We start from the raw sequence: 57,671 nt of genomic DNA on the forward strand, positions 1-57,671 counted from the left end.
GGCTCGACTAAAATTGAGTCCGTCTAAATGCACTAATTTACCATCTGCTCTATCGGAAACCTTTCCTGGTTCTAATGCAAAATCAACATTTGTAAGCTCAGGAAGAAATGCTTTGAACCAAATTTTGAATTCTGTTGGATTGTATATTTTACGCATTAAGTTTGCTTCTTCTAAACAAGGCGATAAAAAATCAAAACCGCTAGGTTCCCAATCTAATGGACAGTTTTTATCATCCTCATAAAAACGAATAGCACAATCTTTAATACCTTTTATCAGCGCTTCATTTTTCATAGTTTGGGCATAATCTAAGGCCAAAGACAATCCAAACGCCGTATTTGTATGTTCTCCTACGCGAATAGGGTAATTCAATTTTGGTAAAAATTCTATATAAGAATTTACAATCAAATCGGTTAGCGGTTGAAGGTTCTTTTCTAAATCTCTTGCTAAAGGATCATTCCAAGTATGTATTTCTTCTGCCAACTTTAATAACCAAGCCCAACCATAGGTACGCTCATAAGAACTATTACCTTTCATAGTAAAATAGGCTACTTCAGCTTTAATATTTTCAGCTGTTAATGTAGTGCTCAATTTTTCTCGTATGGATGCTGCTTCATTTAAACTAGGGTATTGTTTTAAAAGTGATATTAAAGACCAATGTCCATGAACCGATGAATGCCAATCATAACAGCCATAAAATGCAGGATGCAATTCTTTTGGAGTACCAATATGTGTGCTATCTTCTAGTGATTGATTTAATTTATTAGGAAATTCTACCTGTAAACATGCTAAAGGCAAACTAACCAATTTATTCGCTTCTTTAAATGTTAATTCTGGAGACTTACTGATTTCAATTTCTGATTTATTTTGTTTAAGTTCTGGTTTACAGCCAAGGGCCAGAACAATACAAATGCTAAAGGTTAAAAATTTTCGGATCATTTTTTGGTTGGTTATTAAGATATCTCTAAATAGAGTTTATAAATATAAACAGTTCATCACTATTTAGAACAAAAGTTAGTGACAAATATTCGTTGAACTACTTGTTTCTTGTGCAGTTCATCTAAAAAAATGTCATTCGTCTAAAACTTTATATGCACGTATAATAATCTTAAAAAGTTGATGTTATAATAATCCCGAATACCTATTAACCTACTTGAATGAATTGTTTAGAATGTAATAAAGAACTTAGTTATATAGACCATAAAAATTCCTTTGACACCTACGGAGTGGAACTCTGTAAACAGCATAAGGTAAGAATGGACAAACTGGTTGTTCTGAAAGGAACTCCAGTAGAAGCTATACAACTGTACTATGGATTAAAAGAAATTGGCATCAGTTCCATGCTGGAATGGTGGGATGGAAAAAAGTCGGTTGACTTGGCCATTTCACGTGTAAAATTGAATATCGAGATCGATACCGATTATAATACCATTTCACACGAACAAGCGATAATGGATTTAGAAGAAGCAATGCATTCTTTTAAAAACGGATTTACTACTATCCGAATACCACATGTAGTTGTGAAATATTATCTTAAGGATACCGTGAAAAATATTGAAGGAATAGTTGAAGGATTAAAAGTAAATATTAAAACGCTCTAGCTCAATAAACTAAAATTCATAAAAAAGACACTAATACTATTTAGTGTCTTTTTATTTTTATATTATTTAATCTTCCAATTAAAAACTACCCCAACCACCCTTCTCTATCCAAACTACGGTACTGTATTGCTTCACCAATATGGATGCCATTAACATTTTCCGATTTATCTAAATCGGCAATTGTCCGTGCAACTTTTAAAATACGATCGTAGGCTCGTGCTGAAAGATTTAATCGCTCCATGGCATTTTTTAATAGCTCTTTAGAGGCATCATCCATTTTACAATACTTGCGAATATGTTTCGTATTCATTTGTGCATTGTAATGCACATTTTCCATTTCTTCAAAACGCTTAGTTTGAATTTCTCTTGCTGCCGTAACGCGCTTTCTAATTTCAACACTCCCCTCACCTTTCCGTTCTTCCGAAAGTTTTTCAAAGGGTACTGGTGTTACTTCAATATGAATATCAATACGGTCTAATAAAGGTCCAGAAATTTTACTTAAATAACGTTGCATTTCGGCTGGTGAAGATGTTACTGGTGCATCGGGATCATTAAAATATCCACCAGGACTTGGATTCATACTTGCAACCAACATAAAACTACTAGGATAGGTAACCGTAAACCTTGCTCGTGATATGGTAACTTCTCGGTCTTCTAAAGGTTGACGCATAACTTCCAACACACCTCTTTTAAATTCAGGCAACTCGTCTAAAAACAATACCCCGTTATGCGATAATGATATTTCTCCTGGTTGTGGATATGCACCACCACCAACCAATGCTACATCAGATATGGTATGATGGGGGCTTCTAAATGGTCTTTGATTCATTAATCCCATATTCTTTATTTTACCAACAACGCTATGAATTTTGGTAGTTTCCAAAGCTTCATGCAAAGTCATAGGGGGTAAAATAGAGGGTAATCTTTTGGCTAGCATCGTTTTACCAGCGCCCGGAGGTCCTATTAAAATAATATTATGACCACCAGCGGCGGCAATTTCCATACATCGTTTTATACTTTCTTGACCTTTCACATCGGAAAAATCAAATTCTGGAAAATCTAATGTTTTATAAAATTCTGCACGTGTATCAATTACAGTTTGCTCTAATGAAGTTCCTTTATCAAAAAAATCAATAACTTCTTTAATGTTTTCAATTCCGTACACTTCCAATCCACTAACTATGGCTGCTTCGCGTGCATTCTCCTTTGGAAGTATAAATCCTTTATAACCTTCTTTCTTAGCTTTTATCGCAATAGGTAATGCGCCTTTTATAGGTTGTAAACTACCATCTAAGGATAGTTCTCCCATAATAATATATGCTTCTAAGTGCTCAGATTTTATTTGTTCAGATGCTGTTAAAATTCCTAATGCTAAAGTTAAATCATAAGCTGAACCTTCTTTTCTTAAATCGGCAGGTGCCATATTAATAGTAAGCTTTTTACCCGGAATTTTATAACCATTATTTTGTAGGGCAGCAGCTATTCTGTAGTTACTTTCTTTAATGGCATTGTCTGGCAAACCCACTAAATGATACCCAATTCCTTTATCAACATTAACTTCAACTGTAATAGTGGTGGCTTCTACGCCAAACACGGCACTTCCGAAAACTTTAGTAAGCATTAAAATTTATTTTCTTTAAAAGTAGGAAAATAAATAATAAAATTTTAACAAATGACTTTTTGAATACTATTCTGGATGTATTTTTAAAACGGATTTGGCGTTTTTTAGAATCTCTTCTTTGTTCATCATCATCTTTCTAAATTCCCCATTTACATACATTTGCGCCTGATCTTTGTAATGCGGGCTAAACATATTACCTGATTGACCCGTAGGTAAAATGCTGATGCTATTTTCTATATCAGAAAAATCAATAATTCTTCTTGTTGATGGGCCTGAATTCACCTTATGAAACCCATCATCTGCATAACTAAACGCCATGTTGTTGATTACCTCACGTGTGCCATTTACAGGAAATGGCCCTACATTGAAATAGCTTCGGAGCGCCTCTACCTGACCAATTGGATGCGGATGTTCTATAGTATGCACTTTGTTCCATGTCCATTTAGTATAGTCTTTTCCCAAAGATTCTTCCAACAAAACAAAAGCCTCGTTATAAGATTTAGTTACTATATACGTACGTGTTTCTTTTTCTTGTGTTGTTATATTATCCCACCAAATTGATGATTCATTGGCTGACAATGGAGCTATTAAACGCTTCAAAAAATGGGTTGCCATTATTTGAGTGAATCTATCTTCCCCTAACTCATCAAGAAAAGTGTTTTTTAATAAAACATACTCCCATTTGTGAAATACGGTAGTTTCAAAACTCGTCAGATTGGCAGAACCATCCCATTTTTCAAGAACTCTTAACAGTTCCTTTTGTTTGTCTGTTAAAATAGATTCATTTAAGGCATTAATGAAGTTTTTCATTACTGTTGGGTTTACTGAAGAGGTAACATCATTTATCATTTTACTTGCCGAATCTTTATCCCAATCGTTTTTAGCATCTAATAATTGCGTAATTCGCTTGGCTCTATTTTCAGGTAAATAGTAGCCAGGATATATTTTTCCGTTTATAGAATCTGGTTGGTTATTTGCGGAATACACGTAATGCCAAGGCGGATTTATAGCCTGTGGATTTTCTGAAAAATCTAAATACCTCACAAGTTCTTCTTCTCCAAGATACCCATTTAAAATAAGTTTTGTGTTTACTCCTTTAGGCATTTCATATAATTTGGCAGTGGCAAACCATGCTACATTCCCTACTGCATCGCCATACATAATATTTAAACCTGGAGCATGAATATCTTCAAGTGCTTTTTTAAAATCATTTAAATTGTCAGCATGAATAATCCCATTAAAGGCATCTAAAGTTTTATTTTCTAATTTGGTGTAAATCCAAGACATGGAAATAGGTCTACGACTTATTATTTGATCTGCTATACCATTTAAAACTGGTCCATGAATGGTTTTTTTATATGTAAAAGTGATATCTTTTTCATCCTTTACTTTAATTGTTTTGGTAACAATTTCATAAGATTTCCACTCCCCTTTATAATTATATTTTAGCGAATCCGTCGGATGCTGTTTTTCATAATAAAAATCAATATCATCGTTCTCAAACATTGTTAATCCATAGGCTAGATTGCGATCATGCCCTAATAAAGGAAAAGGAACTCCAGCTAGGTGATAGCCGTATTTTTCATAAGTGGGTGTGCTCACATGTGCTTCATACCATACGGATGGCTGCGAGAAACCAATATGTGGGTCATTCGCAAAAATAACCTTACCATTTTTTGTTTTCTCTGGTGCAATTACCCAACTATTGCTACCTTCAAACATTGGCACGGGAAGTTTTTCTAACGCGGCTAAAGCAACTTGTGATAAAGAAACCTTAAGCGAGTCTTGTTGTTGAGGAAAGTTTTTTATTAATGTTAATGCAGGATTTTCGTCGCTATTAAGATCTGCTAAATAGGATTCACCTAAATTTTCTTTAATATTGGTAAGTAATGGATCTGTTTTATGTGCCATGGCAAAGCTGAATGCCATATAACCAATTGTGTTGTAAACATCTTTGAGAACAAATGGTTCTTTATCGATCCCTGTTAAATAATACTCCATAGGTGTCGGGCCATCTTTTATAAACGCATTTACACCATCTAAATAAGCTTGAGTTAATGCAATAACTTCAGAATTTTTATCTATAGTAGCAATGGTTTTTTCAGATGCATCATCAATGCCTAATGATAAAAGAAATTTATCTGTGGTAATCATATCTTTTCCGAATACTTCGGAAAGTCTTCCTGGAGCAATTCTTCTGAGTAGTTCCATTTGCCATAAACGATCTTGGGCATGAACATAACCTAAAGCTCTAAAAGCATCTTTTTCATTTTGACCATAAATATGGGGAATCCCATAGGTGTCGTAATAAACTTGTACTTCGTTTTTTAACCCAGGCAATGCTTGTTCCCCATCATAGGTGGGTTTCAGAGTTTGGATAAATATAAAGATGCCAATTGCAACTAAACTTAGGATAGCTAGAATTACAAGTACAATTTTTTTTATTTTTTTCAAAGCGCGTAAATTTTTTTGCAAATATTACAATTTAAAAATCAATTAATCATCAATAGATTGCCCGACTAATTGCTGAAATTTCCAAGCAGTATTATCACCTTCTATAGCTCGAGTTTGTTTTAAAATAATGCCAATAACTTGTTCTTTAGGATCCGCAAAATATTGTGAATTAAAATAACCGCCCCAATTAAAAGTTTTTAAACTGCCTTGTCCGCCCTTAGCTACTCCGTTTTCATTTATTACACGAAATGCTAATCCAAAATTGGCATCACCACCTTCCCAAATAGTACCAATTTGGTTTGCCATTATAACATCTACTGTGGTTCTGCTTAAAATTCGAATTCCGTTGAGCTCGCCCTTATTCAAATACATTTGCAAAAAATTAGCATAATCCTTTGCTGTGCTAGAAAGTCCTGCTCCACCGGAGAAAAATGCTTTTGCTCCAGTTTTAGGATAATTGGTATCGTAAAATGTTTTTGGATAATTTTTCCATTGGTTATTTTCCTTTGTTTGTACAGAAACTAATCTGTGCTCTAGGGCTTTTGGAAGATAAAACCATGTATCATTCATTTGTAGGGGATCTAAAATTCGTTTTCTAAGAAACTGATCTAAAGGCATTCCTGACATTATTTCGATAAAGTAGCCAAGCACATCCAAACCTTCACTATAGGTATATTTCTCTCCTGGATTATGATGTAGCGGTAACTTCGCAAGCTTTTTAACACTTTCGGCAATGGTGATTTTTTCAGTAGTAAATAAATCCGTTATTCCAGCATTGGCATATATTTTTTTAAATCTTGAATCTCCATCAATTACACCATAACCTATTCCAGAGGTATGAGATAATAAATGGCGAATAGTTATGGGATTTTTAGCAGGTATAGTTGAATACGAACCATCAGGATATACGGAATCTAAAATTTGCTCATTACTAAATTCTGGAATGTATTTAGAAATTGGATCGTCTAGTCTAAATTTACCTTCCTCCCAAAGCATCATTACCGCAGTAGATGTAATAGCCTTCGTTTGCGAAGCAATCCTAAAAATTGCGTCGGTTTTTAGTTCTTTTGTAGACTCGGCATCTGCCGTACCATATGCCTTATGAAATACTATTTTGCCGTTTCTAGCAACTAAAGCAACAATTCCTGGAACTTCGTTTTTCACAGCCTCTGCGCACATAGCATCAATACGTGCTAGACGTTCCTCAGACATGCCTACACTTTTAGGTGAAGCCTCTGTTAAGAACGGGGAATTTTTTATTGATGTTGTTTGAGCTACACTTATTAACGAAGTAAGTGTAAAAATGAGCTGAAATACATTTTTCATTTGTTGGTTGATTTAAATGAATTTTTCTGAGGCTTACATTCAAAAATAACAAATAAATCAGAGTAAAATGAAGGGTATCAAAAATATCATCCTAATGCATTTTTGATCTTAATTTTAGAGAGCATAAAACCACTATAAATAATCTAAATCTAATTGTTGTATTTTTCCAATCCTTGTAACAACCAAGCCTTATAAGTTTCTGTATCTGTGTATTGTACCGCCGAATTTAAAATCTCTAAATCTGAAGAAATTAAAACATAATAAGGTTGAGAAGCAGCATTAAAATTCAGAGTTTGGAAAGTTCCCCACTTCTGCCCTACAGTTTCTATGTGTTTAATGCGGCCAGATTCATATTTATAATCAAACTGCTCTAATTCTGGGAGTTCTTTTCGATCATCTATATACAGTGAAATTAAAATATATTCTTCCTTTAATATTTTATAAACTTCTGGATCGCTCCAAACATTTTCTTCCATTTTACGACAATTAACACATGCCCATCCCGTAAAGTCTAATAGTACTGGTTTATTCACTTTTTTTGCATAAGCCATCCCCTCATTAAAATCTTTAAAACAATTTAGCCCCAAAGGACAATCGTTCTCCTTTTGAAATAAGCTATAAAAATCTGGCGGTGGAAAGCCACTAAGTAATTTTAAATTGGTGATTTTAGCTAAACCTAAACTTAGATACAATACGAATACCGCACTTATCAGTCCTATAGTTTTTCTTGTTGTGGATATTTTTTGATTTTTTGGATCATGTGGAAATCGAATAACTCCGAATAAATATAATGTTAGTAACACAAAGAGAATAATCCAAATCGCTATAAACAATTCACGTTTAAGTATTCCCCAATGCCCCACTAAATCTGCATTCGATAAGAATTTTAATGCTAATGCAAGTTCTAAGAAACCTAATACTACTTTTACTGTTGTCATCCAACCTCCAGATTTTGGAAGAGAATTTAACCATGCAGGAAATAATGCAAATAACGCAAATGGTAAAGCTAAGGCAGCTCCAAAGCCAATCATTCCGGTAGATAAGTTCGTTGCAACATCGCCTTCAGCAAGAGCTGTACTACCTAAGAGTCCCCCTAATATTGGTCCAGTACATGAAAAAGAAACTATAGCTAAGGTAACAGCCATGAAAAAGATGCCTATAACACCTCCAGCTTTAGAAGATGCGTTATCCATTTTATTAGCCCACGAACTAGGTAATGTTAGCTCGTAATAACCGAAAAATGAAAATGCAAAAAAGACGAAAACCACAAAAAACACCACATTTAGCCATACATTAGTTGCAATGGTGTTTAATATTTGTGAATCTACTGAATCGAACAAATGGAATGGTAAGCTAAGTAAGAAATAAATTAACACAATAAAAAAACCGTAAAGAATAGCATTAGTGATTCCTTTACTTTTTGTGCCTGATTGCTTTGTAAAAAATGACACCGTAAGCGGAATCATTGGAAACACACATGGTGTTAAAAGCGCAATTAAGCCACCTAAAAATCCTAAGGCAAATATCATCCATAAACTAGATTTACTATCTATAGTATCTTCAAGCCCTTCTGTTAGAAGATCTTTATTTTTAAGGTCTAGGATTAATGCTTCACTTAAAATAACACTGCGCTCATCTATAGTTTTTTCTTCAAGATTTAAAGGCTCTTCTCCTATTAAAAAGACAAACTCCTTTTCTCCCGGAATGCAAACATCTTTACACACTTGATAATACACCAAAAGATCTATATGATTTAATTTTGGATCAAGTATTTTAATCTTTTGAGTAAAGGTGAGTTTTTCCTTGAAAAATGTTTCATTTACTTCAAACACATCACTAAATTCTGTAATGGTTTCACTTTCTTTTGCTGCCCCTATAAGCTCATATTGTTCCCCGACTTTATCAAAAATTAACTCGCTTGGTTGGGAACCACCTTCTTCAGTAAATTGAGAAAAAACATGCCAATCTTTTAAAATATCAGCTTTAACCACCAATTCGTATTCCGTTTCTGAAATTTTATGCAGCTCTTGAGTCCAAAGAACTGGTTCATCATCGGTTTGAGAAAATCCCGAAAATACAATCAATAGACTTGCAACTATTAATAAAAATTTATTCATGCTTTATGGCAATTATCTTTTTTGTGTTTTCTGTAACTTTAAAACGTTCATCTGCACGTTTTCCTATAATCCAAACAATTTTATCTTCTGAACATAATAGCCATTGATTTTCTTTATCAATTAAACTATACTTTTCATCTTTATAAAACTTACTCAATTTTTTAGCACCTTTCATACCAAAAGGATGAATATAGTCGCCCGTTTTCCATTTTCTTACACTCAACGGAAACATTAACAAATCCGCATCTACATAAATTATTGAAGTATTAGTTTGTGTGATTGACTCTACAACACTGAATTTAAGCGATATTGGTATAGAGATTTGCTTTGTGCCTTTTGAAATTAAATAGTTTTCATCCTCAGTAATTTTTATTTCTTGTAATAATAAACTATTTCTGTCTTTTAGCAATCTATGCGTGGCAGAATAGATTTCTTTACCACTTAACGATGAAAACAATTCTATAATTGCATCGGCATCAGAAAATCCATAGGGCTTAAATAATTGATATATATAAGGTTCTAGCGGCTCCAATTTTTTTAAAGCACTAGTCTCTATTATAAACACATTAGAATTCGATTTAAATATCGTATTTCTTATCGTATTTATAATACCGTCTAATAATACACTTGTCTGACTTAAGTAATTTTGGGTATTGATGAAATTTGCTAGAAAAGTGGGATGAAGTTCTTTTAGTTCAGGAACTATTTTATGCCGAATTTTATTTCTTAAGTATTTTGTTTCTAGATTACTCTGGTCTTCTCTCCAGTCTAATTTATGTTTTTTTGCATAATTAAGAATTTCACTTCTTGAAAAAGGAAGTAAAGGTCTTGAAATAGAATTCGTTTTTTCAGGAATCCCTGTTAATCCTTCAATACCTGTACCTCTTGATAAATTAATTATAAAAGTTTCTAAATTATCATCTGCATGGTGTGCCGTAACCAATGTTTTTATATCATTTTCTTGCATAATTTGCACAAACCAATCATACCTTAATTCGCGTGCAGCAACTTGTAGTGATACTTTGTTTTCTGTTATATAATCAGTTGTTTTAAAACTAGTTACATATGCTTTTTTAGCATACTTATCAGCAAGTATTCTAACAAATTCTTCATCAGCATCGCTTTCTTTTCCTCTGAGCTTAAAATTACAATGGGCTATAGAATAATTAAGACCTAGTACATGACAAAGATGCGCCAGAACAATACTATCCAGTCCTCCACTACAAGCTAGCAGAAATTCATGTTCCTTTAAATTGGAAAACTTGGCGGCAATATGTTTTTTAAATTCTTCTAGCACAACTGTAAAAATACATAAGAAAAATGAAGGGTATTACTTCGGTTAATTTTAATTTTCTTCTAAAACCTGTCGCATGGCTTTTGCTTTAAGTAAACATTCTTGGTACTCAAATTCTGGAGTAGCTTTTGCAGTAATAGCACTACCTACGGAAAAAGAGATATATGGCTTAGCTTCGTTATACAAAATACTACGGATAACAACATTAAAATCAAAATCTCCATCGGGAGAAATATAACCTACAGCACCACTATAAAGCCCTCTTTTAAACGCCTCTAGTTTTTCTATTATTTTCATGGCTGAAACTTTAGGAGCGCCTGTCATGCTACCCATTGGAAAAGTTTCTCTTAGTATCTCAATAGGATTTTTATCATGCTCTACCGTTGCGGTTACCGTAGAAATCATTTGGTGTACTTGATCGAAAGTGTATATTTTACAAAGTTCCTCTACCGCTACGCTTCCTTTTAGAGCGCTTTTTGAAAGATCATTACGCACTAAATCTACAATCATAACATTTTCAGAGCGCTCTTTTTCATCCTGCTCTAAATTGTTTTTTAAGGCATTATCTTCTTCTAGATTATTGGATCGTTTTGCGGTGCCTTTTATGGGCTGAGAAATTATTTTGGTATTCATTTTCTTCAAATATCGTTCCGGTGATGCTGACAATAGAAAATGCTTATCTAATTTTAAAAACGTAGCAAATGGTGCTTTTGAAATACTATTTAGTTTATAGTATGTTTTTAGTGGGTTTATCTTATAATTTTCAGCATAAAATTCTTGACAAAAGTTAGCCTCGTAAATATCACCTCTATGAATATGATGTAACATGGAGTTCACTTGCCGAAAATACTCATCTTTAAAAATGCGCATTTTTATATGAATTCCTTTATCATTTACAATCGCATCGCAGGATGTGGATGTAGTATAAGAAAGTATCTCTTTATAATCAGCTTCTATTTCATCATCAACCATTCTTAAATAATTAAATTCGATGTTATCGTCTTTTAATTGAATGATTTTTTTTGGTTGAAAAAAGTAAAGTTCTGGAAACGCTACACCGTCAAAATTTTTGGATTGAAGCTGTTCAACATCATTTTTTAAATCGTAAGATAAAAATCCAAAAATCCAATCTTTTGTTTCAGATTGATACGTTTTTAAATCATCAAATGCGTTGTCTGCATCGGTTTTGATGGATGTTAATGCATCAACAGCTAAAAGTCCATCAAACGATCCGTACTTTTGTTTATGTTGATTACTATCAAGCCAAATGATCTCATAAAATTGTTGAGACCATTGCAATAAAGCCCGCTTTAATTCTGGAGTATTCGTAATTGGAAAAGAAATTTTTGTACGCAATGCTTTTTACAATTTGGCTTTAAATGCATTAAGTGCAGCAAGATGTTTTTCAGCTAACTCACTATTGATTATTCCTTTTTCTTCAACAAAATTTTCACTAAAAGAGGGTAAGGAAAAAGTTGCAATAATCTCTCCTCCAAATCGTGGCAATAGTTTTTCGGTAACCTCAAGTGCACTCATGGCTCCTCTTTTGCCGTTAGAAGTAGACATTAAAAGAATTTTAGTATCGGATAAAAAATTCTTATCCACTCTCGAAAGCCAATCTATTACATTTTTAAAGTATGCAGATGGGTTGCTATTGTGTTCATTAACGGATAATATTATGGCTTTAGCGCTTTTAATATCATTACGAAATTCGATTAACGAATTTTTAAATCCGTTTTTTAGCTCTTCATCATAACTATATATTGGAAATGGATAATTTGCAAGATTAATTAATCGAACATCATCATTTAATAAACGGGCAGTAAAATGTACCAATTTGTAATTTATAGATACTGAAGAATTGCTTCCTGCAAAGGCTAAAATAGAGGACATATTATCTTTTTATAAAATTATTATAACGAAAATACTTCAAAAAGTACTGACATGTATAAAAATTAGCTAATTTTGCATCGCTAAACATCCAAACATACTGTATTACAAGTATATACAGTATAGAATATGAAATGATAGACAAAACGAACAGACTCTACTTTATTGACGCGATGCGTGCATGGGCTATTTTAATGATGCTTCAAGGGCATTTTGTGGATGGTTTATTGGATAATGCATTTCGTGATAATAGTCATTTAGGTTTTTCCATTTGGTCTTATTTTCGAGGTATTACAGCACCTGTATTCTTTACAGTTTCTGGATTCATTTTTACCTTTTTATTAGTAAAAGGCGATAAATCTGGCTTTGATAATCCACGTGTTCTTAAAGGAATAAAAAGAGGATTGTTATTAATTTTCATAGGTTATTTATTACGATTAAACTTTTGGGGCTTATTAGTAGGTCAAATATATGATTCTTTCTATCTCGTAGACGTACTACATTGTATAGGTCTTTCTATTCTTGGGATAATAAGTTTATATGTACTGACCAGTAAGCGAAAGGCACTATTCCCAGTTATTTTAATTGCGATAACTATTATTCTTTTCATTTTTGAACCAACCTATAAAGATTGGGCACATGTATATTTACCAGAATCATTAGCAAATTATTTTACAAAAGCTAATGGATCTGTATTTACAATAATTCCTTGGTTTGGCTATGCTACTTGTGGTGCATTTTTATCATTGGTTTTTGCAAGATTCAAAAATGCAAAATACTTATACCCAACTGCTATTACCTTATCGCTTATTCTAGGAATAACTTTAATGTTTGGTGCCTCTGAATTATTTCTGTATTTAGCAGAAACAACAAAAATTCAACTATTTGCAGATGTCTTCTTTAACAATTATTTATTTATAAGACTTGGAGATGTGTTCTTAGTTTTTGCTGTATTTATGCTTATTCGAAATATATTTACCAACAAAACCTTATTGAAAATTGGACAAAGTACATTATCTATTTATGTTGTACATTTTATAATATTATATGGCAGTTTTATAGGAGTAGGTTTATATTATTTTTATCACCACACGCTATCTCCTACAATTGTAATTCCTGGTGCAATAGCATTTATGATTATATGTACTTCTATTGCCTTGTATTACGAACATAATAAAGTTGAAATTAAAGCGGCAATACGCGCTAAATTAATTCAGATTGGCTTGCCTATTGAGCCATGGTTAGTTTTTGGATTAAAGCAAACAAAAGAGCTTTTAGTGAAAACTAGAACTTTTACATTGAAGCTATTTAGACTGGTTAAAGATTAATCAACCCACTTTAAAATTATCTACTTTTAAATTACCTTCACTCAAAAAATACAATATGAGTGATAATAAATTTTCCCCAATAGCGGTAGCATTAGAAAAAGATAAAAATTATAGCTGGTGCACTTGTGGGCATAGTATAAACCAACCTTTTTGCGATGGTTCACATAGAGCACAAAATGCTACACCACCTATGCGCTTTTCTTGTGAAGAAGATAAAAATGCACATTTATGTACCTGCAAACTCACAAGCAATCCACCCTATTGCGATGGAACTCATAAAAAATAATACAAAACACCCCAAAAGATTACATCTCTTGGGGTGTTTTTATATAATGTCTTTTTGCAATATTATACGTGTAATGCTCTGTCCGCAGTTGCAGCTAAAGCAGCTTCTTTAACAGCCTCCGCATAAGTTGGGTGCGCATGACTCATACGAGCAATATCTTCTGCCGAAGCTCTAAATTCCATAGCAGTAACACCTTCTGAAATTAAATCGGCTACACGTGCACCAATCATGTGTACGCCTAGAACTTCATCCGTTTTCTTATCTGCTAATATTTTTACAAATCCATCGATATCACCACTAGCTCTAGAACGACCTAATGCACGCATAGGGAATGAACCTGATTTGTAAGCGATACCTGCTGCTGTTAATTCTTCTTCTGTTTTGCCTACAGCGGCAACTTCTGGCCAAGTATAAACTACACCTGGAATTAAGTTATAATCAATATGTGGTTTTTGACCAGCAAGCACTTCAGCAACAAAAGTTCCTTCTTCTTCTGCCTTATGAGCTAGCATTGCTCCTTTTATCACATCTCCTATGGCATAAATATTAGGGATGTTAGTTTGTAAATGTGCATTGACTGCTACTCTACCTCTTTCTTCCATTTTAACCCCAGCCGCTTCTAAATTTAGACCTTCTGTATAGGCATGACGACCAACAGCAACTAAACAATAATCTCCTTTAAAAGTAATTTCTTCTCCTTTTTTATTGTCAGCTTTTACAATAACTTCGTTTCCTTTTCTTTCAACTGATTTTACTTTATGAGAAAGCTCAAAACTTACTTTTTGCTTTTTCATCACCTTCATTAATTCTTTTGATAGCGCTCCATCCATTCCTGGAATTATACGATCCATAAACTCCACCACCGTTACTTCTGCACCTAATCTTTTATAAACTTGACCTAATTCTAAGCCAATTACACCTCCGCCTATAACAATCATATGCTTTGGTACTTCTTTAAGTTTTAAAGCTTCTGTAGATGTAATAATACGTTCTTTATCTAATTTGATAAATGGTAAAGAAGATGGTTTTGAACCTGTAGCTATTATAGTGTTCTTAGCTTCAATTGTTTCTGTTTTACCATCATTTTTCTTAATGTTGATATGGGTGGCATCTTTAAAGCTTCCTACTCCTTGAAAAACATCAATTTTATTCTTATTCATTAAAAATTCAATACCCTTTGTAGTCATATCAACCACATTTTGTTTTCGGGCAATCATTTTTTCTAAATTCAGTTTTATTTCACCTGGAATTTCAATACCATGATCCTCAAAATGTTTTATAGCGTCTTCATAATGATGCGAAGAATCCAATAAAGCTTTAGAAGGTATACAACCAACATTAAGGCAAGTACCGCCTAATGTGCTATATTTTTCGATTATTGCTGTTTTCATTCCTAACTGTGCGCAACGTATAGCTGCAACATATCCACCTGGACCTGAACCAATAATGGCTACATCATATAAACTCATATCTTAGAATTAATTTTTAATAAACATAACAAAATTAGTGTTATTTTCTGGTTTAGCTATGCTGTAAAGTCTAAAGTTCTGTTATTAATGCGTAGCTAAATTGCAATTGCTGTGGTATGCTTAACTTCTGCAATTACAAATGAGCTTTGCGTACTTCCAATATGATGAATAGCGGTTAGTTTTGAAACCATAAATTCTCGATAAGCTTCCATATCACTCACATGAATTTTTAGAATATAATCATAATCACCACTTATATGAAAACACTCCACTACTTCAGAAAGCTTTACCACTTCTCTTTCAAACACATTTACATAATCTTTAGTGTGTTGAGCAAGCTTTACATGGCATAATACAGTAAAATTTTTATTTACTTTTTTCTTGTTTACAAGTGCAACATATTTCTCAATAGCTCCAAATTTTTCCAAACGTTTAATTCGCTCATAAACCGCTGTTACGGAAAGATGTAGCGCATTGGCATACTCCTTAGTAGTTTTTTTACTATTGCTTTGTAGTAATTTTAAAAGATGTGCATCGGTTTTATCAAATTCCATGGTGATATATTTTCTGCAAAGTTTTTATATAACGTAAAATTTTAAACTATAATTCTACAAATAATTATTTATATAGTTTTATTCTCTATAAATATAAGAATTCATTGATAATTATTCACAAACATGCTATTTTTAAAGTGTTTTAAGGGAAAAATCATTTGCCAATTCTTAGTTTTTAATATTTCAAAATCATGGAATTGGCAATTTTCTAGAAAATTTTAATACAGAAAATATTATGAAAAATAAAGCAGCAGATAGTTTACAAGATTTACAATATTTTGGCGAATTTGGAGGGGTAAATCCTTCTATATCAGATTCATCAACATATACATTTTTGTCAGCAAAAACAATGTTCGATACTTTTGAAGTGAATACCGAAGGTTGTTACCTATATAGTAGACATTCTTCGCCTTCTAATTTATATTTAGGAGAAGCATTGGCTGCTTTGGAAGGTACAGAATCTGCTAATGTTTATGCCAGTGGAATGGGTGCAATTACCTCAGTTATACTGCAATTATGTGATGCTGGTGACCATATTGTTAGCAGCAGAACAATCTATGGTGGAACTTATGCATTCATGAAGAATTTTTTAAAGAAATTCAATATTAAAACATCCTTTGTAGATACCACAAGTATTAAAGCTGTAGAAAAGGCAATTACCGAGCATACAAAAATGATTTACTGTGAGGCAGTTAGCAATCCCCTTTTAGAAGTTGCCGACATTGAGGCGCTGGCTAAACTAGCCAAGAAGCATAACCTACCATTGGTAGTAGATAACACCTTCTCTCCTTTAACTATTGCGCCAGCAAAATTAGGTGCTGATATTATTATACATAGTCTAACTAAATTTATTAACGGAACCAGTGATTGTGTTGCTGGTGTTGTTTGCGGTACAGCAGATTTTTGTCTGAGTTTAAAAGATGTTAATAGTGGAGCCGGTATGCTATTGGGTAGTACTTTAGATAGTTTACGCGCAGCATCCATTCTTAAGAACATGCGTACCTTACATATTCGCATGAAACAACATAGTGCCAACGCATTCTATCTAGCCAAAAAGTTTCAAGAAGACGGACTTACCGTTTCTTATCCTGGTTTGTCAAATCACCCAGGTCATGAAGTTATGACAAAACAAATGAATCATGAATACGGCTATGGAGGTCTATTAACATTAAATGTAGGTTCTTTAGAAAATGCAAATAGTTTAATGGAATTAATGCAGGCTAAAAAATTAGGTTATTTAGCTGTAAGTCTTGGTTTTTATAAAACCTTATTTAGTGCTCCAGGTACCTCTACATCATCTGAAATTCCTTTAGAAGAACAAAAGGAAATGGGCTTATCTGAAGGATTGATTCGTTTTTCAATAGGTTTAGATAATACTATTGAACGCACGTATCAAATAATGAAGGAATGTATGATGCAATTGCATATTTTACCCGAAAAGACCTTGCAAAATTAATATTCACTGTAAATTACGCTTGCACGGATAGCGCCAAAATCGTATTATTACGGAATAACTAATTACATTTTTAATGCAAAACCAAAGTCTGAATCCTTCAGGACCTGAAAACGAACACATTGTAGAAAATAGAGAATTAAGCATCTGGGAGGCTTTAATACCTGTAGTGCTTTTAATGGCTATGCTCGCCTACAATATTTTCTTTGCAGACGGAGAAGTTTTTGGAGAATACTCCAATCAAATTATTTTATTAATTGGTGGTGTTTTTGCAGCTATTGTGGGTTTATTCAATAAATCTTCGCTAAAAACTATGATTCAAGAAGTTTGGGAAAATTTAAAAAGTGTTTTCATTCCAATTATGATTCTGTTTTTAGTAGGTGCCTTAGCAGGTACTTGGTTGGTAAGTGGTATAATCCCAGCAATGGTGTTTTACGGACTACAAGTTTTGAGTCCGTCTATATTTTTACCTGCTTCAGTGGTAATTGCTGCTATAATATCTATTGCCACAGGTAGTTCATGGACCACATCTGCCACAGTGGGTATTGCATTAGTAGGTATTGGAACAGCGTTGGGTATCCCAACAGGAATGATAGCAGGAGCCGTAATTTCAGGCGCTTATTTTGGTGATAAAATGTCACCACTGAGTGATACTACCAATTTGGCACCAGCAATGGCAGGTACTGATTTATTTACGCATATAAAATATATGGCATTCACAACAGTGCCTACCATTCTTATTACACTTACTGTTTTTACCATAATTAGCTTTAATATAGACACCACGGGGAAAGCAGATATAAGCGGACTTTTACGTACGATTGAAACCACATTTACTATATCACCTTATTTATTTATAGTGCCAGGAGTGGTTATTCTACTTATTTTATTAAAAACTAAACCGCTAATTGCTTTGGGAGTTGGAGTTGGACTTGCAGCAATTTTTGCCATGATTTTTCAGACCGATGTTTTGGCCACCCTACATGAATCAGAGGTAACAGCACTTTTTAATTCCATTTTTACAGACACAGAAATAGTTACTGACAATGAAAAATTAAATAAATTATTTAGTGCTGGTGGCATGAAAGGTATGCTTTGGACAATCTACCTAATTTGTTGTGCTATGGTTTTTGGAGGCATCATGGATGGTATAGGGGCTTTGGCAAGAATCACAAAATCGTTATTAGCTATTGCTAGTTCAGTATTTGGTCTTTTTTCAAGTACAGTATTAAGTTGTATTGGTCTTAATGCCATTGCGAGCGATCAATATTTAGCCATTGTTATCCCAGGAAAAATGTTTAAAAAAGCTTATCAAGATAAAAAGTTAGCCCCTGAAAATTTAAGTAGAACATTAGAAGATTCAGGAACGGTAACTTCTGTATTAATACCTTGGAATACCTGTGGAGCTTATCAATCAGGTGTATTAGGAGTGCATACCGGAGATTATTTTATGTACGCCATTTTTAACTGGTTGAGCCCAATTACAACCTTAATTTTTGCTGGTTTTAATATAAAAATTAGACAGCTGGTAGCGAAAGTTAAAACTAAATAAGGTTTATTTAGATTGGTTCATTTTTATTTAAAAAAATAAAATAACGAATAACAATCAATAAAGAATAGAAATTATCAAACTGATAAAATAGGTATCGCTTAATTTCTAATTTGATACTATTTAGCTGGCAAAAGGTCATCCATCAATAAATCATATTCTCCTATCAATTTTTTAAATATTTATTAGTTTTTATCTGTAAGACTAGTGCTAATTTTGCAATAAATAATAACATAAAATTTAAAGCATAACATGGCAGTAGTAGGTAAAAAATTCCCAAGTTTAAGTGTAAACGCAATGAACGATTTAGGGGATACTTTTAAATTAAACGTTGTAGAAGAAGCACAAAAAAACAATAAGAAAGTTGTTTTATTCTGGTATCCAAAAGATTTTACTTTTGTTTGTCCAACTGAATTACATGCTTTTCAAGCTGCATTAGGTGAATTTGAAAAAAGAAATACCTTGGTAATTGGAGCTTCTTGTGATACCGCTGAAGTACATTTTGCATGGTTGAGTACTGCAAAAGATAACGGTGGTATTGAAGGTGTTACGTATCCGCTTTTAGCTGATAGTAACAGAAATTTAGCTGCTACATTAGGCATTTTAGATGTTACAAACGAGCAGTACAATGAAGAAACTGGTGTTGTTACAGTAGAAGGTGATAATGTAACGTATAGAGCTACTTATTTAATTGATGAAGAGGGTACCGTTTTTCATGAAGGTATTAACCACATGCCATTAGGTAGAAATGTAAATGAATATTTACGTTTAATTGATGCCTATACACACGTGCAGCAAAAAGGTGAAGTTTGTCCTGCAAACTGGGAAGAAGGTAAAGATGCTATGAAAGCTAATGCTAAAGGTACTGCAGCGTATTTAGCCGCTCACGTAAACTAAGCTAGTAAGAATAATTTTAGGTAGTAATCTCTTTAACGGTAGATTACTATTCTTATGTAATAAAAAATAATTATGGTTTTAGAATTAGAACAAGATAATCTTCAAGATATCATCAATCAAAATGCACATGTAGTGGTTCAGTATTCTGCTTCATGGTGTGGTAATTGTCGCATAATGAAGCCAAAATTTAAAAAAGAGGCTACTACAAATGAAAACATCACTTTTGTTATTGCCGATGCTGAAAATTTTCCTGAGTCAAGAAAATTAGCGAATGTAGATAACTTACCAACATTTGCATCATTCTCAAATGGAAGTTTTAAAAATCAGGTGCAAACAAATAAATACGATGTATTAAAAGATTTTATCAGTGAAATTACCAGTAATTAAACACCTTACAAACTTCATTGCGGAGAACGATGAAGATTATGTAATCGAAACTATTGAAACTCTTGAAGCACTAACGGAAGTGCCTTCTTTAAAAGATGAAGAGTTAGACGTTATTGGAGAGTTAATTTCCAATTTATATGGTGCCTTAGAGGTGCAAAAAGCCATAAAAAGTGGTACACCACAAAAAGAGGCATTAAACAACTTTATGCAAAGAGTAGTTGGTGCAATAGACAAATAAAATAGTTACAACAAAGTAAAAAAGTCTGGTCCGTAGAAGGATCGGACTTTTTTTATTGCTAAAAATTCTATTAGTTATACCTTTTTAAGGGATATATTTTTTAATTTCACGCAGAATTTAATACTTCAATTATGGCTATAGTAACATTAAAAGGAAATAAATTAAATACCATAGGTAACTTGCCTAAAACTGGGGCTTCTGCACCTGATTTTACGCTTACAAAAAGTGATTTATCCACTGCTTCATTATCCAATTATAAAGGAAAAAAAGTAGTCCTAAATATTTTTCCAAGTATTGACACAGGCACTTGTGCACAATCAGTACGCCAGTTTAATCAAGAAGCGGCAGAATTAGATAATACTATTGTATTGTGTGTTTCAAAAGATTTACCATTTGCGCAAGCACGTTTTTGCGGAGCTGAAGGTATCAAAAATGTAGAAATGTTATCAGATTTTAAAGATGGTAATTTTGGTGATTCTTACGGTTTAGCATTTGCAGATGGACCTTTAGCACCGCTACATTCAAGATCAGTTGTGGTATTAAATGAAGAGGGTAAAGTAATCTATACAGAGCAAGTTTCAGAAACGGTTGATGAACCAAATTACAAAGCTGCTCTAGAAGCCTTATTAGATGCCTAAAAAAGAGTCTTTTTTAGTAAATAGAATAAAAAGTGTAGGCTTCGCATTACGTGGAGCCTTACTTTTAATTAAAACTGAAGCTAGTATTAAGATTCAATTTTTTATTGCTTTAGTCATGACTGCCTTAGGCTTCTATTTTGATATTTCTAATACAGAATGGATCTTACAAATATTCGCAATAGCACTTGTTTTAGGAATTGAAGGAATGAACACTGCTGTTGAAAAAATTGCAGATTTTATTCATCCGGAATTTCATGAAAAAATTGGCTTTATAAAAGATATTGCAGCTGGCGCAGTGATGATGGTTTCTATAGCATCGGCAATCATTGGAATGATTATATACCTTCCTAAGATTTTTTAAAGTAATAATAGTCTTTCGCATACCACGTAAATTCGTATTTTAGCCCCAAGAATTAATGATTTAATGGCAAAGAAGTCCAAAAGCTCAAAAACTACAACTCCTGAAAAAAGGGGTTCCTTTAAATTATCAAAACAAAACAAAATCATACTCGGAAGCTTAATAATGCTTTTCAGTATTGCTTTGTTTTTTGCTTTTTTGTCCTTTTTCTTTGTTTGGCAAGATGATCAAAGTTTATTGTCTGAATTCTCTGATCGTAACCAAGAAGCCAAAAATATATTAAATAAATTTGGAGCAAGCATAAGCCACTTTTTTATTTTTAAAGGCTTTGGTATAGCTTCTGTTATTTTTACGTTTCTTTTTTTTATGTCTGGATTAAAACTCTTTTTGAGTCTAAAATCAACCGGATTATTACGTAAATGGATTTGGGGGCTTACTTTTATTATTTGGATCTCTATAGCTTTTGGATTTTTCGCTAGAAAATATCCTTTGTTAGGTGGTATGGTAGGTTTTGAAATGAACGATTTTCTTCAAGATTATACCGGCAAATTAGGAGTCTTTTTATTATTATTATTTGGACTTGTAATTATTTTGGTACGTTTATTTAAACTTACCCCAGATCATTTTACAGAATATTACAAACAAAAGAAAAGTGCTATTTCTAAAGAATTTAAAAACGAGCCTGCTTCAGAAACTTTTACCGAAGAAGAAATAGAGGCTCTAATTCAAAAAGAAGAAAAACAAGTTGTAGTCGATACCTACACTCACAAAAAAGATATTCCAGTATTAACTACAGAAACTCCTAATAATGATTTTGAGGTTACAGCTCCTGTACAGGAAGAAGTTGAGCCAGAAAATTTAAAAATGGAAGTAGAAAAAATTGTTGAAGAAACCGAAGAAGCCGATAATTTGGCGAGTAAGTTAGTAGATGATTTTGGTGAATTTGATCCTACATTAGAATTAGGCAATTATAAATTTCCGACCATTGAGTTATTAGATCAGCATGGCGTTACTGGCGGAATAACTATAAACCAAGAAGAACTAGAGGAAAACAAAAATAAAATTGTTGAAACCTTAAAGAATTATAAAATTGGTATTGCGCAGATAAAAGCTACCATTGGGCCAACGGTTACCCTTTACGAAATTGTTCCCGATGCAGGTGTGCGTATTTCAAAAATAAAAAACTTAGAGGATGATATTGCCTTATCACTAGCGGCATTAGGCATACGTATTATTGCACCAATTCCGGGTAAGGGAACCATAGGTATAGAAGTGCCTAATAAAAATGCCACCATAGTTTCTATGCGTTCGGTAATTACTTCAAGTAAATTTCAGAAAGCTGAAATGCAATTGCCCATAGCTTTTGGTAAGACAATTAGTAATGAAACCTTTGTGGTAGATTTAGCAAAAATGCCTCACCTATTAATGGCAGGTGCTACAGGACAAGGAAAATCAGTAGGATTAAATGCTGTGTTAACATCCTTATTATACAAAAAACACCCAGCCGAAGTTAAATTTGTACTTATAGATCCTAAAAAGGTAGAACTTACTCTTTTTAATAAAATTGAGCGTCACTTTTTAGCCAAACTACCAGATTCTGAAGATGCGATAATAACAGATAATACAAAGGTTATTCATACGCTGAATTCGCTTTGTATTGAAATGGATAACCGTTATGAGTTATTAAAACTGGCGTTGGTACGTAATATAAAAGAGTACAATACTAAATTTAAGGCGCGAAAATTAAATCCGAATGACGGACACATGTTTTTACCTTATATCGTTTTGGTCATTGATGAGTTTGCCGATTTAATTATGACGGCAGGAAAAGAAGTAGAAACTCCAATCGCACGTTTAGCACAATTAGCACGTGCCATTGGTATACATTTAATTATTGCCACTCAAAGACCATCGGTTAACGTAATTACCGGTATTATAAAAGCGAATTTTCCAGCACGTATAGCCTTTAGAGTAACCTCAAAAATAGACTCAAGAACTATTTTAGATACCCAAGGCGCCGATCAGTTAATTGGTAGAGGTGACATGTTGTACACACAAGGTAACGATGTGACAAGAATTCAATGTGCTTTTGTTGATACTCCTGAAGTTGCAAAAATCGTAGATTATATAGGCTCTCAGAGAGCTTACGCAAGTGCGCATATGCTTCCGGAGTATGTTGGCGAAGAGTCTGGCACAAGTCTTGATTATGATATATCCGATAGAGATGCTTTGTTCCGTGAGGCAGCAGAAGTTATTGTTATTGCACAACAAGGCTCCGCATCATTAATACAGAGAAAATTAAAATTAGGGTACAATAGAGCTGGCCGAATTATAGATCAATTAGAAGCCGCAGGTATTGTAGGTCCGTTTGAAGGTAGTAAAGCAAGACAAGTTTTAGTAACAGATATGGTAGCCCTTGACAATTTATTAAACAACGAAAAAAATTAGAAGATGATCATGAAAAAAATTATTGTTTTAGTAGCACTTTTTACCTCTGCCCTATCTATGGCACAGAGCTCAGCAAAAGCTAAGTCTTTATTGGATGAAGTTTATAATAAAGTAAAAAGTTACGACAATATTTTTGTCGATTTTAAGTATGCATTGCATAATTCAGAGGCAAACATCAATCAAGAAACAAGAGGTGATGTAACCATGCAAGGCGATAAATATTTATTCAACTATTTAGGATCAAAACAACTTTTTGATGGAAAAAAAGTATATACCATTGTTCCTGAAAATGAAGAGGTAACTATTGAAAACAAATCTACTGATGAAAATACTATTACGCCTTCAAAAATGTTGACGTTTTATAAAACAGGCCACACGTATGAAATGGATATTTTACAAAATATTCAAGGAAGAAAAATTCAGTTTGTAAAATTAACTCCTATAGATACTAATTCTGAAATAAAATCTATTTTACTAGGTGTTGATGCAGAAACAAAACATATCTATAGATTAATAGAAACTGGTAAAAACGGTACAAAAACAACAATCACTGTTAATTCTTTTAAAACAAACCAGCCGTTGTCAAAAACCTTATTTACATTTGATGAAGCAAAGTACAAGAAAGACGGGTACTACATCATAAGAAATTAAACATTGAGAATACTAGATCAGTATATTTTAAAACGCTTTCTATATAATTTCTTCAGTTCGTTTGGAATTTTGATGCTTATTTTCATATTCCAAACGATCTGGTTATTTATAGACGATTTAGCAGGTAGAGGTTTAGACATTTCTATTATCGCTAAATTTCTATTATATATTACCCCTAGTTTAATGGAAAAGGTACTTCCGTTAACGGTATTACTTGCATCAATTTTAACCTTTGGAACCTTTGCAGAAAACTATGAGTTTGCAGCAATGAAAGCTTCGGGAATTTCGTTGCAAAGATCCATGCTTAGTCTTATTATTTTTGTTTCCCTATTAGGTATTCTTGTTTTTTACTTCGCTAATAGTGTTATCCCAGCATCGGAGCAAAAAATATATAACCTCCGGAAAAATATAGGTCAAGTAAAGCCTTCCACAGCTATTATTGAAGGTGCCTTTAGTGATTTAGAAGGTACTAATATGAATATGAAAGTTGATCGTAAGTATGGTGATAATGATCGCTTTTTAGACAATGTGGTTATACATGAAAAATCAGCCAACGGAGTAAATTACCGAGTAATAAAGGCCAAAACTGGTGAATTAGTAAGTAGTGAAGGTTCTGACTTATTGCAATTAGTTTTGCGTGATGGACATTATTATATGGAAATCATTAGCAGAAACTCTCTTGAAAATCGCAAACATCCTTTCGCAAAAGGTACTTTTGAAACCTACACCATCAATCAAGATATTTCTAAACTCGATGTAAATTTAGAAGAAGAACGTTCCATCACTACTGATAAAATGAAGAATGTAGTTCGTTTAATTAAGGATGCCGATTCTATAAAAAATAATAATATAAGTGTTGTACGTACTTTCTCAAAAAGTGTATATAATAGAATGGGCGCATTTACTCCATTATCTGTAAAAGATAGTATTGATAAAGTGGAAAGGGCCAAACTTTCAAAAGATTCTATAGCCATCAAAAAAAAAATAATTGATACTATTCGGATTATGAAGTTGTTTGAGCCTTGGCAACAGAGTCAAATTTTAAATTCAGCTCAAAATACAACCACCAATGTAATAGCTTCTATTGCTGGTAAAAAGGACGAATTGGACAAACGCTATAAAATTTACAACATGCATATTGTGTCGCTTCATAAGAAGTTTGCCTTAGCTTTATCATGTATTATTTTATTCTTTGTTGGTGCACCCTTAGGCGCTATAATTCGTAAAGGTGGTTTAGGATTACCTATGGTTATTGCTATAGTTTTATTCCTAACGTACTACTTTATTGGAGTATTTGCTGAGAATTCAGCTAAAGAAGGTAATATAAATCCAATTTTAGGAGGTTGGGCTTCTTCATTAATAATGCTTCCTTTAGGTATTTTCTTAACCAAAAGAGCAACAGCCGACAAAGGTTTGGTAGATTTTGGTGGTATCATTGATTTCTTTAAACGTATTTTTGCAAAAATTAGACCTAGTACAAAATAATTCACATGGAGATAAGTTCGCAGTTAGATTCAATAGAAGAAGCAATTAATGACATTAAAAATGGTAAAGTCATTATTGTTGTAGATGATGAAAACAGAGAAAATGAAGGAGATTTTTTAGCAGCTGCAGAATTGGCAACGCCTGAGATTATAAATTTTATGGCTGTAGAAGGTCGTGGGCTAATTTGTGCTCCATTAACCGAAACTAGATGTAAAGAATTAGGTTTACAAATGATGGTAGCCAATAATACCGACCATATGGAAACAGCATTTACTGTTTCTGTAGATTTTAGAGGAAACGGTGTAACTACCGGGATATCTGCGGCAGACAGATCAAAAACGGTTATAGCATTAACAGATGCCAATACAAAACCATTTGATTTGGCGCGTCCAGGACATATTTTTCCATTAGTAGCAAAAGATGGTGGAGTACTAAGAAGAACTGGTCATACAGAAGCTGCAATAGATTTTGCACGATTGGCAGGTTTAAAACCAGCTGGAGTTATTGTGGAAATCATGAATGAAGATGGTACAATGGCGCGCCTACCACAATTAATAAAAGTTGCAAAAAAGCATAATCTAAAAATCGTTTCTATTGAGGCTTTAATTGCCTATAGAATGGAGCATGATAGTTTAATCGAGAAAAAAGAAGACTTTACCATTACTACTCGTTTTGGCGAATTTAGATTAAGAGCATATAAACAAACCACGAACAATCAAGTACATATTGCCTTAACAAAAGGAACTTGGAAGAAAGATGAAAAAATTCTTACTCGTATTAATTCTACCCTAGTAAATAATGATATTTTAGGAACATTAACTAACAATCCAGACAAAAAACTGGAGGATATGTTTAATGCCATAAATAAAGAAGGTAAAGGTGCTTTTGTTTTTATTAACCAAGAGAGTCAGTCACTGAATTTATTAAGTAGATTGGCAGATTTAAAAGAACTACAAGCAAAAGGTGAAATGAAAGCTCCTAAGATTGAAATGGATGCTAAAGATTTTGGTGTTGGTGCTCAAATACTTCATGATTTAAATATTTCTAAAATAAAATTACTTACCAACACGGTACAAACAAAACGCGTGGGTATTGTAGGTTACGGACTAGAAATAGTTGATTACGTTACGTATTAAAGATTTTCTTTAATTACTGCCACCATTTTTTCAGCACGAAGTTTTACTTCTTCCTCTGTCCAGCTTAGTTTAATAAGGCATGAAATGGTTCTCGACATAATTTTGTCCGAATCAGAAAAATCTATTTTATCATAATTCGGTAATTGGTTGTAAATAGCATTAGAGTAGTAGCTTAAGGTTTTCAAATGCTTAAAATGGCGCCATTTTCTGTGATAATGCCAATTGTTATCAAACCAATAAAAACTAGCATCTATGCCTGCTGTACCCAAAGCAGCATGTACTTTTTTGGTGACCGATTTGTTAGGCAAGAAAAAACTTATAAAAGAATAATTCTGTTCCCCTCCCTTAGGAATTTCTCTAAAAGTAACTTGCGGGATAGTTTTTAGTGCATTTTCAATTATGGTAAAATATTTTTTTTGCGTAGCCAAAAAAGAGTCTAATTTTTGTATTTGAGCAACCCCAACAGCAGCGTGTAATTCTGAGATTCTAAAATTATATCCAATAAATGGATGCTTATCCGCCCCCCTATCCTTTCCTATATGGTCGTGTCCATGATCAGAAAAATATTCCGCATTCGTATAATATTTTGGATTGTTAGTCACTATAGCGCCACCTTCACCACAAGTGATGGTTTTTACATAATCAAATGAAAAACAGCCTATATCCCCTATACTGCCCAAGGGTTTATTTTTATAAGAACCACCAATAGCCTGGCACGCGTCTTCAATAAGTTTTAATTTGTGCTTTTTGCATAATTTTTTTAAAGGACCAAGATTGCTCATGGAACCACACATATGCACAGGCATTATTGCCTTTGTTTTTTTGGTAATAGCTTCCGCTACCGCATCTGGGTCTAAACCTAAAGTTTCATCAATATTTACTAAAATAGGAATAGCACCTACAGATAAAATAGCTTCAAAAGTGGCCACAAAAGTAAATGTAGGCATAATTACTTCGTCGCCTGAACCAATACCTGCAGCAATAAGAGCAACACTCAAGGCAGCTGTTCCACTACTAACAAGATGTGCATGTTTAACTTCCATTTTTTGTGCAAGGAGCTTTTCTAATTCCAAGGCCTTCCAATCGGAACGTGCATTATCAAAGCCATAGCGCATGAGTACCCCAGAATTTAATACATCATTTACTTCTTTTCTTTCTTCCTCACCAAAGAATTCAAATCCGGGCATACTTTTCTAAATTTTTTAAACGTAAACTAATAACTACAAATAAAGCGTAAAAAATAATATAATTACAAATGTATAATACTATTTTCTAAGGCTTTTCTTACTTTCTTAAATTCTGAAAATTGATCATCAGCAGCTCTATAACCTACTGGCAATACTAAAACTGATTTTAAATGCTTCTTATCTAAACCTAAAAACGCATCATATTTTTCCGAAATAAAACCTTCCATAGGGCAAGAATCTATTTGTTCAAATGCACATACAGTTAAAATGTTACCTAGTGCTAAATAAGCCTGATTGGTTGCCCAAACCTTAATTTCTTCTATGTTTTTAGATGAAAATAAATTAATTAATTGATTTTTAAAGGGAGCAAGTATTTTATCTCCTGTTTTTCTAATCTGATGCACACGACTAAAATACTCGGTTATATAGTGCTCATCTATTTGTGTTTCAATACAAAAAACCAATACGTGTGATGCTTGAGCTACTTGTTGCTGATTATAGGAATACGGCACTAATTGTTTTTGAAGTGCTTTGTTATTTATAAGTACCAATTTTATGGGTTGCAAACCATAAGAGGTTGCAGTAAGATTAAAGGCATTTTTTAGAATGAGTATTTTCTCCTCAGTCAGAATTTTAGTTTCATCAAATTTTTTTACGGCATACCGCCATTGCAACACCTCTAAACTATCTTTCATGATTAGCATTTTAACAGAAAAATTGAAGATAAGCATATTTTTTATTTGACCGCAATTGTGGGTAGAAACTTCGATTAAAGTTGACATTTTTTTCTAATGGAATCTGTATACTAGTTTATTAAAGGGAACAACCTTCTGAAAAATTTAAACAACAAAAAAAAGTTTTAAAATAAATGCAAAACCTGCAATGAAATTTAAAAAAGGTTTTTATATTTGCACCCGCATTCAGGGAATACCTGATGAGACACTTGGAGAAATGGCAGAGTGGTCGAATGCGGCAGTCTTGAAAACTGTTGAGGGTCACACCTCCGGGGGTTCGAATCCCTCTTTCTCCGCTTAGAGCAAAGCTCAATATCGAAAGATATTGGGCTTTTTTCATTTTACATCATGTTTAATACAAAATTGTTATTCTCAATCACCTATAACTTCAATAACCATACATTTACGAAATTGTTAATAAAAGCTTTGAACAAAATTGATTAAAAATAACGATCTCGCCTTATTTTTGCAGCCTTTTACAAAGCATGGAAGAATTAAAAGTTGGCGATAAGGTTTATAACACCACACAAGATGGTTTTGATGATTTTATACGGTATTCTTTCTCCGAGGTGGTCGCAGTTACCAAAACATTAGCGGTATTAAAGAATGGAATTCGTTTAATTAATCAGCCAAAAATATCTTATATCACTGAAGACATAGGTTATTCCGTTAAGGGGCAACGTGGTGTACATTGGCATACAGTATCCTTACAGGCTATTCGAAATGCACAATTAGAAAATGAAAAAATAGCTGCCTATGATTGGTTCGAAAACAAAAAGTTCACCCTACAAGAAAAGCAGTGGATTTATCAGCAATTTAAAACATTAAGTGGTTCTCAAGAGTAAGTATTAAAAAATCACTACTACATTTTAAATTACTGATACACTTTTAGATCTCGTTTTATAATATCCAAAAAGAGTAAATGGGTAGAATTCAATTGATACTATTGGAAATATCCCTTATGAATTAATACTATAAAAAGGTTCCGAATCGCTCAAAATGACAGGTATATCCATTAGGCTTACGAACCAAATAATCTTGATGTTCTGGTTCTGCTGGCCAAAATGTAGTATAAGGTTCTAAAGTAGTAACCACTTTAGCTTCCCACCTACCCGATCCATTTACAATAGCTATAACCTCCTTGGCAATATTTTTTTCTTCGTCGTTTTGATAAAATATAGTAGATCTGTAACTAGAGCCTAAATCATTTCCCTGACGATTTACCGTAGTTGGGTTATGAATTCGGAAAAAATAATCTAATATTTCTTTAAAAGATGTTTCTGTTGCATCATAAGTAAGTTCTATCCCTTCTGCATGTCCAGGATGATTTGGATAAGTTGGGTACTCGTTGGCACCACCAATATAACCTACCTCAGTATCTTTGATTCCTGGACGCACACGAAATAAATCTTCCATGCCCCAAAAACAACCACCTGCTATATATGCTTTTTTTAATACTGCCATACCTTTAACTTTCTATTTTTTGATCTAATTTCTTTTTTAATTTTTCTATTTTCGGTGCTATAACGCTTTTACAATAAGCAGCTTCTTTATTCTTATTAAAATAATTCTGATGGTACGCCTCAGCACTATAAAATACTTCTAACTTCGTGATTTCTGTACGAACCTCCATAGACAAATTTGCGCCATACTGCTGTACCACTTTATGTGCAATACGCTGCTGATTTTCTGTTTCAAATAAAATAATAGATCTATACTGCGATCCATAGTCACCTTTTATATAAGTATTTATGGTTGAATTATGATTTTCCATGAAAAGTTCAAGAAGCTCTTGATAGGTAATTGTGGTATTCTCAAAAGTTACCCGCACCACTTCTGCATGCCCTGTTTTACCAGAACTCACTTCTCTATATGTTGGCGTTCCCGGACAATTTCCTCCAGCATAACCCGAAACAACACTCTCCACGCCTACTATTTGCTGAACGAGAGCATCTATGCACCAAAAACATCCACCGCCAAAAGTAGCCGTTTCAATTGCCATAAATTTTAGGCTTTCTTTTTTGAAGTATCCAATACCATGGATTCCGAATTAATACAATATCGTAAGCCACTAGGCTCTGGCCCATCAGGAAAAACGTGTCCCAAATGTGCATCACAAGTATTGCAAAGTACTTCAACACGAATCATTCCATAAGAGGTATCTTTACTATAGCTAATGGCGTTTTCTTTTATGGGCTGCGTAAAACTTGGCCACCCAGTGCCCGATTCAAATTTTATAGTAGAATCAAAAAGTGGTGTATTGCAACACACACAATTATACAATCCTGCATCATGGGCTGAACACAACGCTCCTGAGTGCGGTGCCTCGGTACCTTTTTTACGAGTTATTCTAAATTGGTCTGGTGTTAAAATCGCTTTCCATTCTGCTTCGGTTTTTTCTACTCTCTTATCAGGTTTTGGATTGCCATTGGTGGCAAATGAAATTACATTCTTCCAGTTCATCATAAAAATTCCTTTCTTAAATTAAGCTTAATTAGAACACTAAAGATAGTTTAAATCAATATGATCTACATCAGTGTTATACTCCTCTTTTGTCGTTAAATTTCACTAATCCTTACATACTTCAAATCATACGATTAGTGCAATATTGCGCAGATTTTAATATGTAACAAAAGTTACTGTATGCTTGAAAATCAGGGGTTAATTTTACTAAAAATTAGATAAAATGGCTAAAATTGTTGTATTAGGTGCGGGTATCTCAGGTCACGTAGCTGCCTCTCATCTTCGTAGAAAATTACCCAAAGAGCATCAAGTAATGGTAGTTTCTCCAAATAGTAATTACCAATGGATACCTTCGAATATATGGGTAGGAATTGGGCGAATGAAATCAAAACAAATACTTTTTCCTTTGGCACCGCTTTATAAGAAGAAACATATAGGTTTTAAACAAGCTAAAGCGGTTACTTTTCATCCTGAAGGTGATGTTACCGAAAACAAACCATATGTTCTAGTAGAAGGTGTTGTAGGTGATAGCAAAGGAAAGCAAGAAAAAGTCACTTATGATTATTTAATTAATGCTACAGGTCCAAAATTAAATTTTGAAGCTACTGAGGGTTTAATCCCAGGCACTAATAGTACATATTCTGTGTGTACCTATACACATGCCGACCATGCTTGGGAAGGATTGAGTGCTTTAATCGCTGATATGAAAAAAGGCAAAAAGGCAAAAATTCTTATTGGCACGGGTCATGCAAAGGCAACTTGCCAAGGTGCTGCATTTGAGTATATTTTAAATGTTGAACAAGAACTTCGCAGACATAAAGTGCGTGATATGGCCGAAGTTACATGGATTTCTAACGAGTACCAATTAGGCGATTTTGGTATGGATGGAATGCTATTGAGTTATGGTGATATGACTATGAAATCGCATGAAATGGTTGAAATGATTTTTGAAGACCGCGATATTAAATGGATTCTAGGTGCTGGAGTACAAAAAATTGAAAATGGTATTGCACATTATGAAAACTTAGACGGCGAGAAAAAATCGGAAACTTATGATTTTGCTATGCTAATTCCTTCATTTTCTGGTCATGGATTTAAAGCCTTCGATAAAAACAATAAGGATATTACAGATAAACTTTTTAAAGGTTTTATGATTGTAGATGCCAATTATTCGCCAAAACCATACGAAGAATGGTCCGTTCAAGATTGGCCAGAAACTTATCAGAATCCTTCTTATAAAAATATTTTTGCGCCAGGCATAGCCTTTGCACCCCCTCATAGTATTTCTAAACCGCGTAAAAGTAAAAACGGAACTGAAATTTTCCCAGCACCACCAAGAACAGGAATGCCATCGGGAATTACTGCGAAATTGGTTGCCGACAATATTATCGATACTATTAAAAGTGGGAAAGAACAATTACATCACAAAGGATCTATGGGGAATATGGGAGCTGCATGTATTGCCTCTGCTGGATTTGGAATGACCTCTGGTAGTGGCGTAAGTATAACTACATACCCAATTGTACCTGATTATGAAAAATACCCCAAAACACAAGGAAGACAATTAGGTAAAACATTTGGAGAGATAGGTTTAGCCGGACATTGGTTAAAACTTGCATTACATTATGCGTTTATCTATAAAGCTAAAATGAAACCATTTTGGTGGTTGATTCCTGAATAGTTTTCTGTTTTCAGTATTCCGTATTCAGTATTCAGTAGGGAGCAAAATAATCAGAAGTTTAAATTTTTAAAACGAATAAAATGACACAAAGAATCTCAAAATATCAACGACTAAAAATGATGAATCCTATTCTTCAGTTTTTTAGATTTATTTACCTGAGCATAAAAATTCTAATTGTAGTGGCTGGCGGGCATGGAGGAACTAGAAACATAAAATCTTCAACAAGCAGTTCATAAACTCATCCTATAAACCGCCTGATTTATGATAAGTTTAATTCAAAATTTTTCAATTATGAATACGATAAAAGTCAATTTATTATCCGCTCTAGTACTATTTTTAATCATGACATTAATTTACTCTTGTGGTAATGATACTAATGCTAAAGATTTATATACGGAAACTTTATCGGATACTGATTCAGCGGCATTACTGTTTATGTTAGAGGAAGAGAAATTAGCAAGAGATACCTATGCTTATTTAGATAACCTTTGGTCTTTAAATCAGTTTTCCAACATCAAATTAAGCGAGCAATCCCATATGAATGCCGTTGAAAACCTTTTAAAAGTCAACAATATATCCTATACTATATTACCTTCTGGCGAATTTGCTGATGCAGGTTTACAAACGTATTACAATCAATTTACAATCGATGGTGCTATAGATCAAGTACATGCTTTACAAGTTGGCGCCACTATTGAGGATTTAGATATTGTAGACCTGCAAGAATATATCGATGCAACATCCAACACCGAATTGATTTCAGTTTTCGAAAGCCTACAATGTGGTTCTCGGAACCATTTAAGAAGTTTTGTTAATACTATAGATAATTTAGGCGCATCCTATACTCCTCAATTTTTAACAGAAGAAGCATACGATGCGATTTTAAATAGTTCACAAGAACAGTGTAACTAATATTTTTTTTGCTGTGTGACTTAGGTTACTGTAAGGCTTTTTGTTATCAATTAATTTTATTGAAAATATATAATTAATTACTAAAAACTATTACAATTATGGAAAATATTCAAGAACAAGAAGTTTTTTCAATGCCAAGAATTGGTGATAAAGCACCAGAATTTACAGCTACAACTACACAAGGAGAGATTAATTTTCCTGGTGATTATAAAGGAGAATGGGTTATACTATTTAGTCACCCAGCAGATTTTACGCCTGTGTGTACTTCCGAGTTTATGACCTTTGCACATTTAGAAGAAAAATTTAACAAAGCCAATTGTAAGCTTGTTGGTTTATCTATAGATGGTTTATACAGTCATATTGCTTGGTTGAGAACCATAAAGGATAAAATTAAGTTCAATGGTATGAAAAATATTGAAGTTAAGTTTCCGCTTATAGAGGATATATCTATGAATGTGGCTAAAAAATATGGGATGATTCAACCTGGAGAAAGTAAAACTCAAGCTGTAAGAGCTGTGTTTTTTATTGATCCTACAGGAACTGTTAGAGCTATAATTTATTATCCTCTAAGCTTAGGTCGTAATTTTGATGAATTATACAGGGCTTTAATTGCAATGCAAGCTTCTGATAAATTTAATGTGGCTACACCAGCAGATTGGGAGCCTGGCGATGATGTTATTATTTCGCCTGCTGGATCCTGTGGAGTTGCTGCTGAAAGAATGTCGGGAACGGATGAATTGGAATGTGAAGATTGGTTCTTCTGTACTAAAAAACTAGACAAGGATTTAGTCCTAAAGGAAATTTTGAAAAAATAATTATGTAAAGAAAAAGCACTCCTTGAGTGCTTTTTTTTTACTCGGTAACCTTTGTTACTGACCACCAAGAATTGTCCCCCTAAATTTGCACCAATAAATTAGTTAGGAATGAAAAGTATCTATAAAATAATAATAACGTCGTTTGTGTTTTTGAGTTTTACGCTCGCAATACATGCTCAAGAAACGGTTCCTGTATCAAAGGCTGATATCTTGACAAAAGTGGCTGAGAAAAATAATGCCATTAAAATTTCAGAACAGGAGTTTAATGCAGCTCGAGCAGATTACAGACAAACAAACGCTATTTTTTTACCAAATATTTCTGCTAGTCATACAGGAATAACTACTACGAATCCTTTAATGGCATTTGGTTCTAAATTAAACCAAGAGATTTTAACACAGAACGATTTTAATCCTGCATTATTAAACGATCCTACGCAGGTTCAAAATTTTGCAACAAAATTCGAGTTTCAACAACCTCTTATTAATTTAGATGGAATTTATCAGCGTAAAGCGGCGAAATCAACTATGGAAGCAATGGCCTTAAAATCAGAACGCTTATCTGATTATTTGAACTTTGAGGTTGAAAAAGCCTATATGCAATTACAATTGGCATATAAAGGGGTGGCTGTTTTAGAGAAAGCACTCAAAACGGTAAACGATCATAAGAAAATTGCAGACAATAGCTTTAAACAAGGGTATTTACAACGTGCTGATGTTTTGAATGTAGAAGTACGCGTAACCGAAGTACAAAATCAATTACAAACCGCACAGAGCAATGTAAAAAATGCATCGGATTATTTAGCTTTTCTTATGGATGATAAATCTGGAGTGGTATTTATGCCAACCGATAGTTTATCGACCTTAACAACCGAAATAAATGCGGATAAACTCTCAGAAAACAGAGCGGATATCCAAGCTATGCAATTGGCTACAAACGCCTATCAAGCTATAAATAAGGCTGATAAAATGGCCTTTTTGCCACGATTGAATGCTTTTGGTAGCTATGAGCTGTATGATGATAAACTATTTAATACAGATGCCAATGGCTACCTAATAGGAGCGCAATTACAATGGAATTTGTTTGAAGGATCTAAACGCATTGGAAAAACCCAAAAAAGTAAAGCCGAATTTGAAAAAGCAAAATTGGAATACGAGCAATATGTATCGCAAAGTGAGCTGGATTTAAATAAAGCCAGACGCATGTTTCTTGATGCAGAAAATAAACTAAAATTAACAAGTTTGGCATTAGCTCAATCTGAAGAATCATTAAGAATACGTACTAACAGATTTAAGGAAGGTCTTGAAAAAACATCAGATTTATTAGGTTCTGAAACGCAATATGCACAAAAAGAACTAGAATATTATCAAACCATATTTGAATATAATTACGCAAAAGCTTACCTACAATTCTTAACTAAATAAATCAATAACAATCCTTGATCTAAGGAATAAAATATTTAATGCAATGAAAAATTACAACTATATTTTATCAATACTTACAACAACCCTTTTACTGTGGAGTTGTGGTGGTGACGAGAAAAAACAAATAGCAAATAATGGCCCAGCAATTACCGTAAAAACTAATCAGGTTTTAGAAAGTAACAACGGTCCAATGTTAGCTGTAAGTGGCAAAATACAAGCGACAAATGCCGCTGATTTGAGCACAAGAATGATGGGCTACGTAAACAAGGTATATGTAAAAGTGGGTGATCAAGTGCGTAGTGGTCAGCTTTTAGTAGCGATTAATAATACAGATTTACAGGCCAAAAAAGCCCAAGTAAATGCAGGGATTACAGAGGCTACTGCTGCTTTTAATAATGCTCAAAAAGATTACAATAGATTTAAAAATCTATTTTCTGAGAACAGTGCATCTCAAAAAGAAATGGATGATATGACGGCTAATTTTGAAATGGCAAAAGCACGATTAGAAGCTGCCAATCAAATGAAGAATGAAATTAATGCACAATTCGCCTATTCGAATATAACAGCGCCATTCAGCGGAGTAGTTACTAGCAAAACTGTTGAAGTTGGAGATATGGCAAATCCTGGGCAACCTTTAATATCTATTGAAGCACCTGGAAAATTCAAGGTTATTGCCATGGTTCCTGAAACTGAAATATCACAAATTAAAGTTGGAACCCCAGTACAAGTAGATGTAAAATCTATAGGAAAAACAATCACTGGAAAAGTAACCGAAGTAAGTAGTTCAGCTAGACATACAGGCGGACAATATTTAGTGGAAGTAGCACTAGACAAAACTGAAGTTGATATTTTATCAGGGATGTTTACTACCGTTAATTTTCCTGTTGAAAAAATTACGCAAAGCGACATGGTTTTGTTACCTAAAGATGCTTTGGTGACCAATGGACAACTTTCTGGTGTTTATACCATAAGCGATAACAATACAGCAGTGCTTAGATGGCTGCGTTTAGGAAAAACTTTTGGTGACCAGGTTGAAGTTTTGTCAGGATTATCACCAGAGGAAACATATATAGTTTCCGCAGAAGGTAAACTTTTTAATGGTGCTAAAGTAAGTGTTCAATAAACTACTTAAGCAGATAGAATACTCCTTAAGAAATTAAAAAAATATATTAACTAAAAAATAACCCGTTAAAATTCTCCCCTTTGGGGAGTTAGAGGGGCAAAATTATGAAAGAAGGTTTAGCAGGAAAAATTGCCAAAGTCTTTATTGGATCTAAACTTACGGTACTCTTAATGGTTGTTTTTATGGTCATTGGTGTCTATAGTTCGTTTTTAATTCCACGTGAAGAAGAGCCACAGATTGATGTGCCAATGGCCGATATTTTTGTAGGATATCCGGGAGCGAGCCCTACTGAAGTAGAATCAAGGGTTATCAAACCTTTGGAGCAGTTAATCTCAAATATTAAAGGTGTGGAATATGTGTATTCTACATCAATGAAAGAGCAAGGAATGGTGATCGTACAATTTTATGTTGGCGAAGATATTGAGCGTTCTTTCGTGAAATTATATAATGAAATTAACAAGCATATGGATGAAATGCCTGCTGGTGTTACATTCCCTTTAGTAAAAACACGTGCTATTGATGATGTGCCAATGCTTGGTTTAACCTTGTGGAGTGAATCGTATGACGATTACCAATTAGGGCAAATGGCGCAAGAATTAGAAAGCGAAATTAAAAAGGTAAATGATGTTGCCATTACCCATAAAATAGGTGGTCGCGAGCGTCAAGTCCGTGTTATTCTTGATAAAGATAAACTGGCCGCTAGTGGCTTAGATTTTTTATCAGTGTCAGAAATGATTAAAGCGAATAATGCGCAATTAAATTCCGGAAGCTTTAATAAAAATGATACGGAATTTCTAATCAGTACAGGTACTTTTTTAGCATCGGCTAAAGATGTTCAGAATTTAGTAGTAGGTGTACAACAGAAACAACCTATTTACTTAAAACAGATTGCAACAATTGTTGATGGTCCGGAAGTTCCTAAAAACTATGTAAGTCTCGGTTTTGGTCAAGGAAGCGAAAAAGCAACGGAATACCAATCTGACTATCCTGCGGTAACTATTTCTGTTGCAAAACGTAAGGGTGCTGATGCTATGAAAATTGCCGATGTAATCATTGATAAAGTAGAACATTTACGCAAAACACTCATTCCTGATGATGTGCATGTTGAAATTACCAGAAATTATGGTGAAACCGCATCGCACAAAGTATCCGAATTATTATGGCACTTAATTGGCTCCATTTTCGCAGTAACACTTGTGGTGATGTTGGCCATGGGTTGGCGTGGAGGATTGGTAGTTTTCCTTTCCGTTCCTATAACATTTGCATTGACACTATTGAGCTATTACATGCTTGATTATACTTTAAACCGAATAACATTATTTGCTTTGGTGTTCGTAACAGGTATTGTCGTTGATGATTCCATTATTATTGCCGAAAATATGCACAGGCATTTTAAAATGAAACGACTCCCATTTAAACAGGCAGCCCTTTATGCAATAAATGAAGTTGGGAATCCGACTATTCTGGCAACCTTCACCGTTATTGCATCGGTTTTACCTATGGCTTTTGTTTCTGGTTTAATGGGCCCATATATGGCTCCAATGCCAATTGGTGCTTCAATCGCAATGATTTTATCGTTATTCGTTGCGCTAACAATTACACCATATTTAGGTTATATATTTCTTCGTGAAAAGGATAAAAAGAATCATGTTGAAAAACCTGAAAAACCTTTGGAAGAAACATTCATTTTTAAAATGTATGACAAATTTGAACGTCCTCTCATAGAAAATAAAACAAAACGCTGGATGTTCTTAGGCTTTACATTTCTTTTATTATTAGGCTCTATGGTATTATTTTTCACCAAGTCAGTTGCCGTGAAAATGTTGCCTTTTGATAATAAAAATGAATTCCAAGTAGTGATTGATATGCCAGAAGGCACCACTTTGGAGCGTACTGCTGTAGTTACTAATGAAATTGCACAATACCTGAGTACACGACCTGAAGTAGTTAATTACGAGAATTATATTGGCACCTCTGCTCCTATTACCTTTAATGGTTTGGTGCGCCATTACGATTTACGTGGTGGTAGTAATATGGCAGATATTCAGGTGAATTTAATTGATAAAGAAGAACGTAGCGAACAAAGCCATGACATTGCCAAGCTCCTACGCCCGGATATTCAAAAAATTGCCGCAAAATATAATGCGAATGTAAAATTAGTGGAAGTTCCGCCAGGGCCACCAGTTTTGTCTACAATTGTTGCAGAGGTGTATGGTCCTGATTATAATAAACAGATGGAAATTGCTGGTGAGGTCCAAAATATTCTTAAAAATACTACTGATGTGGTGGATATTGATTGGATGGTAGAAGCCGATCAAAAGGAATATTCATTTGTGATTGATAAAGAAAAGGCAATGCTATACGGGATTGCACCACAACAAATTGTGTATACCATGAATATGGCTTTGTCGAATAGACCTATTACTAATTTGTATGATGAAAATGCAACCAAACAAATTGGCTTATTACTCACTCTAGACAATGCAGACAAATCTACCGTGCGCGATATTGCTCAATTAAAAGTAAAATCAAAACAAGGGCAAATGATGCCTATTGCTGATTTTGTTAAAATAGACGAAACAACCAGTGCTAAAAGCATTTACCGCAAAAACCAAAAACGTGTGGTTTATGTTTTGGCAGATATGGCTGGGGAATTAGAAAGTCCGGCTTATGCTATTTTAGGGATGGAAGAAAAGTTAAATGCTATTCCTCTGCCCGCAGGTTACGAAATGAACGAAATGTATTTAGGTCAGCCAGAGTTTGAAGATGATTATACCGTTAAATGGGATGGCGAATGGCAAATTACATTAGAAGTATTCCGCGATTTAGGAATTGCGTTCTTAGGTGCTATTATTCTTATCTACATATTAATTGTTGGTTGGTTCCAGAATTTTAAAGCCCCCATTGTGATGATGGTTGCTATTCCTCTTTCATTAATTGGAATTATTTTAGGCCACTGGATTATGGGCGCATTTTTTACCGCTACTTCATTTATTGGAATGATTGCCCTAGCAGGTATTATGGTACGTAACTCGGTTTTATTAATAGATTTTATCAACCTAAGAACAGCAGAAGGTATTCCACTTAAACAAGCCGCTATTGAAGCAGGTGCCGTACGTACAACACCAATTTTATTAACTGCAGGTACTGTGGTCATTGGAGCTTTTGTAATCTTATTTGATCCAATTTTTCAAGGATTGGCAATCTCATTAATGGGAGGCACCATTGTTTCTACAGTATTGACGCTTCTTGTGGTGCCTTTAGTGTATTATATGATTGAAAAGAAAAATTATAAGTAAAACACCCTTTTTTGGGTCGTAATGTGAATTAAAACAATAGAGATATGAAACTAGTGCTTGTAACTTCAGTGGAAGAATTCCATGAAAATATTCTAAAGCTTTTTAAAAAAGCAGGAATACATAGTTTTAGTGAATCTGATATAGATGGTCATAAAAATGGAGCTTCATTGTTGATGGCTAATAGTTGGTTTCCTGGTGAAAAGGGAGGAAATAAATCGAGAATGTATTTTTCCTTTGCAGCAGAAGATGAAATAGAGGCCTTGTTTGAATTACTAAAAAATTACAATCAAAATCTGGAAACCAACAACCCTATTAAAGCCGTTGTTCTTCCAATAGAAAAATATTTATAAATTTTAAAGCAAATAATATGTTAAACAAATATTTTAGAATTATTGTCGGAATAATGGTATTGCTAAGTGTTGTACTTACGGTTTACGTAAATCAAAATTGGATGTGGTTTACGGTATTTATTGGCGTTAATTTAATTCAATCTGCTTTTACAAAATGGTGTTTATTAGAAACAATTTTAATGAAATTAGGTGTTAAAAAAGATACGGGTTCTTGCTCGTCTTGTTAGGTATAGCAATTAAAAGCTACTTCAATAACTCGGTAATAGGACTATTGAAAGTAGCTTTTTTAAAGTATTCTCTACTCCCCTAGTAATCCAAAACTTCCTTTAGTTAAAATTTGTTCTTTATCACTAAAACCAGACGCAGAAGTAATTATAGAGTACCCATTATAACTTAATTTTACTGTAACCTCTTTTTCTACAAAAGAATACAAATTATTCGCAGAGTTTTTCAATACTAGAACATAAGACGTCTCTCCAAGTGTAACAATAGCTTCAGATGGTATGGCTTTAGAAGTAAACGAATCCGTAATAATTTCAGCTTCAACAAACATACCTGTTAAAAAGTTATGCTTAGATTCATCCTCAATATGCGCATGTACTTTTATTGTTCTATTATCTTCAATTGCGGTACCGACTAAATGAATTTCACCTTGAAATATTTCTTTTGAAGCTTCTGGAATTTTAAAGTTTACTTTTTGACCTTTTTTTATTTGTAGTATATCTTTTTCAAAAACCGATAATTCAATATGAATATGATCATTGTTTACAATCTCTAAAATTGATGTGGCAGGTGACACATAGGTACCTTTATAAACATTTACCTTGGTAATACTGCCTGAAATAGGTGCATAAATGCTAGCAATTGAAGTAAAATTACCATTAGCAGCATTAGTTGGTGAAATATGGAGCATTTCTAGCTGCTTTTTTATACCGTTCAATTTCGCCGTTGCAGATTTATAGTCGCTTTCTGCTTTAAGATAATTTTTCTGTGAACTTACCTGTTCATCATACAATGTTTTTTGTCTGTCATATTCCGCTTTTAAATAAGCCATTTGCTCTTTAGTTTCTAGATATTCTTGCTGTAAGCTTACGAAATCGGGATTTTCAATAGTAACCAAAAGTTGCCCTTTAGTTACTTTGTTTCCAATTAATAATGGCGTTGTTTTTATATATCCGCCCATTGTAGCACTTACTATAGCCTTATTTTCGGGTGGAACATCTATCATGCCAGTAGCAACAACTACATTAGGAAAATTCTTCTCTTCAAAACTTCCAATTGTCATCTGGTTTTCCTCAAATTGCGCTTTAGAAATTTGGATTTCCGAACTCGAACTTTCGCTATTTTTACTAGTGCTTTCGGAAGCTTCTTTCTCTTTATCTCCACAGCTAAAACCAATTACTAGTGTGGCAATGATTAATATTTTTATAGTTATCTTTTTCATCTTTTTAATTATAAGGTTAAGTAATTCATGGCACTCACCGTTTCATTATAGGCTTGAAGTTTATCTAAATAGTTTAGTTTTAAACCGTAAGCACTTTCAATACTTTGTATATATTGGAAAAAATCTATTTCCCCATTTTTAAAACTACTAATTGCTGTTTTTAGAATTTCATTAGAAAGATTCTCTCCTTCATTTTCGTAAAAATTTAGATCTTTTTCTAATTGAAGAACTTGCAAATAAAGGTTCTCATGCTTTGTTTTTAGTTGTATTTCATAATCTAATGCCTCAGAGGCAACTACATCTTTAGCCAATTTTGCTGCTTTTATCTTAGCTGTTTGTCCGTTTAAAAACAACGGTATTTTTAGGCCTAATTGATAGCCAAATAAATTGGTTTGCAATTGTGAATTAGAGCCTTGAAAATAATTAAGACTTAAGTCAGGTAATAGCTTTTGCTTTTCAAACTTATGCTCCAATGCGGTAAGTGACTGCTTATTTTTGTATAGGTCTAGCTCAGGTGTTTCTTGTAAATTGAGTAAAACTTGCTCAATTTTTAATACTTGCTCCTTCGCAATTTCTAAGCTGTCTTTTGATTGCACAATTGCGTTGATGGATCTATAAAGTATTGCAACATCTTGCTTAGCTTGTTGATACTGAAGTTGTATTTGTTTTTGCTTGGAATCGGCCGTAATCTTTTCTAGATAATTAGTTTCGCCAAGTTCAAACCGTCTGGAAGCCATTTTGGAAAAATTGGTATACAAGCTGTCCAAACCTTTATAAAGTCGCTCTTTTTCTTTAGTTATTTGATATTGATAATACGTGCTTGTTAGATTTCGTTCTATAGCTTTCTGTTGAATTTCGAAAAAACTGGTAGCAACATCAAAATTAGCTTTCTTGGCTTTTCTTTCAGAAAAATAGAGTGTTGGAAACCTAAAATCTTGCTGTATACCATATACTTCTAAGGGTAAATTATTAGCAGCCAGATTATTTTCATCATACTCATAATACAAATGTGTTTTGTCAAAAATTACACCAGAATTAATTAACGCATCGGCCTGATTAATACTAACTCTACTAGCGTTTAACGCTGCATTATTCTTTAAACTCAATGCAATTAGATCATTTAGTTTTAATGGCGCTTCTTGGGCATTCGTTGGTATAAAAAACAACATTCCAATTAGTGTAAGGATACTGTTGGTCATTTTCTTATTTGATGATTTTTCCATTTTAGGGGTATTTAAATAAGCGAATAAAACAGGAAGAACAACCATTGTCAATAAGGTTGAAGTAATTAATCCTCCAATTACTACAGTAGCCAATGGGCGTTGTACTTCGGCTCCTGCATTGGTTGATATTGCCATAGGCAGAAAGCCCAATGCTGCAGCGGAAGCAGTAAGCAATACGGCACGAAGCCTGTCTTTAGCTCCTTGCTTTATTAAGGCTTCTAAACTTAAGAACTCATTAGAATGTTTTAATTCTTTAAAATGTTCAATAATTACAATTCCGTTTAATACCGCAATTCCAAAAAGTGCAATAAATCCAACTCCTGCAGAAATGCTAAAAGGCAAATCTCTAATCCATAACAAAAGCACACCGCCAACTGCTGCTAAAGGAATCGCAGAATAAATCATTAATGCTTCTTTAACCGACTTAAAAGCGAAAAAGAGCAGAATAAAAATTAAAACAAGTGCAATTGGTACTGCCACTAACAATCTAGATTTTGCACTTTGCAGATTTTCAAATTGTCCGCCGTAACTAATAGAATAGCCTATTGGTAGCTTAACGTTATCGTTAATTAATTTTTGAATATCATCAACCACAGATTGTAAATCGCGATTACGCACATTTACTCCAACAACAATTCTGCGTCGCGTATCATCACGAGAAATTTTGGCTGCGCCTTTTTGATAGCTAATATCCGCTAATTCATTTAGCGGTATTTTACCACCTGACGGCAAATCCACATAAAGATTTTTAAGGTTATCAATATCCATACGTTTGCCTTTATCTAAACGTACAACAAGATCAAAACGTTTTTCTCCTTCAAAAATACTTCCGGCAGTCTTACCCGCAAATGCCATAGAAACTAAATCATTCAAATCTTGTATATTTAGACCATAGCGTGCTATTTTAGAACGATTGTACTTGATACTCATTTCTGGCAAACCAGCAATTTTTTCTACCGATATATCTGCAGCACCAGGAACATTCTGAATTAATTCGCCAATTTCATTCCCTTTTTTAGCAAGAATACTTAAATCATCTCCGAAAATTTTTATTGCTATATCTGCTCTAACTCCCGTAATAAGCTCGTTAAAACGCATTTCAATAGGCTGAGTAAATTCTACTTCCATACCTGGAATTAAGGCGAGAGCTTCTTTAAATTTATCAGCAAGTTCGTCTTTAGATTTTGCTGAAGTCCATTCTTTTTTTGGCTTTAAAACTATAATTACATCGCTTTCTTCCATTGACATAGGATCAGTAGGTACTTCTGCAGCACCAATACGCGTTACTACTTGTTTAACTTCTGGAAAATTTTCTAAAAGGATGTTCTCGATTTTTGTAGTTATCTCCACAGTTTTACTTAACGAAGTTCCTGTTTTTAACACAGGTTGAATTACAAAATCGCCCTCATCTAAGGTTGGTACAAACTCCCCACCCATCTGTGAATAAAGAAAGCCAGCAATCAACAATAATGAACCTGCAATTATAAGTACTGTCTTTTTACTTTGCAATGCCCAGTGAATGACAGGTTCATATTTTTTAGTTAACCAATTCATTAATTTTACCGATATATTTTTCTCGCTAACTTTTGATGGTTTTAGAAAAAGTGATACCGCAACCGGAACATACGTAAAACAAAAAATCATGGCACCAACTAGGGCAAAACTAAACGTGAGGGCCATTGGTTTAAACATTTTACCTTCCACTCCGCTTAATGATAAAATTGGTATAAAAACAATAAGAATAATTAGTTGACCAAATACCGCAGAATTCATCATTTTTGATGCGCTACTTATGGTAATAGTATCTTTTAAAGCTTGTTTTTCTGATTTAGCAAGGGAATTTAATTCGGTACTTTTTTGAGTAATTTGAAATGCAATAAATTCCACAATAATTACTGCTCCATCGATTATAATTCCAAAATCAATAGCACCTAAACTCATAAGATTTGCATCTACGCCAAAAATATACATTAAGGAAAGTGCAAAGAGTAAACATAATGGAATAACCGAAGCAACAACAAGCCCTGACCGAATATTACCAAGCAAAAGTACAACCACGAAAATGACAATTAAACATCCTAATACGAGGTTTTCTGTGACTGTAAAAGTAGTTTTGGCAATAAGTTCACTGCGGTCTAAAAAGGCGTTAATGTAGACCCCTTCTGGTAATGATTTAGAAATTATTTCCACACGTTCTTTTACTGCATCAATTACTTTTTTAGAATTGGCATCTTTCAGCATCATTACTTGCCCTAATACCTTTTCGCCTTCACCGTTAGCCGTAATTGCACCAAACCTATTTGCATTACCAAATCCTACTTCAGCAACATCTTTTATGTAAATTGGTAATCCGTTTTCGTTTTTAACAACACAGTTTTTTATATCATCTAATGAAATTATAAGTCCTTCTCCACGTATAAAATAAGCCTGATTTACTTTTTCTATATATCCGCCACCAGAAATACTATTATTCTTTTCTAAAGCCATATAGACGTCTTGCGACGTAATATTCATGGCATTTAGTTTTTCGGTATTAATGGCAACTTCATATTGTTTTAAAAAACCTCCCCAAGTATTTATTTCTACTACTCCAGGAATACCAGATAATTGCCGTTTTACTATCCAATCTTGAATAGTTCGTAATTCTTCCACAGAATAGTTATTTTTATACTCTGGTTTTACATCTAGCGTGTATTGGTATATTTCGCCCAAACCTGTTGTAATAGGTCCCATCTCAGGTGTTCCAAAGCCGTTTGGAATTTTCTCAGATGCGGTTTTAATTTTCTCTGCAATTAATTGCCTAGGCAAATAAGTTCCCATATCATCATCAAAAACTATAGTAACTACAGAGAGACCAAATTTTGAGACAGACCGTATTTCTTTCACGCCTGGTAAATTTGCCATTTCTAACTCCACAGGATAGGTTATAAACTGTTCCATATCTTGTGTAGAAAGATTTCTAGAGGTGGTGATTACCTGTACCTGATTATTGGTAACATCGGGCACAGCACCTATGGGAATTTGAGTTAAGGAATACAATCCAAAACCTATAATAAACGCAGTAAATAATAGTACTACGAGTTTATTTCGAATACTGAATTTTATAATATTTGATAGCATTTTTCATAAAAAAACAATTAAACAAAGACCAAATCAGAAGTATTTCTGTTTTGATACGAGATAAAATGTGATTTAATTATGAAATACGTGGAGGTTGCAATATGCCAAAGGCATGCAGAGAAGAGACTGGCTCTTGATAAAAAAAGTTGGGTGTTCTAAATTCTGAATAATCTATTGATTTGAATTCTGTTGCATACGAATTTAAAATATAAACCGCTGAAGAGGCTAGGTGTGATATATGCTGAAAAGGAAGTTTTTCATGCTCTTCTTTTTCTTCTTGATGTTGCTTTTCATGATCAGTTTTTAGCTCACCATAATGTTTCGATACAAATACAAAAAAATCATCTCCATATTCCTCGCTATGAAATTTCGCGTGCTCAACTAACTCTCCCATTTGCGATAAGTCGCTAAAACATATTCCAAAACTTTGGAATAAAATTGTCAGTGACATTAGTATGGAAGACAGTCGAATCATTATAACAAATATATTAATAAATATTCTGAAATCTCAGCTAATTTATTTGTTTTCAATATAAATAACATCAATTTTACTTTTATAATATATTGATTATCATTATAATAACATTATTGTTTAATTTATTTTTAAAAAGATTAAACATTTTGTAACTTTACCTAGAAATTACATTAATTAATGTATTGATGTTTACTAACACAAAAGCACATGTTTGGATTATTTAAAACAAAGACAACAGAAGAAAAACTCTACCAATCTTATAAAAAATTATTGGAAGAAGCACATCAACTTTCTACTACAAACAGATCTTTAAGTGATCAAAAGGTGTTTGAAGCTGAAGAAATTATGAAAAAAATCGATGCCTTAAAAAAGAATGATTAATGAATTCTAAAAAACCAGATTCTGTAGTATTCAATCCCAATACGCAAACCTATGATGCAAGCTTAAAACCTTACAGTACAAGTGTGGGAGCACCAGTTATTACACCTATTGATACTATTGCTTGGAAAAATAGAAGTATAAATAAAGTAAATCATAGAATTAAGTCAAGATATCAAGAAATTAAAGCTGCCTACGAACTCATGCTTAAAGAATTTGAGTACAATAATTTAATTTACAATGCTAAATTTTCATTCGAACCAATCGTAGGTCAAATTTATCATCTTTATTCAAAAATGGACGGAACTAATTTCCTATCTATAATAGAACCAGAGCATTGCAATTTTGAGTTTATTGGGAGTTTTTATCTAAATGCAGACCTAATTTGGGAAAAAAATGAAGGATAGTACAACGGCGGAATTTACAGAAAGACAACTAGATCGTATCATTGAAATGGCATGGGAAGACAGAACTCCTTTTGAAGCCATTGAATATCAATTTTCATTACCAGAAAAGGAAGTAATAAAGCTTATGCGCTCTAATTTAAAAGAAAGCAGTTTTAAACGGTGGAGAAAAAGAGTGAATAGTGGCGTAAGTCAAAAACATTTAAAAAAGCGTAATCCTGACATTACAAGATTTAAATGCTCTCGACAAAAAGCCATTTCTGGCAACAAAATAAGCAAGCGATAATGACAGCCAACAATAGCATTCCTAAAGTAGGGTTTCCAACAACAATAACTGAAATAGTTTCTCGTATTGGTGAAATTAATCCAAAAAAATATGCCAGCTCTAGAAATTATATAGACGGATCCGTTTCCTATTTATCCCCATACATTTCAAGAGGAGTACTATCTACGAAACAAGTCTATCAAAACCTTTTAAGCCGTGGTTATAATGTATCAAATTCTGAAAAATTTATTCAAGAATTAGCCTGGAGAGATTACTGGCAGCAGGTATGGATTAGTAAAGGCGATGCTATAAATACCGATTTAAAGCACCCACAGCAAGCGGTAGAAACTACAAAAATATCGAAAGCCATTGTGTTTGCTAAAACAGGGATTGAGGCTATCGATATTGCAATTAAAGAATTTTATGAAACTGGATACCTTCACAATCACATGCGGATGTATATAGCGAGTCTGGCATGTAATATTTCTAAAAACCACTGGAGAACTCCCGCGCAGTGGATGTATTATCATTTACTCGACGCAGATTGGGCGAGTAATGCTTTGAGCTGGCAATGGGTAGCTGCAGCAAATAGTAATAAAAAGTATTATGCGAATCAAGAAAATATTAACAGATATTGTCATACAAACCAAACTGGGACTTTTTTAGATATTGCCTACGATGATTTTGAAACTTTGGAAACTCCATCTCACCTTATTGATAGCACGCTGCCTGAATTAAAAACTATTCTACCTAAGTCTGATAACTTAAAAATTGATTCGAGCAAACCAACACTGATTTACAATTTTTACAATCTAGATCCAGATTGGAAAAAAGAAACAGATGCAAATAGAATTTTACTTTTAGAACCATCTCTTTTTGAAAAGTATCCAGTTTCAGAGAATACTATAAAATTCACTTTAGCATTAGCAGAAAATATAGCTGCTATACAGGTATATGTGGGTGAGTTTAATGAATTGACCAAATTGTATACTTTAAATCATATATATTTTAAAGAGCATCCATTGAGCAAACACTACAAGGGTATTGAAGAGCCTCGTGATTGGATGTTTTCGGTCAAAGGCTATTACCCATCATTTTTCTCATTCTGGAAAAAATGTAAGAAAGAATTAAAGAACAATACCGTAAATGATGAATCTTAACCAAGAAGGGATTAAAAATCTTACTAGAGTTGACCGTATAAAAATTATCAACTCAGTATCCGGAATTAAACCCGCCAATCTTATTGGGACAATCTCGGAAGATGGTATTGCTAATGTGGCTATATTTAGTTCGGTGGTTCATTTAGGCAGTGATCCAGCTTTATTAGGCTTTATTTTGAGGCCTACAGGTGAAGTGCCACGAAATACCTTTGATAACATCCTCGCAAACCATTCCTATACCATAAATCATATTCATCCTGATTTTATTAAAAATGCGCATTATACCTCAGCTAAATTTGATAAAGATATTTCGGAGTTTGAAAAATGCAATCTGGAGGAAGAATATATAGCAACTATAAAAGCGCCTTTTGTGAAACAAAGTTGTTTTAAAATGGGTATGGAATTTCGCGAAGCATTGCCAATTAAATTGAATGATACCATTTTAGTAGTTGGCGAAATTGTTCATTTAATAATGCCCGACGCATTAGTAAATGGTGATGATGACATTAATCTAGAGCACACAAATGCAGTAGGTATTTCTGGTTTAAACAGTTACTACTCCGTTTCTAAAATAGGGGAATTTCCGTATGCGCGAATTCATGAAGTCCCGAAATTTTAATGAAAAAAGAACATTTACCTTCTAAAATATGTATAGTTTGTCAACGTCCATTTTCTTGGAGAAAGAAATGGGGAAAAACTTGGGAAGAAGTAAAATATTGCAGTGAACGCTGCAGAAGAAATAAAACCAAATGATTAAAAAAGCTACGCTTATATTTCCCCATCAATTGTTTGAAAATATATCAAACTTAGATACAGAAACCCCAATATATCTTATCGAGGAATTCCTGTTTTTTAAACAGTATAAATTTCATAAACAGAAAATAGCATTGCATAGAGCAAGTATGAAATGTTATGAAGACTATTTGAAATCAAAAAAGCTGAAAGTACATTATGTAGCAACATCTTCACCCCTTTCTGATATTAGAAAATTAATTGTTCACCTTAATGAACAGAACATAAAGCAACTTAACTATACTGATGTAACAGATTATTGGTTGCAAAAAAGAATTTTAGAGACTTCTAATGAGTTTGGTATTGATTTAAATACATCTGATTCTCCTTTATTTTTAAATACTAGAAAAGAGTTAAAGACCTTTTTTAATTCAGAAAAAACCAATTTTCATCAAACTACATTTTACGTTCAAGAAAGGAAAAAGAGAAAAATTTTACTGGAGGAAAATGACAAACCACTAGGCGGTAAATGGACTTTTGATACAGAAAATAGAAAAAAATATCCCGCCAAGAAAACGCCGCCTTCTATAAATTATCCTTTACCTACAGCGTATCATAAAGAAGCTAAAGAATATGTAGATAAGCATTTTACAAATAACTATGGGTCACTCACCGAAGAGTGCTACTACCCTATTGATTTTGAATCATCTAAATTATGGCTAGAGCAATTTTTGGAGCAACGATTTTTAGAATTTGGAACCTATGAAGATGCTATCGTTGCAGAAAATTCTTTGCTTCATCATAGTGTTTTAACGCCAATGTTAAACATAGGGCTTTTAACCCCAAAATACATTATTGAAAGAACCTTAAATTTTGCAGAAGAAAATGAAATACCTCTAAACTCTGTAGAAGGATTTGTACGGCAAATCATTGGCTGGAGAGAATTTATGCGTGGTATGTACGAGTTAAAAGGTAATATACAACGGACCACTAATTTTTGGAAATTTAAAAGAAAAATTCCAAAGTCATTTTACACTGGTGATAGTGGAATTTTACCCATTGACCAAACCATAAAAAAGGTATTAAAAACAGGATATTGCCATCATATAGAGCGATTAATGCTTTTGGGTAATTTTATGCTCTTATGTGAATTTGATCCTGATGAAGTTTATGTGTGGTTTATGGAATTATTTATTGATGCCTACGACTGGGTAATGGTTCCGAATATATATGGTATGAGTCAGTTTGCAGATGGCGGTTTATTAGCAACAAAACCCTACATAAGCGGGAGTAATTATGTCATGAAAATGAGTGATTATACCAAAGGTGACTGGCAAAAAACTTGGGATGGACTATTTTGGCGTTTTATGCATGTACATAGAGATTTCTTTAAAGGAAACCCAAGATTAAACATGCTAGTAAGTATGTTTGATAAAATGGATGATGATAAAAAAGAGTTTCATTTGGAAAGTGCCAACAGCTTTATTTCAAAATTAAAAGAATCGTAAAAACATTCATCTAAACAAATTTTCTATTGGACTATAGTAACTAGCATTTTAAAGTATTAGGCAGAAATTAATAGACTTTATGGTATAATTTAGGTTAAAATCTTAAAAAAATCAATGTTATGAAAACTAATAAAACATACTATTTTATAGCTCTTACATTATTTGCTATTGCCATTATAGGCGCAGTTGTAAACTCCATTATAAATTATGACCTTGTAGCGTTAAAATTAAAAAGTCTTGGATATCCTGTTTATTTAATATCTGTTATTGGAACAGCTCAAGTATTAGGTTTAATTTTAATGATTACAAAGCCAAATAAATGGCTAGTGGAATGGGCTTATGCAGGTTTTTTTATAAATTTTACCTTTGGAATTATAGCGCATTTATTGGCAAAAGATGGGAATGGTGCAACGGCCGTTTTTGTTTTTATAATACTTCTAGTGACTTATTTTTTTGAAAAAAAGGTTCGTCATGATAAAAAATTTCAAAAAAAGGAAGTAAAACTTACGCTTAGCAAATAAACATTCATCGCAACATTTTATATGAAATTATGTGAAAAATTATTTGTGGTAAAAACATAAAAAAACCGCCAAATAAATGGCGGTTTTCATTTTTTAAAAATAAGATATTTATTTCTTTATAAGTTGCTGCGTTCCTTGCACTTTGCCGTCAACAATTATTTTTAAATAATAAAATCCTCTAGGTAAATACCACAAAGTTAAAACGGATTTATTATTCCCCGTATTCAAATGATCTTTGGATTTATATACGGTTCTTCCATTAAAATTGTAAACAACATATTCTGCTTTTGCTCTCTTGGTAGTATTAACATCCACGATAACATAAGACACAAATGTATTTGGATACACCTTGTAAGTAATTTCATCTTCCACATTTTCATCATCACAAGAGCCTAAGATATCTCCATGATTTAGATGTGATTGTACTGCATTTGACGAAACACAAATGCTTTGTCCCTTATGACATATTTGTACTTTTGAAGATTTATTATTCTTCCCACAAGAAACATCAACCACATTTACTTGTATAGTTGCCTGTGTAGAACAACCTTTTGCATCAGTAATCGTAATAGAATAGTTAGTAGTTTCCTCAGGACAAACGGTTATGTTCTCAGTGGTTTCACCTGTATTCCAAGAATACAAGTATGGTGCTTCTCCACCCCAAGTACTTGTTACACCAATAGTTGTACAAGCTTCAGAAGAATAGCCATAATAAACCGTTGTGTCTTCTGTTATCGTATATGCTATAGGTAATGCTTCCCCTACAGTAACATCTGCCGTTAGCGCGGATCCAAGTGCATCGGTCACAGTAACAGCATACACTCCACCTACCAAATCAATTGCGGAGGCAGAAGATTGCCCATCGTTCCATAAATAAGTATAAGGAGCAATCCCACCCGAAACATTTACAGTAGCAGTACCATCCTGCGCACCAGCACAACTAACGTCAGTTGCCTCAATAGCTGTTATTGCAAATTCATTCAACAGGAATCGTGCAGAAACAGGGAAATGATCTGACGTTGTAGATGGATAATCATAATCATAAAACTCATACCCAACACTAACTGACTCATTAATATATATAGGAGCCACTTCATTAGAAACCATAATATGATCTATCATATTTTCTCTAAACACATAAGAACGGTAATCTGCATCACTCAAGACACTTGTAAGAATGGTATAGTTTAATGGGTCATTTACATATTTTTCAAATGTACTTGCAGAAGTTGCAACATTATCCGCAACAGTTTCATCCACATCATCATTAAAATCGCCTAGCACAATTAAGTTTGAATTTGCATACTGTGCGTCTAAGGTATCTTTTAAAACCTCAACATCATATTTACGCATATCATAACGCTCTTGAGAATCTGTACTACCATTCGCTCTTGCATGTAAGGCCACAATGTTAAATTGTTTCGTAATACCATCTAAAGTAACATCTGCAGTCATCATAAAAGGTAATCTTCCACTTGCATAAAAACGAGTTTTATCAGCAACAGGATATGCAGCCAAAGCAGCATCATCTCCACCATTATAATAAGGATGAATTGATGTTAATAGTGGTTTAGTTTCTACAACGGATACGGTAGCAGTATTATAAATAAAACCTACTTTTTGTTGTGTTCCTGTTTCATCATTTGGATAGGATACAGCTTCAGAAAGCACATAAGCGTATCCAGGTAATTCGCTTACCATTTGAGCAAATAATACGTCATCAGAAACTTCTTCTACAGCATAAACATCTGCATTTAGTTTTTGAATTATTGTTTTAACACTATCTTTTTGAATGGCATCAGAATTTGGGTTACCAGCTGTAGGTGCATTGGTTTCGTCACCAAACCACTCAATATTCCAAGCAACCACATCGAATGTTTTTTCTTTTGATATCGTAACCGTACTACCCAATGGAATATATTCTCCTGCGCAGGCCATATCTGATTTCATTCTTGGTAGTAATTGATACGTTTCGAAAAAACGACCAACTACTCCGGTAATTTCAGAACATGCTTCAGGTTGCCCTAAACCAACAATGGCTTTTACATCATTATCAATACGCAATTCTCCATTACCACTTGAATCGCTTAGCAAGTAATTAGAATTTCCAAAAAGTATATCCCCAGGTTTTGGAAAACTTGGGTTAAGTATGGTAACCAATTCTGCTGGATGATTACTTATTTCAGCTAATGTAATAGTTATTGGCGCAATCGGATTTGTAGGCAATCCGTTATTTTCTACAGCAGTAACAGCACTTATCTGAATTTGATCATTAAAAGCACTTCTTGTTCCTGTTAACGTAATAGAATCTCCCACCATAAAATTACCCGTACCATGCACCGATTGATCAAAAATGGCAATAGCTCCAGTTGCATCTTGTATATAAGCCGACCCTGCAAATTCATCTGCCACAGTTAAAACACCACTTACTGTAACTAATTCTCCTTCTGCCGAATTACGAGCCGATAAAATGGAAATCGTAGCAGGAGGTGGTATAACTGCTCCATTTTCTTTTCCTGGAGATGGTAAAGCTTGAATATAAGATACCGTATTTCTTAAGCCTCCGCCTCCATTAGGAATGCGCTGCATGGATTGATTATCCTTATCACCCAATCCAGCTTCATTTATTTGCTCTTGACCGGTATTAAGTAATACTAATAATTCTAAATCATCACTATCATCAGTATCATATACTAAAGCATCTAAAAGCGAATCGTTTACTAGAACGGCAGTTCCATTAGGAAAATTAGAAGCATCTCCTAAATATAAAGCGACTGCATCTGCTCCATTTTGTAATCCATTTGTAGTAAATGCAGGTAAATCTACATTCTCCACTAAAGCACTACCTATAACAAAATAACCATTTTCATTGGTGGTATATCCGTCTAAATCAATAGCATTATAGCTTAGATCATTGCTTCCATTATATAATACGACCACTAATCCATCTAAAGAAGTATTACCAATTCCACCATCAAATAACTCAATGAATTCTAAAGCATCTGTACCAGGTGTATCAGAATCTACTTCATTTATAACAATCTGTGGTGCACCTGTAATTTCGTAGGTGGCAATTGGAAAAGGATTCACTGCGGAGGCATTTGAAGTCTCATTATCTAAGGCATCAATTCCACTAAATATCCAATTATCTAATATAAATGTAGTACCATCTGGGCCAGTATTTACTTTTCTATAGGCCCAACCATCCGCATAATCCCATGCTTGGCCAGTTCCATCAACATTTATATCACCAAAAATATCTACAACAACACCATCTTTAAACAACTCAATTGCATCATCGCCATTAATCGCTGCAGCATTTACCACAAATTGAGGCGAAAAACCAAAGAATGAAGTAAAGCCTGGTGCTTCTGAAGAAATATAAATAAAATCTCCTGCAGCGGCGGATTGTACAGGAAAGGTAAACTCTTCACCATCTGTTCCTCCTCCATTATTTGCAGAACCAAACCCGTATATACTTAAATCGGGAATATCTTGTGTAACATAGAATTCGATTGCTTTAGGTATACCACCAGTTAGTGGTCCGTCTACGATACCTGTGATAACTAATGCGCTTGTATTCACACCTGTTTCGGCCAATGTATTTATAGTAATTGTGGCAGTCGTATCTGATGTATTGCCCGATGCATCTACTGCAATTATTGTAAAAGAATATAATGTATTTGCTGCCAAATTATCTAATGTAACTACCGTAGTAGCTGTAGTTGCCAATAATGTAGTTCCATTAAAAATTTGGTATTCTGAAACACCAATATTATCCGTTGAAGCATCCCAAGATAACGTAACATTTGATGATGAAATATCTTGAGCTAGAATATTGGTTGGTATGCTAGGTGCCTCAGTATCTATTTCTCCTGCAGTTACATTCTCTGTGCCAGGAGTTGGTATTAACATTGCATACGCAGCAGTATTTCTAGCACCTCCTTGTCCGTTTGGAATTCGCTGCATAGAATTTATTGTGCCATTACCACCTTCATTTTCATCAACCTGAGATTGACCTAAATTTAATAATGTAAGAAGTTCTGCATCGTCAGCATCACTTGTACCATAAACGATAGCATCTTGTAATGAAGCATCAATTAAAAGTGGTGTACTATTTGGAAAACTAGATGCATCACCAGTATATAAAGCTACTGCATCTGCTCCATTTTGAATTCCATTTGTAGTAAAAACTGGCAAGTCTACATTAGGCACATTAGCACTACCTACCACAAAATAGCCATTGGCATTTGTTGTATATCCATCTAAATCTATGGCATTATAACTTAAATCATTACTGCCGTTATACAAAACAAGTACTAAACCATCTAATGAAGTGTTTCCTAAACCACCATCATATATCTCGATAAATTCTGCTGCATCGGTACCATCTTGATCAGCATCAACCTCGTTAATAAGTATATTTGGGATTGCAGAAATTGCGGTGCCTTGTAATTGTATATCATCAAAACCGGCAAAATCAGAACCTCCATTTTGCTTTACGAAAAGTACTAAACTTACATTAGATACCGTATTAGGCACAGTATTACTTATTACTTCCCAACCTGTTGTACTGTATGGGCTACCAACAGTAATAATTGAAGTTCCTTGAGAAATGTTATCATAAATTAATTCATAACTAATACTATCCCCATTCGCCACATCGTAGCCATCAACATTAATAGCAAAAGAAAGCACTACATCATTATATCCGGAAATATCTATAGTATTAAAAGAAAGTGTTCCACCATCCGTAGTGCCACAATTACCTTCTAAATCTTGAATTCCGAAAAAGTTAGCCCCTGAATAGGAATTTGTAATACTTCCCAAATTAGAAACAACATCCCAAACATCTCCTCCTCCATCATTACAAGATACAGGAGAAAGCGAATATGACCAACTGTCATTTGAATTCCCCTCAAATCCTTGGAACACAATATGATCACCTGATGGTGGTGTAATGATGCCATCATCTAAAGTAGTCACTGAAACACTATTACTATCTTCAGAAGTATTTCCTGCGGCATCCAATGCTTTTACTGTGAAAGAATAAGTTGTATTGGGTAACAAACTTGTTAAGCTAATGCTCGTATTTGTAGTAGAAGTGTAAAATGTTGCACCGTTGAATATCTGATATGCTATAACACCTACATTATCTGTAGAAGCGTTCCAGGTTAAAAATGTTTCTGTTGCGGTTGTATTTGATGCCAGTAAATTGGAAGGTACACTTGGTGCTTCCACATCACTTGAACTGTTATCAAATCTATTTTCTGCTTGT

General features: G+C 33.6%; 51 protein-coding genes and 1 tRNA gene (2 of these 52 cut by a window edge). 33 read left to right on the forward strand and 19 right to left on the reverse strand.

The features are described from left to right. On the reverse strand, nt 1-936 hold the 5' portion of the coding sequence (locus B8963_RS07255) for a DUF2891 domain-containing protein (RefSeq protein WP_084060798.1). Its footprint begins 165 nt before the window's first position; the window shows 936 of its 1,101 coding nt (coding positions 1-936); the start codon lies at nt 934-936; its stop codon lies beyond the left edge, outside the window. Nucleotides 937-1,154: 218 nt separating this feature from the next. Between B8963_RS07255 and B8963_RS07260 the strand changes: the two genes are divergently transcribed. After that, on the forward strand, nt 1,155-1,598 hold the full coding sequence (locus B8963_RS07260) for a hypothetical protein (RefSeq protein WP_084060799.1): 444 nt from the start codon (nt 1,155-1,157) through the stop codon (nt 1,596-1,598). Nucleotides 1,599-1,683: 85 nt separating this feature from the next. Here the strand turns inward: B8963_RS07260 and B8963_RS07265 are convergent, their stop codons facing one another. The 7 genes from B8963_RS07265 to B8963_RS07295 form a co-directional block, all read right to left on the reverse strand. After that, nucleotides 1,684-3,219, reverse strand: a complete 1,536-nt coding sequence (locus B8963_RS07265; RefSeq protein WP_084060800.1) for a YifB family Mg chelatase-like AAA ATPase — start codon at nt 3,217-3,219, stop codon at nt 1,684-1,686. 66 nt (nt 3,220-3,285) lie between these two features. Continuing rightward, a complete protein-coding gene (locus B8963_RS07270) occupies nt 3,286-5,673 on the reverse strand; it encodes a penicillin acylase family protein (RefSeq protein ID WP_084060801.1) in 2,388 nt (795 codons plus the stop codon). Nucleotides 5,674-5,715: 42 nt separating this feature from the next. Next, entirely contained in the window at nt 5,716-6,999 is a 1,284-nt protein-coding gene (locus B8963_RS07275; protein WP_084060802.1) for a serine hydrolase domain-containing protein, read from the reverse strand. 149 nt (nt 7,000-7,148) lie between these two features. Beyond that, nucleotides 7,149-9,116 carry a protein-disulfide reductase DsbD family protein gene (locus B8963_RS07280; protein ID WP_084060803.1) on the reverse strand — a complete coding sequence of 656 codons (1,968 nt, stop codon included), beginning with the start codon at nt 9,114-9,116 and terminating at the stop codon, nt 7,149-7,151. Continuing rightward, nucleotides 9,109-10,413, reverse strand: a complete 1,305-nt coding sequence (tilS, locus tag B8963_RS07285; RefSeq protein ID WP_084060804.1) for a tRNA lysidine(34) synthetase TilS — start codon at nt 10,411-10,413, stop codon at nt 9,109-9,111. The genes B8963_RS07280 and tilS overlap by 8 nt, the downstream gene beginning before the upstream one ends. 48 nt (nt 10,414-10,461) lie before the next feature. After that, entirely contained in the window at nt 10,462-11,766 is a 1,305-nt protein-coding gene (locus tag B8963_RS07290; protein WP_084060805.1) for an anthranilate synthase component I family protein, read from the reverse strand. A 6-nt stretch (nt 11,767-11,772) separates the two neighbouring features. Continuing rightward, a complete protein-coding gene (locus B8963_RS07295) occupies nt 11,773-12,303 on the reverse strand; it encodes an NADPH-dependent FMN reductase (RefSeq protein ID WP_084060807.1) in 531 nt (176 codons plus the stop codon). A 131-nt stretch (nt 12,304-12,434) separates the two neighbouring features. Here B8963_RS07295 and B8963_RS07300 point away from each other — a divergent pair, with 131 nt between their 5' ends. Beyond that, nucleotides 12,435-13,628 (forward strand): heparan-alpha-glucosaminide N-acetyltransferase domain-containing protein, encoded by a 1,194-nt coding sequence (locus tag B8963_RS07300; protein ID WP_084060809.1) that lies wholly within the window; start codon nt 12,435-12,437, stop codon nt 13,626-13,628. 55 nt (nt 13,629-13,683) lie between these two features. Continuing rightward, nucleotides 13,684-13,914 carry a CDGSH iron-sulfur domain-containing protein gene (locus B8963_RS07305; protein WP_084060810.1) on the forward strand — a complete coding sequence of 77 codons (231 nt, stop codon included), beginning with the start codon at nt 13,684-13,686 and terminating at the stop codon, nt 13,912-13,914. A gap of 62 nt (nt 13,915-13,976) precedes the next feature. Here B8963_RS07305 and lpdA read toward each other — a convergent pair whose 3' ends face one another. Then, nucleotides 13,977-15,383, reverse strand: a complete 1,407-nt coding sequence (gene lpdA, locus B8963_RS07310; RefSeq protein ID WP_084060811.1) for a dihydrolipoyl dehydrogenase — start codon at nt 15,381-15,383, stop codon at nt 13,977-13,979. 95 nt (nt 15,384-15,478) lie between these two features. After that, complete coding sequence (locus B8963_RS07315; protein ID WP_084060813.1) at nt 15,479-15,937, reverse strand: Lrp/AsnC family transcriptional regulator; 459 nt, start codon at nt 15,935-15,937, stop codon at nt 15,479-15,481. 235 nt (nt 15,938-16,172) lie between these two features. Between B8963_RS07315 and B8963_RS07320 the strand changes: the two genes are divergently transcribed. From B8963_RS07320 to ribB, 11 genes are all read left to right on the forward strand, one after another. Then, on the forward strand, nt 16,173-17,393 hold the full coding sequence (locus tag B8963_RS07320) for an aminotransferase class I/II-fold pyridoxal phosphate-dependent enzyme (RefSeq protein WP_084060815.1): 1,221 nt from the start codon (nt 16,173-16,175) through the stop codon (nt 17,391-17,393). Between the two features lie 73 nt (nt 17,394-17,466). Further along, nucleotides 17,467-18,942, forward strand: coding sequence for a Na+/H+ antiporter NhaC (nhaC, locus tag B8963_RS07325; protein WP_084060816.1), 1,476 nt, complete (start codon nt 17,467-17,469; stop codon nt 18,940-18,942). Between the two features lie 249 nt (nt 18,943-19,191). Then, entirely contained in the window at nt 19,192-19,836 is a 645-nt protein-coding gene (locus B8963_RS07330; protein ID WP_084060818.1) for a peroxiredoxin, read from the forward strand. A 72-nt stretch (nt 19,837-19,908) separates the two neighbouring features. Continuing rightward, a complete protein-coding gene (locus B8963_RS07335) occupies nt 19,909-20,223 on the forward strand; it encodes a thioredoxin family protein (RefSeq protein WP_084060820.1) in 315 nt (104 codons plus the stop codon). Further along, complete coding sequence (locus B8963_RS07340) at nt 20,204-20,461, forward strand: DUF6952 family protein (RefSeq protein WP_084060822.1); 258 nt, start codon at nt 20,204-20,206, stop codon at nt 20,459-20,461. The genes B8963_RS07335 and B8963_RS07340 overlap by 20 nt, the downstream gene beginning before the upstream one ends. Nucleotides 20,462-20,592: 131 nt before the next feature. Then, nucleotides 20,593-21,099, forward strand: coding sequence for a thiol peroxidase (gene tpx / locus B8963_RS07345; protein WP_084060824.1), 507 nt, complete (start codon nt 20,593-20,595; stop codon nt 21,097-21,099). Next, nucleotides 21,092-21,460, forward strand: a complete 369-nt coding sequence (locus B8963_RS07350; protein WP_084060825.1) for a diacylglycerol kinase — start codon at nt 21,092-21,094, stop codon at nt 21,458-21,460. The genes tpx and B8963_RS07350 overlap by 8 nt, the downstream gene beginning before the upstream one ends. Before the next feature lie 63 nt (nt 21,461-21,523). After that, nucleotides 21,524-23,905: an FtsK/SpoIIIE family DNA translocase gene (locus tag B8963_RS07355; protein ID WP_084060827.1), complete on the forward strand. Its 2,382-nt coding sequence runs from the start codon at nt 21,524-21,526 to the stop codon at nt 23,903-23,905. Nucleotides 23,906-23,914: 9 nt separating this feature from the next. Next, on the forward strand, nt 23,915-24,556 hold the full coding sequence (locus tag B8963_RS07360; RefSeq protein ID WP_084060829.1) for an outer membrane lipoprotein periplasmic chaperone LolA1: 642 nt from the start codon (nt 23,915-23,917) through the stop codon (nt 24,554-24,556). A 3-nt stretch (nt 24,557-24,559) separates the two neighbouring features. Then, on the forward strand, nt 24,560-26,041 hold the full coding sequence (locus tag B8963_RS07365; RefSeq protein ID WP_084060831.1) for an LptF/LptG family permease: 1,482 nt from the start codon (nt 24,560-24,562) through the stop codon (nt 26,039-26,041). A gap of 5 nt (nt 26,042-26,046) precedes the next feature. After that, nucleotides 26,047-27,177 (forward strand): 3,4-dihydroxy-2-butanone-4-phosphate synthase, encoded by a 1,131-nt coding sequence (ribB, locus tag B8963_RS07370; RefSeq protein WP_084060833.1) that lies wholly within the window; start codon nt 26,047-26,049, stop codon nt 27,175-27,177. On the opposite strand, the gene B8963_RS07375 is transcribed toward ribB, so the two are convergent. Beyond that, a complete protein-coding gene (locus B8963_RS07375) occupies nt 27,174-28,364 on the reverse strand; it encodes a DegT/DnrJ/EryC1/StrS family aminotransferase (RefSeq protein WP_084060835.1) in 1,191 nt (396 codons plus the stop codon). The two genes, ribB and B8963_RS07375, sit on opposite strands and share 4 nt — an antisense overlap. Before the next feature lie 62 nt (nt 28,365-28,426). Beyond that, nucleotides 28,427-29,059 carry an NAD(P)H-dependent oxidoreductase gene (locus tag B8963_RS07380; RefSeq protein ID WP_084061287.1) on the reverse strand — a complete coding sequence of 211 codons (633 nt, stop codon included), beginning with the start codon at nt 29,057-29,059 and terminating at the stop codon, nt 28,427-28,429. 250 nt (nt 29,060-29,309) lie between these two features. On the opposite strand from B8963_RS07380, the gene B8963_RS07385 reads away from it, so the two are divergent. Together B8963_RS07385 and B8963_RS07390 are read left to right on the forward strand one after the other, a co-directional pair. Continuing rightward, nucleotides 29,310-29,394: transfer RNA gene (locus B8963_RS07385), tRNA-Ser, on the forward strand. Between the two features lie 189 nt (nt 29,395-29,583). After that, nucleotides 29,584-29,943, forward strand: a complete 360-nt coding sequence (locus B8963_RS07390) for a pyruvate kinase (RefSeq protein ID WP_084060837.1) — start codon at nt 29,584-29,586, stop codon at nt 29,941-29,943. A 127-nt stretch (nt 29,944-30,070) separates the two neighbouring features. Here B8963_RS07390 and msrA (B8963_RS07395) read toward each other — a convergent pair whose 3' ends face one another. The 3 genes from msrA (B8963_RS07395) to msrB are packed head-to-tail and all read right to left on the reverse strand — an operon-like array spanning nt 30,071 to nt 31,564. Then, nucleotides 30,071-30,562: a peptide-methionine (S)-S-oxide reductase MsrA gene (msrA, locus tag B8963_RS07395; protein WP_084060838.1), complete on the reverse strand. Its 492-nt coding sequence runs from the start codon at nt 30,560-30,562 to the stop codon at nt 30,071-30,073. A gap of 4 nt (nt 30,563-30,566) precedes the next feature. Next, entirely contained in the window at nt 30,567-31,100 is a 534-nt protein-coding gene (msrA, locus tag B8963_RS07400) for a peptide-methionine (S)-S-oxide reductase MsrA (protein ID WP_084060839.1), read from the reverse strand. A 5-nt stretch (nt 31,101-31,105) separates the two neighbouring features. Further along, nucleotides 31,106-31,564, reverse strand: a complete 459-nt coding sequence (msrB, locus tag B8963_RS07405; protein ID WP_084060840.1) for a peptide-methionine (R)-S-oxide reductase MsrB — start codon at nt 31,562-31,564, stop codon at nt 31,106-31,108. A gap of 220 nt (nt 31,565-31,784) precedes the next feature. On the opposite strand from msrB, the gene B8963_RS07410 reads away from it, so the two are divergent. The 9 genes from B8963_RS07410 (at nt 31,785) to B8963_RS07445 (ending at nt 41,390) form a co-directional block, all read left to right on the forward strand. Then, nucleotides 31,785-33,242: an NAD(P)/FAD-dependent oxidoreductase gene (locus B8963_RS07410; protein WP_084060841.1), complete on the forward strand. Its 1,458-nt coding sequence runs from the start codon at nt 31,785-31,787 to the stop codon at nt 33,240-33,242. A gap of 80 nt (nt 33,243-33,322) precedes the next feature. Further along, a complete protein-coding gene (locus tag B8963_RS16010) occupies nt 33,323-33,478 on the forward strand; it encodes a hypothetical protein (protein ID WP_200810824.1) in 156 nt (51 codons plus the stop codon). A gap of 55 nt (nt 33,479-33,533) precedes the next feature. After that, nucleotides 33,534-34,154, forward strand: a complete 621-nt coding sequence (locus B8963_RS07415; protein ID WP_084060843.1) for a DUF2202 domain-containing protein — start codon at nt 33,534-33,536, stop codon at nt 34,152-34,154. A gap of 98 nt (nt 34,155-34,252) precedes the next feature. Further along, nucleotides 34,253-34,969 (forward strand): peroxiredoxin, encoded by a 717-nt coding sequence (locus B8963_RS07420; protein ID WP_084060845.1) that lies wholly within the window; start codon nt 34,253-34,255, stop codon nt 34,967-34,969. A gap of 108 nt (nt 34,970-35,077) precedes the next feature. Next, nucleotides 35,078-36,391 carry a TolC family protein gene (locus tag B8963_RS07425; RefSeq protein ID WP_084060847.1) on the forward strand — a complete coding sequence of 438 codons (1,314 nt, stop codon included), beginning with the start codon at nt 35,078-35,080 and terminating at the stop codon, nt 36,389-36,391. Nucleotides 36,392-36,434: 43 nt separating this feature from the next. Continuing rightward, complete coding sequence (locus tag B8963_RS07430; RefSeq protein ID WP_084060849.1) at nt 36,435-37,514, forward strand: efflux RND transporter periplasmic adaptor subunit; 1,080 nt, start codon at nt 36,435-36,437, stop codon at nt 37,512-37,514. A gap of 104 nt (nt 37,515-37,618) precedes the next feature. Next, nucleotides 37,619-40,813: an efflux RND transporter permease subunit gene (locus B8963_RS07435; RefSeq protein WP_084060850.1), complete on the forward strand. Its 3,195-nt coding sequence runs from the start codon at nt 37,619-37,621 to the stop codon at nt 40,811-40,813. A 44-nt stretch (nt 40,814-40,857) separates the two neighbouring features. Continuing rightward, nucleotides 40,858-41,163 (forward strand): hypothetical protein, encoded by a 306-nt coding sequence (locus tag B8963_RS07440; RefSeq protein WP_084060852.1) that lies wholly within the window; start codon nt 40,858-40,860, stop codon nt 41,161-41,163. Between the two features lie 17 nt (nt 41,164-41,180). Then, nucleotides 41,181-41,390 carry a YgaP family membrane protein gene (locus tag B8963_RS07445; RefSeq protein ID WP_084060854.1) on the forward strand — a complete coding sequence of 70 codons (210 nt, stop codon included), beginning with the start codon at nt 41,181-41,183 and terminating at the stop codon, nt 41,388-41,390. A 71-nt stretch (nt 41,391-41,461) separates the two neighbouring features. Here B8963_RS07445 and B8963_RS07450 read toward each other — a convergent pair whose 3' ends face one another. The 3 genes from B8963_RS07450 to B8963_RS07460 form a co-directional block, all read right to left on the reverse strand. Next, entirely contained in the window at nt 41,462-42,607 is a 1,146-nt protein-coding gene (locus B8963_RS07450) for an efflux RND transporter periplasmic adaptor subunit (protein ID WP_084060856.1), read from the reverse strand. A gap of 8 nt (nt 42,608-42,615) precedes the next feature. After that, nucleotides 42,616-46,950, reverse strand: coding sequence for a CusA/CzcA family heavy metal efflux RND transporter (locus B8963_RS07455; protein ID WP_084060858.1), 4,335 nt, complete (start codon nt 46,948-46,950; stop codon nt 42,616-42,618). Between the two features lie 76 nt (nt 46,951-47,026). Further along, nucleotides 47,027-47,401 carry a hypothetical protein gene (locus B8963_RS07460; RefSeq protein WP_234989627.1) on the reverse strand — a complete coding sequence of 125 codons (375 nt, stop codon included), beginning with the start codon at nt 47,399-47,401 and terminating at the stop codon, nt 47,027-47,029. A gap of 231 nt (nt 47,402-47,632) precedes the next feature. On the opposite strand from B8963_RS07460, the gene B8963_RS15850 reads away from it, so the two are divergent. The 8 genes from B8963_RS15850 (at nt 47,633) to B8963_RS07495 (ending at nt 52,393) form a co-directional block, all read left to right on the forward strand. Beyond that, on the forward strand, nt 47,633-47,806 hold the full coding sequence (locus B8963_RS15850; RefSeq protein WP_143312487.1) for a Lacal_2735 family protein: 174 nt from the start codon (nt 47,633-47,635) through the stop codon (nt 47,804-47,806). Continuing rightward, entirely contained in the window at nt 47,806-48,210 is a 405-nt protein-coding gene (locus tag B8963_RS07465; protein ID WP_084060862.1) for a DUF2452 domain-containing protein, read from the forward strand. The genes B8963_RS15850 and B8963_RS07465 overlap by 1 nt, the downstream gene beginning before the upstream one ends. Continuing rightward, nucleotides 48,200-48,493 (forward strand): TIGR03643 family protein, encoded by a 294-nt coding sequence (locus B8963_RS07470; protein ID WP_084060864.1) that lies wholly within the window; start codon nt 48,200-48,202, stop codon nt 48,491-48,493. The genes B8963_RS07465 and B8963_RS07470 overlap by 11 nt, the downstream gene beginning before the upstream one ends. Then, nucleotides 48,493-49,632, forward strand: a complete 1,140-nt coding sequence (locus B8963_RS07475; RefSeq protein WP_084060866.1) for an FAD-binding domain-containing protein — start codon at nt 48,493-48,495, stop codon at nt 49,630-49,632. Before B8963_RS07470 ends, B8963_RS07475 begins: the two co-directional genes overlap by 1 nt. Next, nucleotides 49,619-50,251 carry a flavin reductase family protein gene (locus B8963_RS07480; RefSeq protein ID WP_234989628.1) on the forward strand — a complete coding sequence of 211 codons (633 nt, stop codon included), beginning with the start codon at nt 49,619-49,621 and terminating at the stop codon, nt 50,249-50,251. The genes B8963_RS07475 and B8963_RS07480 overlap by 14 nt, the downstream gene beginning before the upstream one ends. Then, nucleotides 50,251-50,385, forward strand: coding sequence for a DUF2256 domain-containing protein (locus B8963_RS07485; RefSeq protein WP_084060869.1), 135 nt, complete (start codon nt 50,251-50,253; stop codon nt 50,383-50,385). Before B8963_RS07480 ends, B8963_RS07485 begins: the two co-directional genes overlap by 1 nt. Beyond that, nucleotides 50,382-51,872: a cryptochrome/photolyase family protein gene (locus B8963_RS07490; RefSeq protein WP_317043705.1), complete on the forward strand. Its 1,491-nt coding sequence runs from the start codon at nt 50,382-50,384 to the stop codon at nt 51,870-51,872. Before B8963_RS07485 ends, B8963_RS07490 begins: the two co-directional genes overlap by 4 nt. Before the next feature lie 119 nt (nt 51,873-51,991). Then, complete coding sequence (locus B8963_RS07495) at nt 51,992-52,393, forward strand: DoxX family protein (RefSeq protein WP_084060871.1); 402 nt, start codon at nt 51,992-51,994, stop codon at nt 52,391-52,393. Between the two features lie 108 nt (nt 52,394-52,501). On the opposite strand, the gene B8963_RS07500 is transcribed toward B8963_RS07495, so the two are convergent. Continuing rightward, on the reverse strand, nt 52,502-57,671 hold the 3' portion of the coding sequence (locus B8963_RS07500) for an endonuclease (protein ID WP_084060873.1). 776 nt of this gene lie beyond the right edge of the window; 5,170 of the gene's 5,946 nt are visible here — the last part of the coding sequence; its start codon lies off the right edge, out of view; the stop codon is at nt 52,502-52,504.

Origin of the sequence: Cellulophaga tyrosinoxydans (assembly GCF_900176415.1) — a bacterium.
GTDB classification, from domain to species: Bacteria; Bacteroidota; Bacteroidia; order Flavobacteriales; family Flavobacteriaceae; genus Cellulophaga; species Cellulophaga tyrosinoxydans.

Coding starts and splice junctions, on each gene's coding strand:
- B8963_RS07355 (WP_084060827.1), top strand. CDS start 21,524: ATGGCAAAGAAGTCCAAAAGCTCAAAAACTACAACTCCTGAAAAAAGG.
- B8963_RS07360 (WP_084060829.1), top strand. CDS start 23,915: ATGAAAAAAATTATTGTTTTAGTAGCACTTTTTACCTCTGCCCTATCT.
- B8963_RS07305 (WP_084060810.1), top strand. CDS start 13,684: ATGAGTGATAATAAATTTTCCCCAATAGCGGTAGCATTAGAAAAAGAT.
- B8963_RS07420 (WP_084060845.1), top strand. CDS start 34,253: ATGGAAAATATTCAAGAACAAGAAGTTTTTTCAATGCCAAGAATTGGT.
- B8963_RS07265 (WP_084060800.1), bottom strand. CDS start 3,219: ATGCTTACTAAAGTTTTCGGAAGTGCCGTGTTTGGCGTAGAAGCCACC.
- B8963_RS07260 (WP_084060799.1), top strand. CDS start 1,155: ATGAATTGTTTAGAATGTAATAAAGAACTTAGTTATATAGACCATAAA.
- B8963_RS07300 (WP_084060809.1), top strand. CDS start 12,435: ATGATAGACAAAACGAACAGACTCTACTTTATTGACGCGATGCGTGCA.
- nhaC (WP_084060816.1), top strand. CDS start 17,467: ATGCAAAACCAAAGTCTGAATCCTTCAGGACCTGAAAACGAACACATT.
- B8963_RS07280 (WP_084060803.1), bottom strand. CDS start 9,116: ATGAATAAATTTTTATTAATAGTTGCAAGTCTATTGATTGTATTTTCG.
- B8963_RS07480 (WP_234989628.1), top strand. CDS start 49,619: ATGATGAATCTTAACCAAGAAGGGATTAAAAATCTTACTAGAGTTGAC.
- ribB (WP_084060833.1), top strand. CDS start 26,047: ATGGAGATAAGTTCGCAGTTAGATTCAATAGAAGAAGCAATTAATGAC.
- B8963_RS07425 (WP_084060847.1), top strand. CDS start 35,078: ATGAAAAGTATCTATAAAATAATAATAACGTCGTTTGTGTTTTTGAGT.
- B8963_RS07475 (WP_084060866.1), top strand. CDS start 48,493: ATGACAGCCAACAATAGCATTCCTAAAGTAGGGTTTCCAACAACAATA.
- msrB (WP_084060840.1), bottom strand. CDS start 31,564: ATGATGAACTGGAAGAATGTAATTTCATTTGCCACCAATGGCAATCCA.
- B8963_RS07430 (WP_084060849.1), top strand. CDS start 36,435: ATGAAAAATTACAACTATATTTTATCAATACTTACAACAACCCTTTTA.
- B8963_RS07295 (WP_084060807.1), bottom strand. CDS start 12,303: ATGTCCTCTATTTTAGCCTTTGCAGGAAGCAATTCTTCAGTATCTATA.
- msrA (WP_084060838.1), bottom strand. CDS start 30,562: ATGGCAGTATTAAAAAAAGCATATATAGCAGGTGGTTGTTTTTGGGGC.
- B8963_RS07445 (WP_084060854.1), top strand. CDS start 41,181: ATGTTAAACAAATATTTTAGAATTATTGTCGGAATAATGGTATTGCTA.
- B8963_RS07450 (WP_084060856.1), bottom strand. CDS start 42,607: ATGAAAAAGATAACTATAAAAATATTAATCATTGCCACACTAGTAATT.
- B8963_RS07490 (WP_317043705.1), top strand. CDS start 50,382: ATGATTAAAAAAGCTACGCTTATATTTCCCCATCAATTGTTTGAAAAT.
- B8963_RS07470 (WP_084060864.1), top strand. CDS start 48,200: ATGAAGGATAGTACAACGGCGGAATTTACAGAAAGACAACTAGATCGT.
- msrA (WP_084060839.1), bottom strand. CDS start 31,100: ATGGCAATTGAAACGGCTACTTTTGGCGGTGGATGTTTTTGGTGCATA.
- B8963_RS07275 (WP_084060802.1), bottom strand. CDS start 6,999: ATGAAAAATGTATTTCAGCTCATTTTTACACTTACTTCGTTAATAAGT.
- B8963_RS07390 (WP_084060837.1), top strand. CDS start 29,584: ATGGAAGAATTAAAAGTTGGCGATAAGGTTTATAACACCACACAAGAT.
- B8963_RS07465 (WP_084060862.1), top strand. CDS start 47,806: ATGAATTCTAAAAAACCAGATTCTGTAGTATTCAATCCCAATACGCAA.
- tpx (WP_084060824.1), top strand. CDS start 20,593: ATGGCTATAGTAACATTAAAAGGAAATAAATTAAATACCATAGGTAAC.
- lpdA (WP_084060811.1), bottom strand. CDS start 15,383: ATGAGTTTATATGATGTAGCCATTATTGGTTCAGGTCCAGGTGGATAT.
- B8963_RS07380 (WP_084061287.1), bottom strand. CDS start 29,059: ATGAAAGATAGTTTAGAGGTGTTGCAATGGCGGTATGCCGTAAAAAAA.
- B8963_RS07460 (WP_234989627.1), bottom strand. CDS start 47,401: ATGTCACTGACAATTTTATTCCAAAGTTTTGGAATATGTTTTAGCGAC.
- B8963_RS07315 (WP_084060813.1), bottom strand. CDS start 15,937: ATGGAATTTGATAAAACCGATGCACATCTTTTAAAATTACTACAAAGC.
- B8963_RS07455 (WP_084060858.1), bottom strand. CDS start 46,950: ATGCTATCAAATATTATAAAATTCAGTATTCGAAATAAACTCGTAGTA.
- B8963_RS07330 (WP_084060818.1), top strand. CDS start 19,192: ATGGCAGTAGTAGGTAAAAAATTCCCAAGTTTAAGTGTAAACGCAATG.
- B8963_RS07320 (WP_084060815.1), top strand. CDS start 16,173: ATGAAAAATAAAGCAGCAGATAGTTTACAAGATTTACAATATTTTGGC.
- B8963_RS07415 (WP_084060843.1), top strand. CDS start 33,534: ATGAATACGATAAAAGTCAATTTATTATCCGCTCTAGTACTATTTTTA.
- B8963_RS07350 (WP_084060825.1), top strand. CDS start 21,092: ATGCCTAAAAAAGAGTCTTTTTTAGTAAATAGAATAAAAAGTGTAGGC.
- B8963_RS07375 (WP_084060835.1), bottom strand. CDS start 28,364: ATGCCCGGATTTGAATTCTTTGGTGAGGAAGAAAGAAAAGAAGTAAAT.
- B8963_RS07435 (WP_084060850.1), top strand. CDS start 37,619: ATGAAAGAAGGTTTAGCAGGAAAAATTGCCAAAGTCTTTATTGGATCT.
- B8963_RS07335 (WP_084060820.1), top strand. CDS start 19,909: ATGGTTTTAGAATTAGAACAAGATAATCTTCAAGATATCATCAATCAA.
- B8963_RS15850 (WP_143312487.1), top strand. CDS start 47,633: ATGTTTGGATTATTTAAAACAAAGACAACAGAAGAAAAACTCTACCAA.
- B8963_RS07440 (WP_084060852.1), top strand. CDS start 40,858: ATGAAACTAGTGCTTGTAACTTCAGTGGAAGAATTCCATGAAAATATT.
- B8963_RS07495 (WP_084060871.1), top strand. CDS start 51,992: ATGAAAACTAATAAAACATACTATTTTATAGCTCTTACATTATTTGCT.
- B8963_RS16010 (WP_200810824.1), top strand. CDS start 33,323: ATGACACAAAGAATCTCAAAATATCAACGACTAAAAATGATGAATCCT.
- B8963_RS07410 (WP_084060841.1), top strand. CDS start 31,785: ATGGCTAAAATTGTTGTATTAGGTGCGGGTATCTCAGGTCACGTAGCT.
- B8963_RS07485 (WP_084060869.1), top strand. CDS start 50,251: ATGAAAAAAGAACATTTACCTTCTAAAATATGTATAGTTTGTCAACGT.